The following is a 57,671-nucleotide window of genomic DNA, read 5'->3' as shown; positions in this document are numbered from 1 at the left end:
CACAGAGAAGAACGTAATATTGTATTAATTCAGATAGGTTTGTCGGCTTGTTTTTTAATAGGAGTCACACTTTTTTATTATTTAAAAGCTTCTGTATTAAATATAAAAAAGATTCCAAATTCTTGGAAATTACACTTTTTGTTGTTGTTTTCTTTTATTGTTATCGTTGGTTTGTTGAGTTCTTATAACACAAACCCAAGTTTTTGGAACAACTATTTTGTGTTTTTTATTTATGGAGTTTGGGGGTTTTATATTTTATGTTCTTCATTTCTATTAAAAGATATTTTTAGAAAATTGATTTCTAAAAAAGAGAAATCAACTACTTCGGAGATTTGGTTAGTAGCAGTTTTTATTGCAAATCTTTTAATTTTTTCAGCTTATATTATTGGGTATTTTTATCTCTATTTGATTGGCACAATTACCTTTTCTGTCGTTTTTTATGGATTGTTAATTTTCTTGCTCTTTAAAAGTAATAGAGAAAATTTTTTTAAAGACATACCAGAAAAATATGCTTCAAAAAAGATTGAGAAAATAGCAGCAAACTCTTTAGTTTCTTCTTTGCATAAATTAATGAATGAAAAGCAATTTTACAAAGACACGAATATAAAGTTGAATGATATTGCCAAAGAATTGCATATTACTCCACACCAATTATCGCAATTATTAAATGATAATTTAAGAAAAAGTTTTGCCTCTTTTATAAATGAATTTAGAATTGAAGAAGCAAAGAAATTACTACAAGAAAACAATCAATTTACTTTAGAGGCTATAGGTTTTGAAGCAGGATTCTCTTCAAAATCTAACTTTTATGCTACTTTTAAAAAGGTAGTTGGTAAAACACCATCAGAATTTAAGAAGCAGTTTTTATAGCCTGTTTATTCCAATTTTATAATTCAGGACTCTTGCATTATAAGAAATCATTCATTTTGTTTGTACTTTTTTCATTTTTGAATTGAATTTAAAAGTCAATCCAAAATGAAAAACCTTATTTTAATTTTTACCATTTTTTGTTCTTCAATTATAGTAGGACAAACATCAACATTTAAAGATGTAGAAAAAACCTTACAAGATTATCTTACAGGAAGTTCTTATAATAAATTAGTGCAGTTAGAGAGTGCATTTGCAGAAAATGCCACATTATATTTAACAGGAAAAGATGGTTTCAAAATTTATACCCCAAAAGAATATGTAGGTTTTTTTACCAATAAAAAAGCTGGAGAATTTAATGGTCGTGTTGGAAAAATTTTATCCATAGAAATATTTAATGACATTGCAACTGCAAAAGCAGAAATTGCAGGCCCATTAAGAAAATGGGTATATATCGATTTGTTCTTACTTAAAAAGTTTGAAAATGGTTGGAAAATAATCAGTAAAACGGCAACAAGAGTAGACGAACCTAAAAAGAAATAATATGAAGATTTTTTTTACTTTTCTGTTTCTGGGATTTTCGTTTTCTATTTTTTGTCAAACTTCGGAGATTAAGTTTATAGAAACATCGATTAAAATCGATGGCAAAATTGACGAACAGGTTTGGGCAACTTTACCAGAATATACCGATTTCTATAATTATTTACCTACAGATATTGGTTTGGCAGAAAACCAAACTTCTGTAAAGTTGTTTCATAATGGAGAGTATTTATTTGTAAGCGCCATTTATTACGATACGACTGAAAAAACACAAGTTAATACATTAAAAAGAGATGCTTCCATTTTTTTAAGTGATTCTTTTGTAATAATTTTAGATACACAGAATCAACAACAAAATGGTTATTTCTTTGCATTGAATTCTTTAGGGAATCAGACAGATGGTTTGGTAAGTCGTGTAAATGATAGCTACAATTTAAGTTTTAGTTGGAATACAATTTGGCAGTCTAAAACGACTTTAAATGGTAGGAAAAAACAATATGAATTGGCAATTCCTCTAAAGTCATTAAATTTTAATAGTGATACAAATACGTTCGGAATTCAGTTTTATGTAAGAGATATTAAGAACAATTCTTGGACAATTTTAAAGAATGTAAAACGAAATTTTGCAAATTTTGATTTACGCTTTACAAAGAAATTTAAAATTGAAAACTTGCCAAATAAAGCAACATCAAGATTTGCTTTAACGCCTTCAACAACTACTAACTATGCAAAAGATGTTGGTAATAATTCATCAGAAACAAACTTTACACCAAGTTTAGATGTGCAATACAATGTTACCTCTTCTTTAAAATTAGATGCCACTATTAATCCTGATTTTTCGCAGATTGATGTAGATCAGCAAGTAACGAATTTAACACGATTTTCTATTTTTTTTCCAGAGCGTAGGAATTTCTTTTTAGAGAATTCAGATTTGTTTTCTAATTTAGGTGTTGGCGATGTAAAACCGTTTTATTCAAGAAGAATTGGTGCAGAAAGTGGCATTCAGCTTGGTTTAAAATTATCTGGAAACGTATCTACAAAAACAAGAATTGGTGTTTTAAATGCGCAAACAAAACAAGAAAATGGTGTTGCTTCTCAAAACTTTACAAGTTTGGTAGGAGAACATCAATTAAATGAAAATTTTACAACTACTGCTTTTTTAATCAACAAGCAAGAAACCGATAATTTTAGTTTTATAAATGATTATAATAGAGTTGCTGGAGTCAATTTAAATTATAAATCTGATAATAATAAATGGATTGGTTTGGCTAATTTAGGGAAGAGTTTTAATAACGGAATTTCCAATAAAAACAACTTTTATAATCTAGGCATTTATTATAATACAAGAGGTTTAGAATGGAATGCATCTGTAAAAAAGATAGAAACAAATTATATAAATGAAGTTGGTTTTACGCCAAGATTGTATAATTATGATGCCATAAATGATGTCATAATTCGAGAGGGTTATACACAAATTACAGCCGGAGTAGAGTATCAAAAATTTTATGAGAATTCTAAAACAATAAATTCTGTTCGTTTTCTAAACTATAGAAATAACAACTATTTTGATGAAACTGGTAAACTAAATCAAGCTTCACATTTTTTAAATTCTGCTGTATTTTTTAAAGATTTATCAGCGCTTTATTATGTTATTAATTACGATTATGTAGATTTAAAATATGGTTTTGATCCTTTAGGGAACGGGAATGCATTAACGCCAGATGAATATCGATTCGGAATTTTTAAGGTTGGATTTAATTCTGCAAATAATCAAAAATTAAGATATAGAGTTAATGTTCAGAAAGGAACCTATTATGGTGGAAAAAGAACAAGTGCTGGTGCGTATTTAAATTATCAATTATTACCAATTGCTAATTTAGAATTGAGTTACGACATTAATAAAATAGATTTAAATAGTTTCGGAAAAGAAACTTTTCATTTAACTCGTTTTACAGGTGAAGTCTTTTTTAACAATCGTTTAAATTGGACTACATATCTTCAGTATAATACTCAAAGAGATAATTTTAGCGTAAACACTCGTTTACAATGGGAATACATGCCGCTTTCTTATATTTATTTGGTGGTTACTGATAATTTCAATCAACATTTAAGTAGACAAAATTGGGGTGTTGCTTTTAAAATGAATTATCGTTTTGATTTTTAGATAAATGAGTACTTTTAAAGAAAACTAATTAAGATGAAAAAAATAATAGTATTAATTGCAATCATTTTCATTCAGAATACATTTGCTCAAACTGAAATAGAAAATATAAATGAAACGTTATTAAATTATATTGAAGGAACTGCAAATGGTGAACCCGATAGAGTTAGAGAGGCTTTTCATGAAAATTTAAATTTGTATCATGTTAAGAAAGATACTTTAGTAACTTGGGTTGGTAAGAAATATGTAAATAATATTAAAAAAGGCGGAAAATCGAATCGTATTGGACGTGTAGTTTCTGTAGATTATGAAAACGATGCAGCTATTGCAAAAATTGAAATTATAATGCCAATTTATAAAAGAGTTTATACAGACTATTTAATGCTTTTAAAAATAAAAGGGAAATGGAAAATTATCCATAAATCTTTTACTTTTATTACATATCGTAAGTAAAAAATAAAAAGCTCGTAATTTACGAACTTTTTATTTTTTACTAATTAACCACCAATTCATATCTCTAGATAATTTGTATCCTAATTTTTCGTAGAGAGAAATTGCAGGGTTACCCCTATTTGTATGGAGAATTGGTAGTTTGTTTTCTTTTAAAATTTCTTTTGTTGTGTAATAAATTAATTGCTTTGCGTATCCTTTTCTTGTGTGTTCTGGATGCGTAACTACAGAACTAATTTCAATAAAATCGTTTGTTTGTAATCTCTGTCCAGAAATTGCAATTAACTTCTTTTCTTTAAAAATGCCAAAGAATTTACCCATTTCAAAACCTCTTTTTTGATAAAAACCAGGCATCACTAACCATATTAAATCATAAACTTCATCAATATGATCTTTAGTCAATAAAATAATTTTTTCTGTTATTTTAACATCAATAAGGTTTTCTAAAACCATTTGACAGCCATTAATTTTCTTTTCTAAAATAATAGTATTAGAATCTATAATTGGAGTTTTGTCTTCTGAAACAAAAAAGAATTTCTCTACTTTTTTTGAATACTCATTTGATGCATTTTTGGTTTTATCAGGATTGTAAAAAGCACCAAAATTATTTATTTCTGGGTTATAAAATTTAACACCATCATATTCAATAAGAAATTTTTTATGAGCTTCTTGTAAAGAGTGCCAAACTGGGTTTTTTAATTTTTCTTGTAAATCTTTCATCAGAAATAAATATATAAAAAAAAGCTCGAAAATTGCGAGCTTTTTTTAAAATATAGTTTAAAAGATCTATGCTAACATTGTAACAGGGTTTTCAATAAACGTTTTTAATGTTTGTAAAAATTGTGCTCCAACAGCGCCATCTACAGTTCTGTGATCGCAAGTTAAAGTCAATTTCATCGTATTACCAACAACTATTTGTCCGTCTTTAACAACTGGTTTTTGTACAATTGCACCAACAGATAATATAGCAGAATTAGGTTGATTTATTATAGAATTAAAGTTTTCGATACCAAACATACCTAAATTAGAAACAGTAAAAGTACTTCCTTGCATGTCTACAGGAGCTAACTTTTTATTTCTTGCTTTACCTGCTAAATCTCTAACACCTGCACCAATTTGAGTTAAACTTAATTGATCTGTGTGTTTAATTACTGGTACTAATAAACCATCATCAACAGCAACTGCAACACCTACGTGTATATGACTGTGATAAATTGTATTTGTATCTGTCCAAGATGTGTTAACTTGTGGATGCTTTTTAAGTGCCATTGCACATGCTTTTACAACCAAGTCGTTAAATGATACTTTAGTTTCTGGAATTGCATTTATGGTTTTTCTAGAAGCCATTGCATTGTCCATATCAACTTCAATATTTAAGCTGAAATCTGGGGCAGAGAATTTAGAATTACCTAAAGACTTGGCAATTGCCTTACGCATTTGAGAATTCTTAACTTCTTCAGAGCTTTCTACGCCAGCAGCAGCTGCAGCTGAAGTAGCAGGAGCGACTTCAATTTTAGCAGCAGGAGTATAATTTTCAACATCTTTTTTAATAATTCTTCCGTTTTCACCAGAACCATTTACATCTGATAAATTAATACCTTTATCAGAAGCAATTTTCTTTGCTAATGGAGAAGCAAAAATTCTTCCACCATTATTATTTGTCGTTGTGTTTGAAGATTTAGGTGCTTCAGTTTTAGCAACTGTTTTTTCTTCTTTCTTTTCAGAAGTTGAATCTGCAGGTTTTTCATCAGAAGTAGATACACCACCACCATTAGCAACAATTGCAGAAACATCTGTTCCGGCAGGGCCAATAATAGTTAATAAGCTATCCACTGGCGCAGTTTCACCTTCTTGCACACCAATATATAAGATAGTTCCTTCATAGAAACATTCAAACTCCATTGTTGCCTTATCAGTTTCAATTTCAGCAAGCATGTCTCCTTCTTCAACAGCATCACCAACTTTCTTTAACCATGTTGCCACAGTTCCGTCAGTCATTGTATCACTTAAACGAGGCATTGTTATTACTTGAACTCCGGCAGGAATTGCAACGACATCATTTGAAGCACTAGTTTCAGAAATAATTTCTACTTTTTCTTCAGTAGCTTCTATTTTTGTTGGTTCTGAACTACCATTTATAATAGCAGAAATATCTTCACCTTCTTCACCAATAATTGCTAATAAAACATCAACAGGAGAAGTTTCACCTTCTTGAATACCAATGTGTAATAAAGTTCCTTCATGGAAAGACTCAAATTCCATTGTAGCTTTATCAGTTTCGATTTCAGCTAAAATATCACCTTCTTCAATTTTATCACCAACACTCTTTAGCCATTTTGCCACAACACCTTCTTCCATGGTGTCGCTTAATCGAGGCATATTTATTATTGTAGCCATATCTTAACTTATAAAAGGATAATCTTCTTGTTCATAAACCATGTCATACATTTGTTGAGTTTCTGGATAAGGAGAGTCTTCTGCGAATTTCTCACATTCGTTTACTTTTGCTTTTACCTCTTTACCTATAGCAGTAATTTCTTCTTCTGTAGCATAATTTTTCTCCTTAATGATATCTAATATCTGTGTTATAGGATCTATTTTTTTATACTCTTCTACTTCATCTTTTGTTCTGTAGTGCTGTGCATCAGACATTGAGTGACCTCTGTATCTGTATGTTTTCATTTCTAAAAATGTTGGTCCATCACCACGTCTAGCTCTTTGTATAGCTTCATCTACAGCTTCAGCAACTTTAATAGGATTCATAGCATCTACTGGTCCACAAGGCATTTCATAACCTAAACCTAGTTTCCATATATCTGTATGGTTTGCAGTTCTTTCTACAGAAGTACCCATAGCGTAACCATTGTTTTCAACAATAAAAATTACAGGTAGTTTCCATAACATAGCCATATTAAATGCTTCGTGTAAAGAACCTTGTCTTGCAGCACCATCACCAAAACAGGTTAATGTTACAGCACCATTTCCTTTATATTTATCTGCAAATGCCAATCCTGCTCCTAATGGAATTTGACCACCAACAATACCATGACCACCATAAAAACCGAATTCTTTAGAAAAAATATGCATAGAACCACCCATACCTTTAGAAGTACCAGTTACTTTTCCATACAATTCTGCCATCACCTTTTTAGGATCTTCTCCCATACCAATTGGTTGTACATGATTTCTATATGCAGTTATCATTTTATCTTTAGATAAGTCCATTGCATGTAATGCACCTGCTAAAATGGCTTCTTGACCATTGTACAAGTGTAGAAACCCTCTTACTTTTTGTTGAATATAAACGGAAGCTAATTTGTCTTCGAATTTACGCCAAAAAAGCATGTCTTTGTACCAATCTAGATAGGTTTGTTTGGTGATTTTTTTCATTCTCTATAATTGTTGTTTGTTGTAAAAATTATAAGCAAATATAATATAATCTAAACACAAAAATAATGGTTTTAAATAGAAAAAAAAAATTGGGTTTTGGGAATTAACTTAAACGATTTCGTTGAGTACTTATTTGTCTTTTGCAATTACTATTGTTGCTTTGGCTCCTGTAGCTAAATTCCATTCATTAGAAGAAAGTAACATACCTGCATCATTATAAACTTTAAAGCCTGCGGTATTTGGTCCGGAAGTTCCTTGATTTAAAGCTTTAAAGGCAATTTTGTTAATGCCAATTTCTAAAGGAATTGAGAATTTTTGATAGCGTTGTTTAAGCACAATATTAACAACTACAGGAATATCATTAAGATAAATGGTAACTCTATCTCCATCTGGATATTGAAAATCTCTGCAAATAATATTTACACTTTTAGAATTTGTTCTAAAACTACCTAAATCTTGATCAATTTTTGGATATACGTATTGACCATTAATTTTTTTAAAACTTTTTAAAAAACGCTCTTCACTAATTTTTGCTTGCGTTTTAATCCCTTTTTTATTTAAATTATCTTCGTCTTGTTTCTTTTTTAGCTTTTCTTGTTCTTTATCGTAGGCTTTTTTAAAGCCGTTAGTGGCATTTAGCTTAATAGAACTTGGCTTTTTTATTACTTTAGAATTATTTAAAATAATTGCTTTTGTTTTTCCTTTTTCTTTGTTATTAGTAGTATTGTCTAATTGAGCAGATAATTGCGAAGTAGATAGAATACAAAGTGTTAAAAGGAAAAATATATTTAGTTGCTTCATTTTTTAGATTTGTTGCTAGCAATAATTTAGCAAATATAATGCCGATTTTAAGTGAAGTTGTTTAGAAATTGTTAAAACTTATTATTCTATGACGAAATTAAAGTATATATTTCGAAAAGGTTCATTCTTTAGAGTGAAATGCCACCATTCATTATCATAAGGTTTAAAGCCGTTTTCTAACATTATTTTACGCAAGTACAAACGATTTTTTTTTGGGAGAGCATTGATTTTTTTATAAAATGGATGCGATTCTACTCCAAAAAAATCATACGAACTTCCCATATCTAATTCTTTGCCGGTTTTTAAATTTACAATAGTTAAATCTGCAGTGCTGCCTCTAGAATGACCAGATTTAGAAGCAATATAACCTTGGTTAAATAATTGTGATTTTGGCACTCGAGGATAATATTCTTTTTTCATAATAGTATCTTCTAATTTTTTCGCCCATTTTACAAAATGATTTACAGCTTCTTGAGGTCTATATCCATCAAATATTTTTAGGCTTAATCCTTTTTTTATTAAAATTTTTTGAACTTTTTTTAATGCGTTTGCGGTTTCTAAAGTAACTATAACACAATTATTCTTGTAACCATCAATTGGTTTACCAATAAAATTATTGTTGGTAAAATATCTTAATTCAGATTGTATAGAAGCATCTATATCGTCTAAATAGACAAAACCTTTTGGTAGACTTTGAGTAGAAGCTGAATAGCTAATTATTAGAAAAAAAAATAGGAGTGCATTTTTCATTTATCAAAAGTACTGAAAATAAAAATTATTAAGTAATTTTGATAACTTATTATGGAAGAACTAACACTTACAACACCCGCACTTTTATTTTCCGCAATTTCTCTAATAATGCTTGCTTATACAAATCGGTTTTTGGCATACGCATCTGTAATAAGAAATTTGCACGATATTTATTTAGAAAAAAAAGATGATTCATTATTAAGACAAATTAAAAATATAAAACTCCGTTTGAATTTAACAAGATGGATGCAGATTTTTGGAATTACAAGTCTATTATTCTGTGTTTTAACAATGTTTTTAATCTATATTAATTTTAACACTATTGCCGTTTATATATTTGGTGGTGCACTTATTCTATTGATAATTTCTCTATCCCTTTTAATAAAAGAAATACAAATTTCTGCACAAGCTTTGCAACATCATATTGCAGATATTGAAGAACATTTAGAGCAGAAGTAATTCTTTATTCTTTAACTCCGTGGTTTTTTGCTGTTTCTAACCAATGTTCAGCAATTCCTTTTGTGTCTGCACCTAAACCTCTAGATAAATGCAATGCTACTGCAATCATTAAAACAGAAGCTTCATGAAGTTCTTGCATTGTTTGTAAACTTCCAAATTGTTCTTGTGCTTTAACTAATAGTAATTCATTATGTTTTTTAGCAAATATAACTGGGTTTTCGGCATCTTCAGTAATTGTTGGAAGCATTAAGCTGTCTATCCAATCTTTACCAATTCTTGCTTCTAGAACTTCTGGAAGTTCGTTTCCTATTATTCTCCATGCAGTTAGTGTTTTTGTGTCTCCAGATTCGGCTAATCCAGAGTCTAGTAATAATTCAAAAGCAATATCTGCAATATTTTGCATTATAATTAAATATTCATCTTGTGCTTTTTCGAAAGGATCTGCTCCTTGACCTTTAATATATTCGCCTACACTAAGTTTAGGTAATTCTAAAACTTCTGCACAATCCGTTAAACAAGGGAAAGAATTACCTTCATAAATATAGTGTGCTTTATCAAACTGAATTTGACGCCCTAACGGATATAAACGACATGCTAATGGACGACCAAGATGAACGCTACAACCAACATTATCTATATACTGACTGCATGCTTGTTGTCTTTTTTCATCTATTTTTCCATTAAAAGTTAATCGAATACCACCAAAATCTGTATATAAATCTCGAAATTCTCTAGCAATAACTTTTTTTTCTTTACTGAAGCGAAACAATTCCCAAGGATTTAACATTACAGCCTTACCAAAACAGCACGTTCCAGATCTAGAGCAAGTTAGTGGTAGTATACTTTTAGAATTGAGTTTAGTTGTTTGCATGCTTTTTTGGTTTTTTTACAAAACATATTTATTATAGATGTCTTCCAATTCTTTTTTTGGGTCATTCGTAATACCTGGATGCGTTTTAGAACTTTGTATAATAGTACTTCTACAAGCAGCTAACCATCTAAATCTATCAGAAATTTCTAATTCACCAATTCGTCCTCCAGATGATTTTCCATCGCAAATTAGTTTCCAAGCATTTAAATAATCGTTTAAAACATCTAATTCAACTTCAGAAGAAAAAGCATTTAATTTATCTTTATTGATGTTGTATTTTATGCCAAGAAATTTTTTTCTTTTTGAAAAAAGAATAACGCCTACATTAAAGAATTCTTCTCTTTCTACTTTTGGTACCACTCTAATTATGGCAAATTCAAATGTACATTTACCTTGCATCGTTGGCTTCTTTAACTAATAAATCTATATTCGAAATTCTTGTATTTATGTATTGAATATAAGCTTCTCTAATTTCGTAAGTACTCAAAGAATCAGCTTCACTTAACAACCAATTTTCTGGTATGCTAGAAACAATTTCATTAATTTTAGTTTCATTTAATAATTCTTTAATTTCTATTGCTGCTTCACTTAAATTAGTTGCCTTTTGTAAAAGAACATGGTCTTTAATCAACGGAAAAGTTCTGGTTAAATGGTTTTTCCAAGTTTCCCAATTATGATGAAAATAGAAACTCGCTCCATTATCAATAATCCATAATTCATTATTCCAATTTAATAAATTTGTGTTTTTTGCGGTTCTATCAATATTACTAATAATACTGTCTAATAAAACCACCTTTGAAGCGATTTTGGTATCTACTTTAGATACTAAAGGATCATAAGTAATTGCGCTTGATAAAAAGTGCAAGCCTAAATTTAAACCGACACTAAACTTTAATAAATCTTGAATTTCCTCATCTGGTTCTGTTTTGCTAAATGAATCGTCTAGATTCATAAAAACAATTTCCGGAACTTTTAAACCAATTGCTCTTGCTAATTCTCCACCAATAAATTCAGCAATCAATGCTTTTTTTCCTTGTCCTGCACCTCTAAATTTTAAGACATACAGAAAACCATCATCTGCTTTAACAATTGCAGGTAATGATCCGCCTTCTCTTAAAGGATAAATATATTGAACAACATTAACTGTTCTAATATCAATTTTATTCATAAATTTTTAATAGAAAATCTGTTCGTTTATTTGGATCAATTTTAACGCTAATGTTAGAATTAAACTTCCGTTAAACATAAGCGAAAGATACTTAAAAACGTATTCAGAAAAAAATATAATAAGATTCTATAATAAAGATGTTGTTCTGTGAAATAGAAGAGATGCTAAAACATATTAGTTAGATATCTAAATAAGTTTAATGTAAAAAAGTAAGCGTCGTTTTATTACAAAACGACGACTTACCAAGTAAACTAATAAAACCAAGTTTTAGTACTAATATTAGAAGTTAGCTTTCTAATAAATTTTTATTCAGAGTAAGGTTTATGATTATAACTCAATACTCTTTTTAATTTCCATTTGTTATTTTCTAAAACCCAAAGGTGTGTAAAATTTGCAATACCTACAGTTTTCATTTTACCATCAATTTTCTGTTGAAAAATATGTTTCCCTTTCTGAATTGCTCCATAAAGTTTGTTGTTTTCTTTCATTTGAAAAACGGATAAAGAATTTTCAACAAGTTTTCTTTTATTCATTCCAGGATTAGAACAGACATTGTTTTTTAGGGCATCCATAAAACCTTTTCTATCTTGTACACCTGCTACATCATGATAAAATTCAATGTCTTTAGCAATAATAGGTTCTAATTTTTCTAGTTCACATTTATTAAACCCTCTTTGAAAAAGAATACTGTCTTTTGTTTTTAAAGTTTTATATAAACCAGCATTTTTATCTACTTGCGCATTTGTTACTAAAGAAAAAAGAAACAAAAAAATTGCAATTAAAATTTTTATAATAAGTGAATTTTTGAAAGGTTCTAAAAAGGAATTCATAGTTGGTTAGTTTGATTGATTAGAATTCTATTTGGCAGAAATACTTCCGCCAGAAGAAGACTTTTTAGTTATTTTTTTTGGATTACCTTTAAAATCGATATCTCCACCGCTTGTTGCTTTTGCTTCTAATTTTTCTGATGCATGAATGTTAATGTCTGCTCCACTAGTCGCTTTTGCAAGTGTGTTTTTGCTTTCTAATGCATAAGCATCAATAGAAGAACCACTTGTAGCGTTAGAAGCATGGTTGGTTGTTGTGCCAGAAATTTCAATGTCAGAACCACTTGTAGAATTTGTTTCTACACTTACCGCGTTTACAGAAATTCTAATATCTGCGCCACTTGTTGCTGTAATAGAAATTTCATCTGTTTTAATTGCATCTTTGGCGTACACATCACTACCACTTGTTGCTCTAAGTAAATCTAAATTCTTAATGGTAACATGTACTTTTCTTGCTTTCGATTTCCAAATACTTTTTTTTGAATAGACTTTTAGAACTCCGTCTTCAACTTCAGTCATAATAATATCATGCAAATTTTCATCTGCTTCTACCGTTATTTGATTTTTAGAACCTTGTGTTATATACAAGTCTATACCTGTACTTACTTTGATTCCTGTAAAATTTTCTGATGTTTTTCTATCTTGAGTAACAACATTTCTGTTACCATTTATTCGGTTAAACATATCTACTCCACAAGAAGTAAAAATAGTTGCTACAAATAAAACTGCTATAATTTTTGTGATTGAATTTTTCATGAGTTTGGTTTTGTTTTAGATTTATTACGTTTCAAATGTCTATTAATAGACGCTTTAAATCAAAGTTTGGTTACTCAATTGTTGGTTTTTATTACTGAATTGTATTAAATAGTTTCATTATCATTAGATTCTTCCTCAGTTTCCTCTTCGACTTCTACTTTGCAATCTGTACATTTTAAGGTTTCATCTGTCATTATATAATGATGATTTGCCATTTCTTTGTCATAAGTATCTGTTGTGTTGTCTACATTAGATAAGAAGTTTTTTACTGAATGATCAAAATAAACAGTAGTACTTTCCGGAAGAAAAACTGTAATATTTATTTCTTCATCTTTCCAAAAGTTTTTAAAATTTGATAAAAAGAAAGCATCAAAAATAATTGTATTGTCTATAATTTCGTATTTATATTTAATTTTATCAGCATTTTTATTTGCACGATTTCTACTTTTTCCAAGAGATTCTTTTTGAACAATCATGTATGTTTCATTAGAATTACTCTTTTTTACATCCACTTTAATATTTCTTGCAAAAGTCATTGTTCTGTTATTAACTTCAACTTCGTGTTTACGTGTACTTCTTGTTAAATTATGTTGATAATAAATGTTATCATCATTAACCATTTTTAAAGTAATAGTATCATTTGCTGCAATATTTATGTAGCTTTTCTTTACTGTTTGTCCGTAGTTAGAATGCGATGTACCAAAATCTAATCCTGTAAAAATTAGCCCTAAAAGTGCAATAATCCAAATACCTAATAAAGTTAAAGATGTAGCTTTACTTAATTGTTTTACGCTGCTAGACAGTATTCTTAATCCTAAAACAAATAAGATTAAAAACGGAATTCCAACTAATAAAAACCCAAATGTGGTTAGTAGCCATTTTGGTAGAACCGAGTCATAGAAAAATGGTGGATACTGTAAAAATTGTCCATCAACATTTAACCATTCTAAACTTCCTACAGAAAACCCTCCAATAATTAGAGATAAAATAACAGCAGCTGCAATAAATACTAAAAGAACTCCAATAAATTTCCCTATCACTTTAAAAAAGACAAGAACAATTTTACCGATTACATTTAGAAAATCTTGTAAGCCATTATTTTTTTTGGTCTTTACTGAAAAAGTTTTACTCATTTTTTCAGAAAACTCATTGGCACCATTTTTAATTTTTTCTGATGCTTTGTTGGCAAATTCAGTTACATTCTCAGATACATTATCAAATTCTTCACGAATCTTTTTCTCAATATTATCTATGTTTACTGGCTCACCTTCCATCTGCAATTTTTCTGCAGTGGTTTTAGCTTCGGGTAATAAAATCCATAGAATAATATACACAAGAACTCCAAAGCCTGCTCCAAAGAAAAGTGCTAATAAACCAAGACGAATCCAAATTGTATCTACATCAAAATAATGTGCAATACCAGATGCAACTCCACCTAAAAATTTATCATCTCCATCTCTAAATAATTTTTTACCAGATGCACTGTTTCTTTTGTAAGAATAACTAGCATCATTATAAGATTCTTCTGCTTCTGTATAATCTTCTGGCTGACCCATTATTACAATAATATCATCAATATCACTTTCGTTTACAACTTGTCTTGCATCTGTAATTTTTTCTGATAAAAGTTCACTTATACGTGCTTCAATATCTGCAATTATTTCATTTTTTCCTTGAGGATCATCGCTTAACGATTTAGAAATCGATTCTAAATATCGTTTTAATTTCTGATAGGCAATTTCATCTATGTGGAAGAAAAACCCGCCTAAATTTATATTTATTGTCTTATTCATCTGTAGTTGGTTTTGTGCTAATTACTTGGTTTACTGAACTTATTAAATTACTCCATGTTTTGTCTAATTCTTTTAAAAACATGCCTCCGTTTTCTGTTAAAACGTAATATTTTCTAGGTGGTCCAGAAGTAGATTCTTCCCATCTGTAAGTTAATAAGCCTGCGTTTTTTAAACGTGTTAATAACGGATATATGGTTCCCTCAACCACAATCATATGTGCACTTTTTAATGTTGAAAGGATTTCAGAAGTATATGCATCACCATTTTTTAAGATGGATAAAATGCAATATTCTAAAACACCTTTTCGCATTTGTGCTTTTGTGTTTTCTATCTTCATTTATTTTATGAATTTTATTGTGAATGGATATTTATAATTTTCTCCTTCTTTTGCTTTTAATGCAGCAATAATTACTAAAGCCATTCCTATTAAATATACAATTCCTGCAATAGATCCTAAACCTAAAAAGCCGAATATGTTTTCTGTATTAAAGTTGATGTCTACATGATTAAAATTATCGAAATTATTAAAACCTCTAAAAAAGTTGCTAATAAAAAAACCGCCAACAAATAATGTTAGTATAAACACATAAAGCGAATAACTAATATTAAAATTTACTGCTTCTTTACCTTGTTCATCTAAAAAAGCACTTCTGTCTTTTAAAGTTTGCCACGCAATTAAAGGCGTAATAATATTACCAAAAGGAAATATAAAACCTGCAAATGCAGATATGTGGATTAAAAATGCGTTGGTGTTTTCTTTGTTTTGTGTCATGATTTATAAACTATATAATACTTTCTTATGCAAATATATATCTTTAAAAAGGTATTATGCAATACATAGTACTATCATTAACATTTAATTAACATTTGTATTGAAGCTTAAAATCAATTAAAAAAGCTTTGTATGTATTGTTATTGTTGAGTTTTTGTTTCATTTATTTTAACTATATTGCAGCCGTTATTATTTTTTATAAAAATTATTTATCTCAATAAAAATGAAATTCACGCCATTTAAAGTCAACTTTTTTAACCTAATAAAACTTCCTTTAGCCTATTTGGGTGGAGTTAGAGTGCGTACAATTACAGATAAAGAGGTGGTAGTTTCTATAAAACATAGATGGATGAATCAAAATCCGTTTAAAAGTATGTTTTGGGCGGCACAAGGAATGGCTGCAGAAATGCCAACTGGTATTTTGGTAATGAAAGCAATAGACGATTCTAAACGAAAAGTATCTATGTTAGTTACGCACCAAGAAGCAGATTTTTTTAAGAAAGCTATAGGAAGAATACATTTTTCTTGTACTGGTGGAAATGAAATTAGAGTGGCAATACAAAAATCTATAAAAACGGGAGAAGGACAAGTAATTGTTTTAATTTCTGAAGGAAAAAATAAAGATGGAGTAGTAGTTTCTAGATTCCAATTTCATTGGAGTTTACGAGTTAAAAAATAGATTTTTTAACTCGTTTTTTGAACAGGTTCGCTAACGGTTAGGCTATGGTTAGTACGGGATTTCGAAGGACTGAACTTTCGATTAAGCACTTAGCCAAATTTTTAATTTTTTCTTTATTTTAATAGACACGCAAAATTGAAAATTTTGCGGACTTTGTTCAAGGCACTTCACTTTGGATTAAGTACCAAAACCCGTATTAACTATAGCCATTGTTAGCAATTGTATTTGTTCTAATTCCTTTCTGCATTATCAATTCTTCTATGTAACATTGAAGCCATAGTCATAATATCTAAAGCATCTTTTTCTTCTATTTCCCAATGAATTTTCGGTGCGTGAGCAGTTGTATTTCTAAACATTCCAAAAAATCCAATTAATAGATTTGAAAATCCTTTTTGTTCACTTTTTTTCGTTTCATTAGATAAATCATTAATTTTTAAAATCGGATTATTTACAGTAAATGCTGAAACAACAAGAGAATTTCCGTCATTTGTTAATCCTGTTCGTTGTCTTATTTTGTCAGCAACACTTTTAGTCGCTTCAAAAACTGCGTGAAAATAATTTTCTTGTAATAATTCTGATTTGCAAAACACTAAAATATCTGAATGTACATTTCTTTCATTCAATTTAGTCAAAAGTGAAGTTGCTCTTTGTTGAGCATCAGAGATAGTTTCTGATTTTTTTATTTTAGAGAATTTTCCATTTTCATTAAGTCTTAGACTTATAAAAGACAAAATTTGATTTAGTTCAGAACGTCTTTCTTCAAATAATTCTTTCGCATTTATAAAACGTGATGGATGATATGATTTTTGAATAAGTTTTAAAATACTGTTTGAACAACCTGTCCTGTTTTGCACTTCAATACAAGAGTTGTATAGTCTTTTCCATTTTGTCATTTCAGGATTTACGTCTTTCATTTTAGCGTCAATAATTGCTTTATTTAATTCGCTTCCTGTCAAACCTTGTGACGTATCAGCAACAACTTTACATATACTTTCCAATATGCTTGGTTCTATTACTGATATTTTTTTACTCATTTGTTCCTTGGTTTTATATAATTGCTAACGTTAACACGAATATAAGGTCGTTTTAATGACTTATATTCGTAGTTAGCGAAGTTAACAGAATTTAAGTTTAGAAACAAACCAAACAAACCACTGGAAAACTACTTCAATTTATTTTTATTGGTATGCAAAACAAAAGTTGCATTAAAACCAAAATGAAAATTCGGGTCGTTAAAATTAAAGTTATTTGTAGTTTGGGTAATAAAAGTATCTTCAGCAAAGTTTCTAGCATTTGTTACATGAAATTGTAGCAGTAAATGACTTAATTCCCAATTTACACCAACTGTAAAAGCATTGTAGGTTGCTATAGATTTTAAAGGATTTGCAACATAATAATATTCTGAAATTATTGATGCATGTCCACCAATTTTATGTCTTCCGCTAAACCCAATTGCAAATTGATTGTTAGGATCGTCTTTAGCAGTATTTGCTGCTCTATGAATAAGTGTTGGTGCTATTTGTAAAGAAAGTTTACTGTTAAATTTTCTTGCTATTAAAACCTGGCTCGTAAATGCATATTTATTTTTAGATGAATTTCCTGAATATAAACCAGCATTTTTAATAGTTACTTTTCTATGAGAGATTCCTTGAAACAACGTTACACTAACTGGTGCTTTTTTAGAATTTCTTTGTTGTTTTATCAATTTATATTTTAAAGTTCCATCAGAAATTTTATCAAAAGTTGTATAGCCAATACCAACCGTAAAATTATCTGATATTGCAAAGTCCAAACCAAAACGAGTGCTAACTTTATCAGCCAAAAAACGTTGTCCTTTAAAGTTGGGAATGTTCCAATATCTATTATACATAGAAATTTCTAAAGCGCCTTTTTTTCTGGTTTCTATAGATTGGCCTAACGCAATTCTTGTTGTTTTAAAAGTGGCAATTTCATAAACTGGTTTGTCTGGGAATTCGTTCTCTAATTTCTCTAATAAACCTTGTGCTTTTATGGAAGAAACGCAGAGTATAAACATCAAAAAAACGAGTTGATATGTTCTTTTATTCTTCATAAGTTTGGTATTTAAAGCTGAATTTTACTGAAATACTTTTGGCAATATTACTAGATAGTATTGGTGGTATTTTAATGTCGAAATCTTTTACTAAAAGATTAAAATCACCAGATAAGGAATACGTTCCATTATTGTTTTCGATGGTGGTTTTAATATCTATTTCTTTTTTAATTCCATGAATGGTAAGTTTACCGCTAATAATTCTGGTTTGCGATTTTTCTTGAGGATTAAAATCAATTATTTTCCCTTCAAAATTTGCTTTTGGATGTATGTCTGACTCAATATAACTTTCATTAAAATGCTCGTACATTAAATCTTTTTTAAATACAAAAGCACGCATTAACATACTAATAGCTATCTCTGAAGTGTCTACATCTAAAATGCTTAAAACTTGATTGTTCTTTGCTTCAATATTTTCTACAGATGTATAGGAGAAAAAAGAAATTTGTCCTTGACGGGCAATAAACTGATTTTCTTTGGAATTGAAATCAGTCAAAAAAGTGATTAATAAAAATAAAGGTAAAATTTTATTCATAAATTTCTATGTGACAATTTAAAAGTACAACATCTTTTAAGAACCCTTTGCAAATTCCTTTTACTTTTATTTTTTGATTGGTTTCTAGCTTTTTTACTTTCTGTAGCTGACTTGAATGCACATCGCAAATAATGCCAGAAGTTTTGTTTTTACTATACAATATTACAGTATTTCTATTGTTTAAAAAAGTAACTTCTTTAACAAAACCAACTACTTCAATTATTTTACCTGCATATAACTCATTTGCATCATCTTCATTAGAAATAAAATTGGCTACTAATTCCTCTGAATTTAGAGAAATTTCAGAGTTTACTTTTTCTAAATTTTGATTAGAATTTGTAAAATAAGGTAGCATATAATAATATCCGTTTATAAATAATAAAGCGATAACTAGAATATAAAAAGGTGTGTTTTTTTTCTTCATTATTAAAGATGCTTTCTCTTTCTCAAAGAAACTCAATTTATGCATTCTTTTTACTTAAAAACTACATTAAAGGGAAAAAACGGCTTTAAAGAGGAAACATAGAAAGTGAAAAAATAAAGAATTGTAGTATATTTCAACCTTTTAAAACTCTCATGAAAAAAGACAAACTTTACTTTTTAACGTTTTTATCTATTGCTATTGTTTTTCTATTAATAGCTTCAATTGCATCTAAATACTTTATAAAAGTAAGTGCAAATCAATTAATAGAGGTTCAGGTAGAATCTAGTAAAAGAGAAGCAAATGAAGTTGCTAAATTTATAGAATTTCAGTTATCATCTGGTATTCCTAAAGAAAAAATAATTGCTAATGTGCAACAAATCATTCAAAAGACAAATACAGATAGTTGGTTTGTAAGTATTTTTAACTGGAGTGGTAAAGAGGTTTGTCATCCAGATATTACAAAGGTTGGTTTGGCTGTAAATTCTAATAAAACCTTATTATCTTCTTTAAAAGAGAAAAACAGTTCAGAAGATTTGTATGATTTATTGGTGAATAAAACTTCTATAAAAGGGAATATACCGTCAGAAATTATTCATATCTCACCTATAAAAAAATCAGATTTAATTGTTGCAGCAAATGTTAATATCAAAAGTATAATTGCACAAATGAATACTTTAAAAACAAATTTTTATCTCATATTCTTAATTATGGGAGTCTTAATAATTGTTTTATCTTTTATTGCTGTAAGAGTTATTGGTAGTGCTTATGAAAAACAATTGGAATTAAAAAATTCTACTTTAGCATCGGAAGTAATAAACCTTTCTAAACTAAATACAGATTTGATTACTTATAAAGAAAAAGTGGTCGAGGTTGCTAAAGAGGTTACTTTGGATGATACTTCTGATAAAAGTAAAAAAAGAATTCTTACTTATATGAGAAATGAGTTGGTACCAATACCAATTAAAGACATTGCGTATGTGTATACAGAAAATACAATTACATACGTTGTTTGTTTTGATGGAAAAAAATCGACCACAAATGCTAGTTTAGATGATATGTCTACAAATTTAGACAGCACTTTGTTTTTTAGAGCAAACAGACAGTTTATAATTAGTATTGCAGCTATTGATAAAATTATAAAGTATGGAAACAGTCAACTTAAAATTTTATTGCATTCAAAAACATCAGAAGAAATAATCATTAGTAAAAATAAAGCTGCGGAATTTAAACAGTGGTTAAATATTTAGCATTATTTATTGATAAATAGGAATCTATTTTAATGCTTTTTTTTCCTTTTTAACCAATTTTATTTCCCTTTCAGGTAATTTAAGAGTGCTTAAACCCTTTTCTATTAGTTACTTTACAGTATTAATAATAAAACCATAAATATGAAAGTCAATTTAAAATTCAGAAAAGAAATACTCTTATTGTTTTTAGGAATCTTTTTAACTTCTTGTATTTCTCATATAGAAGAACAGCTAATAGATGAAGGAGGCGTAGTTGCAAAAGTATCATTTAAAGACAATGTAAAACCTATTGTAGATGCCAAGTGTACTTCATGTCATTCACCAAGTGGAGGAACTTCACCAGATTTAACAGGTTATGCCAATGTTAAGGCTAAAGCAGATAGAGTTAAGGCACGAGTTGGTAATGGAACAATGCCACAAAGTGGCCCTTTACCTCAAGCACAAATGGATATTATTTTAAATTGGGTAGATGAAGGTGCTTTAGATAATTAAAAAAAAACACATGAAAACAAAAAAAATAATTATCTCAATTTTTATTTTAGGATTTATTGGCGCATTTGTTGCGTATAAGATGTATAACAAGCCACATGTTAACGTTGCAAACGAAAAAGCTGACATAACATTAACTGCAAATAAAATTTTAGCAGATTTTTCTACAGATGAAACTACTGCAAACACAAAGTATTTAGAAAAAATAGTACAAGTTAAAGGTGTTGTTTCTAAAGTAGAGGTAGAAAACGAAATTGGAATTATCACTTTAGAAACAAATGATGAGTTTGGAAGTGTTATTTGTCATTTAACACCTTTGGCATCGAAAAATATAACAAAGATTAAAGAAAGACAAGAACTCGTATTAAAAGGAATTTGTACAGGTTATTTAATGGATGTAATTTTAGTTAAAAGTATAATTATTAATAAAAAATAAAAAACATGAAAAATATATACACAGTATTTATTTGTCTTTTTTTGGTTTCATTTACAAATATGCAAGGTAAATTTTTAACCAAAAAAGGAACTATTACTTTCTTTTCTGAATCGCCAATGGAAAATATTGAAGCTAAAAACAGTCAAGTTTTAAGTATTGTAAATACTTCTAACGGACAAATGGCAATTTCTATTTTAATGAAATCTTTTATGTTCGAAAAAGCATTAATGCAAGAACATTTTAATGAGAATTATGTAGAATCAGACAAATATCCAAAAGCAATTTTTAAAGGAAATATTTTAGATTTTGATAAAATTACAGATTCTGAAACTAAAGTAAAGGTTAAAGGGAAGTTAACCATACATGGTAAAACAAAAGAAATTACAATTGAAGCAACAGCAAAAAGGACAAAGGATGCGATTGTAATGTTAGGAGAGTTTTTTGTGGATTTAGCAGATTTTGGAGTAGAAATTCCTTCAGTGGTAAAAGACAATATTGCAAAGAAAATAAAAGTGAACTTTAATTTCTATCATCAACTATACAAAAAATAAAAAATGAAAAAAATATTTCTAACCACACTGGTGATTTTAGTTAGTTTACAAATTTCTGCACAAGACGATTTATTAGATCTTTTAGATAGTGAAACACCAGAAACAGAAAATATAGTTTCTGCTACTTTTAAAGGTACAAGAATTGTAAACGGACATTCTATAGAAAACAGAAAAGACAAAGAATTAGAGTTTATAATTGCCCATAGATTTGGGGCAATTAATAATGGTGTCGAAGATTTATTTGGTTTAGATATTTCTAACATTCGTTTTTCTTTCGAATATGGGTTAACAGATAATTTAACAGCAGGTTTAAGTAGGGCAAGTGTAGAAAAAACGTACGAAGGTTTTTTAAAATACAGTATGGTAAGGCAAAAAACGGGTGTAAATTCTTTTCCTTTTGCAATCTCTCTTTTTGGGAGTATCGCCGCTAAAAGTGAAAAAGCAATTCCTGGTAGCGAAAGAACTTTTGCAGAAAGTTTATTTTACACAGCACAAGTTTTAATGGCAAGAAAAGTAAACTCTTCTGTATCTTTTCAATTAACACCAACATATATTCATAGAAATTTAACGGCTATAAATGCAGATCCTCATAATATTTTTGCATTAGGTATAGGTACAAGAGTAAAGTTGAATAAAAGAGTTTCTTTAAATGCAGAATATTTCCCTCAATTTAATAAATTAGAATCTATTGATTCTAGAAATTCATTGGCTTTTGGTATCGATATAGAAACTGGCGGACATGTTTTTCAGATTATTTTAGCAAATTCTAGAAGAATGGTAGAAAAATCTTTTATAACAGAAACCACTGGTAATTTCTTTGGGGGTGATATTCATTTGGGTTTTAATCTTTCTAGAACTTTTTAGAGTACTGTTATTACAATTAAGAATAAAAGAGTAGTATCATTTTTCAAGCAAAGTAAAGTGGATTGTTGTGTTTTACACTCTTTTTAAAAAAAACTCACAACAATTTACTTTTATTAAATTAAACAATAACAACTTACTTTTCATATACAGCAAACTCACTATAAAGTTTGCAGGGATTCTTTTTTTTATTCTGAAAGAAACATATGAATTAAAGTTAATAAAATTGAAAGTAATGTTTCAAAGAATTTATAAAGTAAACGGAGAAGACGTAAACGATTTTATGGTGATGCAAAATGCAGCTTATTTAAGTTATTCATCTAAACTCGTAGAAACGTTTTTGTTTGTAAATGGTTTTACAAAGTTAAAAATGAATACATTAAAAGTTGGTATTCAAAAAAACAACGATCAGATAATTCAGCATCAACAACTCTTCTTTACCCAAGATTTTTCTGTAAAATTAGAATTTAAAAACATAGGTTTTTGTGCACAAAAAATGAATATAGCTATTCACTTCTATAATGAGAAACAAGAATTATGCGCCACAGTTGTTAGAGAAATTTATTGGTTCGACTATAGTTCTTGGCAAACTGTTTCTCCACCAAAATCAATAGCAAAATACTTTTTACAAGAAGATGTTTTTAGTAGAGTAGGATAGTAGTTTTTTAAAGTTAGATTTAGTGCAAAAAAAACCAAGCATTTGCTTGGTTTTTTTTTGTTTATGAGTGAAGAGTTTATTTCTCACTATTTTTAATTCTATCTATATATTCTTGAAAGCTTTTACCATAAACAGAATTTTTAACTTTTTCTGATAAAGAATTATTTACAGTATCTAACATTTTTAAACTTGCATCATACATTTCTGTTAAACCAATATATGGTATTGCTTCAGAATCTGAATTTGTAATTGCAAAATTTGCTGTAAATAAAATTCTTCTTTTGGTTAGTTTTAAATAATCTTTTTCTAATTGCGCCACTAATGCTTGGTCGTTTGCTTTTTTAGCTTCAAAATCTTTTTTAATAAACTCTAAACGTTGGTTTTGAAACTTACCTTTTATTTTATAAAATTTATCTAAAACTTCTTGGTTTTTAGAACCAGTTATTTCAGGAGAAAAACCAAATTGTTCTACTTTATCATTGATTGTAATATTTCCTTGCTCACCAAAGAAAAGAATTCTTTTGTTAGTTGTATTTCCATCAAAAGTTAAATAATATAAAACAGGAGAATCAACATTGTCTGTTAATAAAAATTTATCACTACCTAATAAAGATACAGAATCTACAGAAACCAAAACTGTATCCTGCATTTTTTGTAGATAAAGTGTTCCTTTCTTTAAACCTTTAATAGTTCCTTGTACTAACATATTACCTTCTTTTTTAGAAGTACATGCAAATACTAAAATAGAGAATGCTAAAACAGCTATAGTTTTCTTCATTGAAATTGAATTTTGGTCTGCAAATATGCTCATTTTATTTAAACCTTTGAAGCTAATTCTAATAAAATAGTACACAAAATTGCGCCTACAGTACCAATTGCATATCCAAAAACAGCTAAAAGGACACCAACTGTTGCTAAAGAAGGATGAAAAGCTTGTGCTACAATAGGTGCCGAAGCTGCACCACCAACATTTGCCTGACTTCCTACAGCTAAAAAGAAATAAGGAGCTCTAATTAATTTTGCAACTAATATTAATAACCCAGCATGGATTGCCATCCAAACAACACCAATTGCAATTAAACCAACGTTATCAAAAATCATTGTTAGATCCATTTTCATACCAATAGTTGCAACTAAAATGTAAATAAAAATACTTCCAATTTTACTTGCGCCAGCACCTTCGTAATTTTTTGCTTTTGTAGATGATAAAATAATAGCAACAATTGTAGAAATACTAATTAACCAGAAAAAACCAGACCCTAAAAAAGAGAAAATATTACGCCAAGTTTGAGATTCTAATGAAGCTACAAAATCAAAAAAGAATTCACTAGCATATTTTGATGCAAAATGACCAAAACCAACTGTACCAAAAGCAATTGCTAACATAATCATGAAGTCGGTTAAAGTCGGATTTCTTTTTACTTTTTGAGAAAATTGAGAAACTTTTTCTTTCAATTCCTCAATTGCAGAAGTATCAGCTTTTAACCACTTATTTATTCGATCTTTTTTACCAATTCCTATTAATAAAATCGCCATCCAAATATTAGCAACCACAATGTCCACAAACACCATTCCACCATATTTTTGCGGATTGTATTGGTAAATTTCTAACATAGCAGTTTGGTTTGCACCACCACCAATCCAGCTTCCTGCTAGTGTAGAGAGTCCTCTCCAAACTGCATCAAAATCTGCGCCACCAACTGTTTCCGGAGAAAAGATAGAAATTAATAAAATAGCTATTGGTCCACCAATAATAATCCCTACAGTTCCTGTAAAAAACATAATTAATGCTTTAGAGCCCAAATTAAATATTGCCTTTAAATCGATACTTAACGTCATTAACACTAATGCTGCAGGCAGTAAAAAACGACTAGAAATATAATATAATTGAGATTTTCCTTTTAATATTTCTCCAGCTGCATTTGTAGTTTCCCATTCCGGAGAAATAATACCTGCAGTCGTAAAGATTGCAGGAATAAAATATGCCATAAATAAACCGGGAACTATTTTATAAAATTTAGGCCAAAAACCGGTAGTCTTACTTTCTGTGTAAAACACAAAGCCTAATGAAACCATTAGAATTCCAAAAACAATGGCATCATTTGTAAAAGTTGGTGTAGTCATAATTTATTTTTTTTTTTTTGAAAAATCAGTATTTAAAATAACTCCTAATTGTAGTCTTTTAAGAGTTTTTATTGGTTGTTTAATTTGAAAGTAACCCATTTTTAATTTAATGTTACTGTTTAATTTGTTAATAAAACCAGCACCAGTCCAGTTTTGAGCAAAAGTTTTACTGCTATTTAAATTTAAAAATATTTCATTAAAAACATAAGTACTCCAGGTTTTTGAAATTGGATAGCTCACATTTAAATTATAACGAAACCAATTTTGAAATTGATCTGTATTTAAATTTTTATGAATAAAACGTTGTTCTAATCTAAAACGATGTCCTGCAGTAAATTGACCCCAATTAGATTTTAAATTCAAATCTTCATAAAAACGATACTCATATAAATTTACTGAAGGAATGTCATAAGCCAAATCTCCAGTAGCATAACTTACACCTAAAGTAAGATTTTTTTTTGTTAAAAGCATAATTGACTCCTAATCTATAAATTTCTTGTTGAAATTCACTTGTTACTTCAAAATATCTAAAATGAGCCATTGTTTTTAATGAATATTTTTCTGATAACTTATGTTAGCCATTGTACATATACCAAGCACCTAATTGATTTTCTTCAGATTTTTGAGCTTTAGTATTATGAATGAAAAAACTTAAACACAATAAGAGAATTATTTTACACATATTTTAATTTGTTGAATGTGTTTTAGTTTCTTTAAAAGGCGAAATTATAATATTTTCTGTGGATGCTTTATATTCAATCCATTCTTTATTAAAGAAAGTATTTGTTTCGGAAACAACTTTTTTAAATTCTTCTTTAAATTGATTCATTAAAACAGTTTCTGTTGAAGTTTGCTCACCAAAACGAGAACGAATATATCTACTTGCTTGTCCAAAACGTTGATTTACTGTAATTTCAGGATTTCTAGTAATTCCTTGTCTTTTATCAATAGTTCCTAAATATTTTGCAATTAAACTATCAATTTTTTTAATAATTTTTGTTGATGATTTTATTTCTGTTTTATATTTCTCCTTATCATCTTTACTTAATTTAGATTTTATGGAACTTGCAGTGTTTTTACTTTCTACCAATTGTTTTACAACGTTTGCAATCTTTTCTTGATAAGTTTCTAATTCTTTACTTGCATTGTATTTCTGATTTATGGCTGCTTTAGAAATTTGTAATCTAGGGTCAAATTCAACTTTAATACTTTGTTCAGAAACTTTATTACCAAATGTCATTTTTAAACGATATTCTCCTGGTTTCACCAAAACTCCTCCAGGTTCTCTAGTAGGTTTTTTAATCCTTCTAGAAGCTCTCGTAACTCCTTTTTCTCTTAAATACCAATTAGTTTTATGAACACCACTTTCTTTCGGTGTTTTAAATTTTAAAGTTCTTATTTGTCTTGTTCCATCAAAAATTTCTAACTTTATTGAATCAAATTTAACTTTGTTTTTATTCTTTTTAGAGTCTGTTTCTTCTTTCTTTTTGTCTCTTTTTTCTGATTTCTTTTTTTCAGGAACATCAACATAATAAGAAATAATTGCACCACGTTTTCTGTTTTCACCTTGATACATTGCATCTGCGCCAAATCTACTTCCTGTAGGCTGCTGACTTGCTGCTTGATATGCAGTTGGAGGAGCAAATAAGTGCATTTTTTTAGAAGAAATATTTCCGCTTGCAATTGCTCTTAAAGGGCGAATATCGTCTAAAACCCAAGCAGCTCTACCAAAAGTTCCGATAATTAAATCATGTTCTCTTGGGTGAATTGCCAAATCTTTTACAGGAACAGTAGGAAAACCTTCTGTCCATTTTATCCATTTATTTCCTGCATCAATAGAAATGTATAATCCATCATCAGTTCCCAAAAACAATAGGTTTGGTTCAATAGGGTCTTCAATTATAGATAAAACATAACTTTGCACATCATTTTCACTTACAATACGTTCCCATGTTTTTCCATAGTTTTTTGTTCTATATGCATACGGAGTATAATTAAATCGACGATAATCATTTGCTACTAATAAAGCCTCTCCTTTGTTTTTATTGGATGCTTTAATTTGTGTAATCCAAGAATTTGTAGGTAAACCTTTTATGTTTTTAGAAACATTAGTCCAAGTTGCTCCACCATTTTTTGTAATGTGTACTTGACCATCATCAGTTGCTGCCCATAACATATTTTGCTCTAAAGGTGAAGGTTCAACAACTAAAACGGTACAGTGATTTTCTGCACCTGTTGCATCCATAGTTAAACCACCACTTTCTGCTTGTTTTAATTTTTCTGGATTATTGGTAGATAAATCTGGAGAAATTACTGTCCAAGTTAAACCTTTATCTGTTGATTTATGAATAAATTGACTTCCGAAGTAAAGAGTTGAATTATCAAAAGGATCAATATTAATAGCTGCATTCCAGTTGAAACGTAATTTTACATTTGCATCCTTATGAGTTGGTTTTACACCGTAATTATTTCCAGTTTTATGGTCATATCTGCTTACAAAACCTTGCTGACTCATAGACCAACCATAACGAGAATCGTCTTTGTCTGGAACGACATCAAAACCATCACCAAAACTAATTTCTTGCCAATAAGAATTTCTAATTCCTTGTGCTTTCCAAACATAGGCAGGTCCTCTCCAAGAACCATTATCTTGCATTCCACCATATACATTATAGGGATATTCATTATCTACATTAATATGATAGAATTGTGCCACAGGAATATTTCCTATAAAACGCCAAGATTTACCACCATCTTTAGTAATATTTAGGCCACCATCGTTTCCGTCAATTATAAATTTACCATTGGTTGGGTGAATCCACCAAGCATGATGATCTGGGTGTACTCCATTATCTACACCATACGCTGGCATTAGTTGTTTAAAGTTTTTTCCACCATCTTCAGAAATATTTATATACGTAAAAACAGTATACAATCTATTTTCATTTTGCGGATCTACATAAATTTCTGAATAATAAAAAGGTCGATTTCCAATACCAGGTTTCTCATTTATTTTTTTCCATTTAAAACCACCATCTTCACTTTTATACAATCCATTTTTCTTTGCTTCAACTAAAGCGTAAATAATATCAGTATTACTAGGTGCAATTGCAACACCAATTCTTCCTAAATTTCCTTTTGGGAAACCTTCTTTTTGGGTGATTTGTTTCCAATTTTCTCCTCCATCATGAGTAATATACATTCCACTCCCTTTACCTCCAGATTTAAAAAACCAAGGATCGCGTTTGTGTTCCCACATGGTAGCAATTAGTTTATTTGGGTTTTTAGGGTCCATAATTAAATCTCCTGTTCCAGATTTGATATTTGTAAATAATACTTGTTTCCAAGATTTACCACCATCAATTGTTTTATAAACGCCACGTTCTTTGTGTTCTCCCCAGGGAGAACCGATTGCGCCAACATAAACAGTGTTAGGATTTGTAGGGTCTATTATTACTCGGTGAATATGTCTCGTTTTTTCTAAACCCATTGCTTTCCATGTTTTCCCTGCGTCTAAAGATTTGTAGATTCCAAAACCACCGTTTAAACTATTTCTAGGATTTCCTTCACCTGTTCCTGCCCAAATTACACTTGGGTTCGATTGTTGAATTGCAACTGCACCAATAGAAGCTGTTAGTTCTTTTTCGAAAATAGGTTCCCATTTTACACCTCCAGAAGTAGATTTCCAAATTCCACCAGAAGCAGTACCAACATACATTATTTCTGAATTTGATTCGACAACATCAATTGAAGTTACACGCCCAGACATTCCTCCAGGACCAATATTTCTTGGTTTCATGTTTTTTACTAAATCCATAGAAAACTCTTGAGATAAGAGTAATGTAGTAGTGCATAAAAAAAGTAAGGTGATTAGTTTTTTCATTTTGTAAAGTTTGTTGAGTTTTAATAAAAGCAAACAATATACAAAATAGAAAACGCTCAATAAATATTGAGCATTTTTTAACAGTTTTGTTTTTAATAAAAAAAAGAATAATAGTTATTCTTCTTTCTTTTTAGGTTCGCGTTTTGCTTCTTTTAAAGCCTGCATTAACATCCATTCTATTTGTCCGTTTGTAGAACGAAACTCATCAGCAGCCCACTTTTCAATAGCTTTTATCATATCTTCATTAACTCGCAACGCGAAAGCTTTTTTCTTTGCCATTTAGTTTGTTTACTAATTGTAGTTTTTTATGAATCTATAAAAATGATAATATCAAATTTAAAAACATGATAATAATACACGTTATAAATTTAATCATTTAGAATTCTGTTTTTATACGTTTCAATTACTTGTTTTGCTTCGTTTTCTTTTTGAGTACCTATTAGAATTTTTTTATCATTTTTTAACTCAAGTTGAATGCCAATGTCTCCAGAAATATTTATGCATTTTCCTTTTCCGCTATTCCAGAATGCGCCACCTTTTAATCCCCAGCCGCCATATTCTCCAATAGGATCATAGGTTCTAACTTTTGCAGATTTTATCTCTCTCCAAAGTATTGTTTTTAAAGAAAAATGAAAAGGAAAAAATTGATAATGAATTCCTTTTTCATCGATTCTGGTTTTTAATTTAAAAAAGAAAATAAATGCTACAGAAAGGAATATACCAGTTATAGTTAACACAAATTCATTTGTTGTCATTTTTGTGTTCACCTCCAAGTATTCTTTTACAATAATTGCAATTAGTACAATTATACTTACAGCTAATAAAACAATTAACCAGGTTTGTGTAAAACGTTGTTCTTCTTTAAAAACTTTCATTTTATCTGTTTTTATCTCTTTCTAAAACAATGGCATTCCAATTTTGTGGCATTTCTTTTAAAATCCAACCTTCTCTTGCATATTGATTTAATAAATTTTCAAAGGTTTGAGTTCTATTTCTAAAACCTAATTTTAATGTTACTACTTTATATTCTTTCATTTTTTTTTTAATTTAGTTTCAAAGTTTCAAAGTTTTCGCTTACTTTTAAATGAATTAATGGCTTAAAGTTCCCGTATTTAAAACAGGTGAAGCTTCTTTGTCTCCACATAAAATCACCAATAAATTACTAACCATTGCTGCTTTACGTTCTTCGTCAAGTTCAACTATTTGTCTTTTGTTTAATTCTTCTAAAGCCATTTCTACCATTTCTACAGCACCTTGTACAATTTTATGTCTTGCTGCAACAATAGCCGTTGCTTGTTGTCTTTTTAACATTGCAGAAGCAATTTCTTGTGCATATGCTAAATAACCAATTCTTGCTTCTAAAACTTCAATTCCTGCAATGGATAAACGTTCGTCTATTTCTTTTTCTAAAGCTTCAGAAACTTCGTTTACACTAGAACGTAAAGTAATGTCTTCATCATGACCTTCATCAGCAAAATTGTCATAAGGATACATACTTGCTAGTTTTCTAACAGCAGCATCTGTTTGTACACGTACGAAATTTTCATAATTATCTACATCAAAAGCAGATTTGTATGTATCTGTAACGCGCCATACTAAAATTGTAGAAATCATAATTGGGTTCCCTAGTTTGTCGTTTACCTTTAATCTTTCAGAATCAAAATTACTAGCTCTTAAAGAAATTGTCTTTTTTCTAAAAAGTGGATTTGCCCAGTATAAACCGTTATCTTTTATGGTTCCTATATATTTACCAAATAATAAAATAACTTTAGAAGTATTTGGGTTTACTAAAATAAAACCGAAAAAACCAATAAAACCAGCCAAGGTAGCCAGTAGGTAAATAGGATTTTCAAATTTGATAATCATTATTATCCCTCCAAAAAATAAGAGTGTAATAATTAATAGCATTAAATAACCGTTTGCTGGCTTTATAATTTTTTCTGTTTTCATGTATATTGATTTAAAGTGATATTATTTCGATATCACAAAGATATATATAATTTTTTGGTATTTCCAAATATTTTGATGATTTATTTTATATTTTAGCTGAAAATTAATCTTAATAACAACAAATGAAAATTAAATTATTTTTATTGATGAGTTTCTTTTTTATTACTTTTTCATCTAAAGATGCAGCAGTAGTTTGGGGGAAAAACGGACACAGAGCAACAGGTGAAATTGCTGAAAAACATTTAACAAAAAAAGCCAAGAAAAAAATTGATAAGATCTTAAAAGGGCAAAGTTTAGCGTTTGTTTCTACCTATGCAGATGAAATTAAATCAGATAGAAAATATAACAAGTTTTACTCTTGGCACTATGTAAACATGGGCTTAGATGAAACCTATTCAAGTGCAGAGAAAAATCCACAAGGAGATTTAGTTACCGGAATTAATAAATGTATATCCGTTTTAAAAGATGATAAAAGTTCGGAAGAAGATAAAGTGTTTTACCTAAAAATGTTAGTTCATTTTGTAGGCGATTTACACCAACCATTTCATATTGGTAGAAAAGAAGATAAAGGAGGAAATACCATACAAGTTCAGTGGTTTGGTAGAGGTACTAATTTACACAGAGTTTGGGATGAAAACATGATTAACGATTGGGATATGAGTTATATAGAGCTTGCAGATAACGCAAAATATTTATCTAAAAAGCAGGTTGAAGCACTTCAAAAAGGAACTGTTGTAGAATGGGTAGATGAGGTACATGAACTAACTAAAGTGCTTTATAAGTCTGTTAAAAAAGGAGAAAATTTAAGATATAAATATTCTTATGAACATTTTGGAACTGTAAGAACTCAATTGCAAAAAGGTGGAGTTCGTTTGGCAAAAATTTTAAATGATATTTATTGTAATTAATATTCGTTATAAATGTTAACCTGTGTTTTAAGTTGTTAAAAGTCAGTTAATTATTTGTTTTTTTTTATTTAAAAAATGTAATTTTATAAAATGATTAAAAAAACAATTTTTATATTTTTTGTATTAATAGGGATTTCATCTTGTAAAAAGCAAGAAGAAATAGTTGGCTTTACCGAAGTTACTTATGTGAAATCATACACTTATAAAGAGTTAAAACCTTTGCTGGAAAAGAAAGATGATAAAACTTATGTTGTTAATTTTTGGGCAACTTGGTGCGGACCTTGTGTAAAAGAATTACCTGCTTTCGAGAAAATAAATAAGGAATACGCAAACAAAAATGTAGAAGTAATTTTGGTGAGTTTAGATTTTCCTAAACAAATAGAGAAGAAGCTAATACCTTATATTAATAAGAAAAAATTACGTTCTAAAATAGTTTTGTTAGATGATGTAAATGAAGATATTTGGATAAAAGATATAGATTCTACATGGTCTGGTGCAATACCAGTAACTGTTATTTACAATAAGCATAAAAGAAAATTTTATAATAATTCTTTTGATTTTGATGCTTTAGAAAATGAGGTACAAACCTTTTTAAATAATTAAATTATGAAATTATTAAAATTGATTTTTGTGTTAGCTGTTTTTGCTATTGCAACTGCTTTTACTTTGCATACAGATGCAAATGATTATAAAATAGGAGATGTTATTGAAGATTTTACATTAAAAAATGTAGATAATAAAATGATTTCTTTGGCAGATTATGACGAAGCAAAAGGCTTCATAATTATCTTTACGTGTAATACGTGCCCATACTCTGTGGCAAATGAAGACAGAATTATAGCCTTGAATAAAAAATACGAAAACAAAGGATTTCCTGTAATTGCAATAAACCCTAATGACCCAAATATGGTGCCAGAAGATAGTTTTGAGAAAATGAAAGTAAGAGCTAATGAAAAAGGATTTCTGTTTCCTTATTTGTTAGATGATGGCCAAAAAGTGTATCCTAAATTTGGCGCAACCAAAACGCCACACGTTTATATTGTTACTAAAAACGATTTGAAAGTACAATATATTGGTGCTATAGATAATAGTTCTAGAAACGCAGATAAAGTGACAGAAAAGTATGTAGAAAATGCTGTTGAAGCTTTATTAGCTGGTAAAAAAATAATTAAAAAAGAAACAAGAGCAATTGGTTGTTCTATAAAAGTGAAGAGATAATAGGAGTTTTAATTTTTAAAATTTAAAAAAGTTTTTTATTTTATCTTTAGTAATACCAAAAGTACTAGATACTCTAGATTTTAAGGCTGTTTTTGATTTAATCCGATTTAATGAAGTTTTCTTTTCTTCGCTTAAATTATTAAAATAAGATTTTTTAACCCAAAGTTGATCTCCTGCAATATGATTCATTTTATTTAAAATACAAATAAAGTTGTTTTTTAATAAAAATTCCTCAATATGACTTTTAAGTGCTTGTTTTTCATATAAAGCAATTTTCTCTACTTCTAGCCAAATTGAGTTTATGTTAGCTATCGTTTCTTTAGCGCCTTCTAAAACGATTAATTCTGCACCTTGAACATCCATATGAATAAAATCGATAGAATTAATTTTCTTATCAATACAGAAGTTTTCTAAAGTTTCCGTTTTAATAGTTATAGATTCATTAAATTTTAACCAAGGATGTACTTCTTTTGTTTTTCCGGGTTTATAAAGAGAAGAACTTTTATTCCCGAAACTTGTTGAATTATCTGTAGGTGTATCTTTATTTGGTGGCTTTCCAGAAGAAACATAAAAGGTAGCTTCTCCTTTTTTAGAAGACAAACCTAATTCGAAAGCATTTAAGTTTTCTAAAGAATACTCTTTCTTGTTTTTTAATATTTGTAAAAAATTATTAGGTATAGGTTCAAAAGCATATACAGAACTTTTTGGAAATAAAGATAAATATCTAACACTACTTAATCCTTCGCAAGCACCAATATCAAAAATAATTAACTCTTTTTTTTTATTAAATAATTGAGTAATTACTTTTTCGTGTAATGTTAAGTTTAGTTTTTTTTTTTCATAAAATTAATTATAAATGCAATATTACAAATAATTGTTTTAATTAAAATTATTTCCTCTCTAAAAAATCTTGATATGCATCTTGCGTAATTGCTTTCCCTAAAGAATCTAATTTTACGGCATCTTCCCCAGTTTCTAGAGTTGCTTTTTTACTCACGTAGTCATATAAGTATAATCCTTTTTTATTAAGCGTACCAAAACCTTTGTTAAAAATAAAATGTGCATATTGTTCACTAGAGGAGTTAAAAATATTTTTACTAAAAGTGAAATCAGAATTATCTGCTTTTAACAAATTTAAAAGGGTATAAGGAAAATCTACTTGGCTAGAGACGGTGTTAATTTCGACACCCGTTTTCTGCAAAACACCACCTAACCACAACATTGGTATTCTAAATCTTTTTGGAGAATTAAAAGGACCAGAATGTTTCGGTGAACTATGTCCATGATCTGCCATAATTACAATCAAGGTGTTTTTATACCAAGTTTGTTTTTTTGCAAAATTGATAAATTTACCAATAGATTTATCTGTATATGCATGTGCGCTTCTAAATAAATTGTCTTCAGAATCTTTTCCAAATTTATATTCATCAGGAAACTGGTAAGGTTCATGACTACTTAAAGTAAGCGCAATTTTAAAAAATGGTTCCTGCTGTTTTTCCGATAAATCTTTAGCAAAACGTTCCATAAAAACGTGGTCATGTGCGCCCCATTTAGAGTTCCAGTCTTTTTTATCGAATTCACTACCATCTATAATAGTTGTAATTCCAGCATTTCGTAAATAGGTATTCATATTTCCAAAGTTTAAATCTCCGCCATAATAAAAAGAAGTATTGTAGCCCAAATCAATCATTTTTTGAGGTAACATTGGCAAACTTCTAGTTTTGTTTGGCATTCTCATTACTCTTTTAACTGGTGGCGGATAATAACCGCTTAAAATAGCAGGAATTCCTTTGTCTGTTCTATCTCCGTTTGCGTAGAAATTGGTAAATAAAATTCCTTCTTTAGAAAGCCTGTTTAAATTCTTTGTAACGGTAGGTTCACCGCCTAAAGAACCAACAATTTTTGCAGTTAATCCTTCCCAGATAATTAAAATAACATTGGGTTTTGCAGTATTTAAAATACTGTCTGTGTCTGCGACTAATAGCTGATTTTTAGTTTTGTTGATGGTGTTTATTGCGATGGTGTCATCAAAATATTTATACGGATTTGTACCGTCTGTTTTGTGCGTGAGTGTGTTAAAGAAATTCCAAATAAAATTTACAGCTGCATGATTGGCAAACATTTTACTAGAAAAATAAACATTGCTTTGGTTAACAGGTATTGTTTGTAAACCACCTCTTAAAGGAATGATTAAAGCAGCGGTTATTAATAAAAAAACAGGAGTTTGCAGCCAATTACTTACTGAAATGTTTTTAATTCTATTTTCGATAGTTCTTTTAAATAATTTAATAAAAATAAAAGAAATTAGCAACCAGAAAATAATCCCAGATATTAATTGAAAAGTAGAAACCGTAGCAATCATTAATTCTGGTGTGTTTAAATACGGAAGTAAACTTGTGTCTAAACGGACTCCCCAAGCTTCATACAAACCAGCGTCAATCAATAGTAATAAATTAATAAAAACAATAAGAATGTAGGAATACCATTTTATAAGTTTTTTAATTTTTTTTGGCTGGATGAACACTGAAAAAGTTATCAATAAAAAAGGAATTGCAGATAAGTAAGAAGCAAAAGAACTATCTAGTCTTAAGCCGTATAAAAAGCTATTAAATATGGTAGAAAAATCTAATTCTTGTGTTTTATCAAAATGAAATAACATAAAATACAAACGCGCAAAAACAAAATAACCAATCCATAAAAGGAAATAAGTAATATTGAATAGTAGTCTGTTTTTAAAATTTTTCAATTAGTAAAGTTTAATCTGTTACTTTTAATCTCGCTTTTGCTGTTACAGAAACATTAGAATAATCTTTGTTTAAATATTTTAAATAACCAGTAATGGCAATCATTGCAGCATTGTCTGTTGTGTATTGAAGTTTTGGAACATAGGTAGTCCAACCAAAATATTTTTCTGCTAATTGCAATCTGTTTCTAATTTCTGAATTTGCAGAAACACCGCCTGCAATTGCAATTTGCTTAATTCCTGTTTCTTTAACGGCATTTTTTAATTTATCCATTAAAATTTCTACAATTGTAAATTGAATAGACGCACAAATGTCATTCAAATTTTCTTCAATAAAATTAGGGTTTATTCTAACTTGTTTTTGAATAAAATAAAGGATTCCTGTTTTTAAGCCACTAAAACTAAAATCTAAATCACCTACTTTAGGTTTTGTAAATTGATAAGCTTTCGGGTTTCCTGATTTTGCATGCTTGTCAATTAAAGGTCCGCCAGGATAAGGTAATCCTAATATCTTTGCAGATTTATCAAAAGCTTCACCTACAGCATCATCAATAGTTTCACCTAAAACTTCCATTTCAAAATGATTAGAAACTTTTACAATCTGTGTATGTCCGCCGCTAATTGTTAAACAAATAAATGGAAAAGTAGGAATTTTACTACCTTCTTCTTCAATAAAATGCGCCAAAATATGTGCTTGCATGTGGTTAACATCAATCAACGGAATTTGTAAACCTAAAGCCAAAGATTTTGCAAAAGAAGTACCCACTAATAAAGAACCCATTAGCCCTGGACCTCTAGTAAAGGCAATTGCAGATAAAATTTCTTTATGAACATTTGCTTGTTCTAATGCTTGCTGAACTACAGGTACAATGTTTTGTTGATGTGCTCTTGAAGCTAATTCTGGCACAACACCACCATATTTAGAATGCACTTCTTGGTTTGCAACAACGTTGCTTAAAACTTTTGCATTGCAAATTACAGATGCACTTGTGTCATCGCAAGAAGATTCTATGGCTAAAATGTAAACAGGTTTTTCCATTAAAAAAATAAAGTTTGTAGCAAAATTAAGTATAATTTTAAGTTGAGTTTCCTTTTTTAGGAATAGAAATTTAATTCTTTGTTAAATTTGCACGTTCTTTGTAATAAGTGGCAATATTTTTGATAGTAATTCGATAAATATTTAACTTCTTAAAAAACACGCATTATCAAAAAAATCGGAAAGAAAATACTAAAATGGCTAGGGTACTTTGTGCTCTTTTTGTTGTTGATTAGTATTTTACTTTCTATACCTGCTGTACAAACAAAATTAGGGGATTATGCTACTAAAAAAATTAATAATGATTTTGGAGTAAATCTTACCATCAAAAAAATTAATTTATCTTTTTTAGGAAAGGTAGAATTAAAAGGTGTAGAAATTAGAGATCATCATAAAGACACTTTAATTTTTGTAAATAAATTAAGCACTTCGTTAATGAATGCTAAAAAAGTGCTAGACAGTGAGATTTTATTGAGCGATATTAAGTTAGATGACGCATATTATTATATGAAAACCTATAAAGGTGAAAAAGATGATAATATGGCTATTTTTATTGATAGCTTTAATAGTGAAAAACCTAAAGATTCTTTAGCTCCTCCTTTTATGTTGAAGTCTTCTAATGTTTATGTTAGCAATTTAAACTTTAGATTAACAAATGCAAATAACAAGGATTCTATAAGTTTTTCGGCAAACAATGCTGGCGGAAACTTACAAGACCTTTCTGTAATTGGAGCAGGTTTTTCTTCAAAAATAAGAGGCTTATACTTTGTAGATAATAGAGGGTTAAAGGTTACAAATTTAACAACAGATTTTTCGTATTCTTTAACTTCAATGCATTTTAAGAATACCAAATTACAGACTCAAAAATCTGATGTAAATGCAGATATTGACTTTATCTATAAAAGAGAAGATTTAGTAGATTTTAATAATAAAGTAACTATTAAGGCGAATTTTTCTAATAGTAAATTAGCTGTTAGAGATTTAAAAAAATATTATAATGAGTTAAGTGGAAACGACCTTATTCGTTTTTCAGGAAATCTTACTGGACCATTAAATAATTTCAATTTAAAAAGATTGAATTTAACTTCACAAAAAGGAATAAAAATTATTGGAGATTTATCTTTTATAAATGCAGTAAACCCAGAAAAAGGTTTTGTTTTTGAAGGGTATTTAAAAAATCTAACAGCAACTTATAGAGAGTTGAAAAGTATTTTGCCTAATGTTTTAGGGAAAACCTTGCCAACTGAATTTGAGAAATTTGGTCAGTTTAAAATTCAAGGAAAAGTTAGAGTCACGCCAGAACAAATGAATGCTACTTTAGATTTACAATCTCAAATCGGTGGTATTATTTCAGATTTACAAATTTCAAATATAGACGATATTGATTATGCTAATTATAGTGGTGAAATCAACTTAAATGAATTTGATATAGGTGCTTTTTTTAACGACCCTTTGTTTGGTAAAGTATCTTTAAAAGGAGATGTAAATGGGGCTGGTTTTAAACTAGCAAATATTAATACTTCTTTTATTGGTAATATATCTGAATTATATTTTAATGATTATACCTATAAAGAAATTACTGCAAACGGGCAATATCAAAATAATAAATTTGACGGAGATTTAGCGATTGATGATGTCAATTTTAAAATGAAGTTTAATGGTTTGGCAGACTTATCTTCTGAAGTTCATAAGTTTGATTTTAAATCGGATATAGAGCTTTTAAATTTAAAAGAAACCAATCTTTTTACAAGAGATAGTACCGCTATTTTAAAAGGAAAAATTGAATTAGATGTAGAGGGAAATACTTTTGATGATATTACTGGTAAAGCAACTTTTAAAAATATTTTATATACAAATCAAAAGCAAGAATATGTTTTTAAAGAGTTTAATGTATCATCATCTTTAAAAGATAGTATAAAAACGATTGACGTTTCTTCTAAAGACATTGCAAACGGTTATATTACTGGTAAATTTTCTTTTTCTGAATTATTACCAGTTGCCCAAAATGCTTTGGGTAGTATCTATACAAATTATATACCTTATGAAGTTGCTCCGAATCAGTTTTTAGATTTCAATTTCACAATTTATAATCAAATTGTAACGGTGTTTTTTCCTGATATCTCTATTGATGATAATACAAAAATTAGAGGTAAAATAAATTCTGATAAAGACTTGTTTAAACTAATATTCTCTACACCAAAAATAGATGCTTTTGGTGTTAACGGTAAAGATATTTTGTTAAGAACAGATAATCAGAATCCGCTTTATAATTCGCATTTAACAGCTTCAGAAATTAATACAGATTATTACAATATTTCTAAATTGAACCTACTAAATAGAACACAAAATGATACATTGTATTTTAAATCGATCTTTAAAGGAGGTGCTAAAAAAAATGAAGACTTTAATCTCGATTTTTTCTATACCTTTAATCCTGAAGGAAAATCTGTTTTAGGTTTCGAAAAATCTTCTTTTCAATTTAAAGATAATGTTTGGGAAATAAATCCTGATAGTAAGAATGCTGATAAAATTACATTTGATTTAAAAACAAATGAGTTTAATTTTAGTCAGTTTAAAATAGTATCAAACGAACAAAAAATAGAATTTAATGGTAGTTTAAAAGGGAAAAAAGAAAAAATTTTATTGGCAGATTTTACGAAGGTAAAATTAGGGAGCTTTTTACCTAAAATTGATAGTTTAGCCTTAAAAGGTACACTTTCTGGTAGTTTAGACTTTGTGCAGAAAGAAGGCGTTTATAGTCCGGAAGCGTTATTGTCAATAAAAGATTTTCAGGTAAATAGTTTTACACAAGGAAATCTTTCTTTAAGTGTAAAAGGAGATAATTCTTATGAGCAATACTTGGTGGATCTGTCTATAAATAATGAAAATGTAAAAAGCATTGCTGCAACAGGTTCTTTAGATTTTTCTACAGAAAGACCTTTAATAGATTTAAATGTATATTTAGAAGAGTTTGGTTTAAAGGCTTTTAGTCCTTTAGGACAAGATGTTTTATCTTCAATAAGGGGAACAGCTTCTGGAGATTTTGCCTTAAGAGGATTTTTAGGAAACCCAGAAATGGATGGAACTTTATTGCTTAAAAATGCTGGCCTAAAATTTCCATATCTAAATGTAGATTATGATTTTAAAGGAGAATCTATAATTACTTTACAGCAACAATCTTTCATTTTTGAAAACTTTAATTTAGAAGATACCAAACACAAAACTAGAGGAAGGTTAATAGGTGACATAACACATCTAAATTTTAAACAGTGGTTTCTAAACATAGAAATTGAAGGTGAAAATTTATTAGTTTTAGACACAAAAAACACAGAAGAAACTTTGTATTATGGATCTGCATTTATAGATGGTACTGCAAGTATTACAGGCTTAACGGATCATTTAACAATAGATGTAAATGCCAAAACAATGCCAGGTACTCTTTTTGTAGTTCCTTTAAAAGATGTTGTAACGGCAGATAATTTTAGATTAATTCATTTTAAAACAGCAGAAACTCTTGTAAAAGATAGGCAGAATGAAATTGCACAAGCAGCTTTAAAAGGCTTGTCCTTAAACATTGATTTAGAAGTTACAAAAGATGCAACGACACAAGTAGTTATTGATGAGGTTTACGGAAGTCAATTAACAGGAAATGGTTCTGGAAATTTACAAATAGAAATTGATACTCGTGGTAAATTTAATATGTTTGGTGATTATACCATTCAAAAAGGAGTCTATGATTTTAAATATGGTGGTATTGTAAATAAACCTTTTGTAATTCAAAAAGGAGGAACTGTTTCATGGAATGGAAACCCTTACGAAGCTAATTTAGATGTTACTGCTGTATATAAAGCCAAAGCAAACCCAGGTGTTTTGTTAGAGAACTTTAATTCAAATAGAAAGATTGAAGTAGATTTAGTAACAAGAATTACTGGTGGTTTATTTAGCTCTAAACAAGATTTAGATATACAATTAACAAATGTAGATCCATCAATTGCAAATGAGTTAGGGTTTATTTTAAATGATAATAACGTAAACGAAAAAACAACTCAATTTATTTCACTTTTGGCTTTTGGTAATTTTGCAAGTCCAGATAAAACAAACTTTGATGTTAATAATACACTAGCTGGTACAGCATCAAGTGCAATTACTGCCGCTTTTTCTAGTTTATTAAACAATCCAGATAGTAAGTTTCAACTTGGTTTAGATTATCAACAAGGACAAGTAGATAACGATTTAGATCGATTAAACATAGACAATCAAGTAGATTTATCTGTAAGCACACAAATAACTAACAACATAATTATAAATGGGAAAGTTGGTGTTCCTGTTGGAAGCCAAACACAATCTAGTGTTGTTGGAGAGGTAAAAGTTGAGGTTTTGTTAAATAAGGAAGGTAACTTTAGAGGAGTTATTTTTAATAGGCAAAATGAAATACAATATTCTACAGAAGAAGAAGGATATACCCAAGGAGTCGGTTTGTCTTATCAAGTTAACTTTAATACTTTGTCTGGTTTGCTTAAGAAGATAGGTTTAAAAAAGAAAGTTAAAAAGAAGGTAGTTCCTGTAAAAAAGGATACTACAAAGTTGCCAGAAAAAGAGTTTAAAAACTTCGAAGGAAATTAAGAGTATCCATTCTTGGTTAAAGTAGTTTTAAGTATAAAATTATAATAAATTCTTTTATATTTTTTTAAACAAAAAAATAACAAATAATTAATAAAAATGAATCGGCCTATCTTAAGTCGTTTCTTTATATATTCTGAATATTTAAATACGGAAAACCCTAAAACGATTTCGTAGTTTTTTTATTTTGAATGCTTAAAAAGGAGTAATTTTACAACAGATAATTATGAAGAAAATTAAAAAAATAGCAGTCATGACTTCGGGTGGAGATGCGCCAGGGATGAATGCAGCAATTAGGTCTGTAGTTAGAGCATGTGCATATTACAGAGTGAGTTGTGTAGGAATATATAGAGGTTATGAAGGTCTTATAGAAGGAGATTTTATAGAGCTAACAGCAAGGAGTGTTAATAATATTATTAATAAAGGTGGTACAATTCTTAAATCTGCAAGATCAAAAGAATTTAGATCAAAAGAAGGTAGAGCAAAAGCTTACGAACATTTAAAAGAAAACGAAATTGAAGCCATGGTTGTAATTGGTGGAGATGGTTCTTTTACTGGAGCGGTTATCTTTAATGAAGAATATAACTTCCCTATTATTGGTATTCCAGGAACTATAGATAATGATATTTTTGGTACGTCACATACAATAGGTTATGATACTGCATTAAATACAGCTGTAGAAGCAATTGATAAGATTAGAGATACGGCATCTTCTCACAATAGATTGTTTTTTGTTGAAGTAATGGGAAGAGATGCTGGTTTTATTGCTTTAAATGCAGGAGTAGGAGCTGGGGCTGAAGAAATTTTAATACCAGAAGAAAATTTAGGTCTAGATAGAATGTTAGAATCTCTTAAAAAGAGTAGGAGAACAGGTAAATCATCTAGTATTGTTGTGGTAGCAGAAGGAGATAAATCGGGTAGAAATGTGTATCAATTAGCAGAGTACGTAGAAGAAAACTTACCAGAATATGATGTAAGAGTTTCTGTTTTAGGACACATGCAAAGAGGAGGTTCACCTTCTTGTTTCGACAGAGTTTTAGCAAGTAGATTAGGTGTTAAGTCTGTTGAATTATTATTAGACGGACAAACCAATTTAATGGTAGGTTTAACAGATAACGAAGTAATAAGTACAAGTATCGCAGAAGCAATAAAAGGAGGTCATTCTATAAATCAAGAACTTTTAAGAGTTTCAGATATAATGACAACATAATAGTAATAAGTAAATAAAGAGTAAAAAAATGATAAAAGTAGGAATTAACGGATTTGGAAGAATTGGAAGATTAGCATTCAGGTCTACAGTAAATAGAAAAGACGTACAAGTTGTAGCAATTAATGATTTATTAGACGTAGGTTATTTAGCATATATGTTAAAGTACGATTCAGTTCATGGTAAATTTGAAGGAACTGTTGAAGTAAAAGATGGTAAATTAGTTGTAAACGGAAACGAAATTAGAATTACTGCAGAAAGAGATCCAGCTAACTTAAAATGGAATGAAGTTGATGCAGAATATGTAATCGAATCTACTGGGTTTTTCTTAACTGAAGAAACTGCTGGAAAACATTTAACTGCTGGAGCTAAAAAAGTAGTTTTATCAGCTCCTTCTAAAGATCATACACCAATGTTTGTAATGGGTGTAAATAATACAGAATTAAAAGCAGATCAAAAGATTTTTTCTAATGCATCTTGTACTACTAACTGTTTATCTCCTATTGCAAAAGTTTTAAATGACAATTGGGGGATTTCTGAAGGTTTAATGACAACTGTTCACGCTGCAACTGCAACTCAAAAAACTGTTGATGGTCCTTCGATGAAAGATTGGAGAGGCGGACGTTCTGCTATTGGTAACGTAATACCTTCTTCTACAGGAGCTGCAAAAGCTGTAGGAAAAGTAATTCCTGCTTTAAACGGAAAACTAACAGGTATGGCATTTAGAATCCCTACTATGGATGTTTCTGTTGTTGATTTAACTGTGAAGTTAGAAAAACCAGCTACATATGCAGAAATTTGTGCTGCTATGAAGGCTGCTTCGGAAAGCGGACCAATGAAAGGTGTTTTAGGTTATACTGAAGATTTAGTAGTTTCTCAAGATTTTGTTGGAGATACAAGAACTTCAATTTTTGATGCTAATGCAGGTATTGCATTAAATGATAACTTTGTAAAAGTTGTTTCTTGGTATGATAACGAAATTGGTTATTCAACTAAAATTGTAGATTTAATTGAATATTCTGCTTCTTTGTAGAATTCAAAATATACTCAATAAAAAACCTGATAGATTTATTTCTATCAGGTTTTTTTAGTTTTGAATATTGAATACAGTTCACTTATTTCACTGCAATTGCACTAATCTCAACATTTACAAATTTAGGTAAGTTTGCTACTTCTACAGTTTCTCTTGCAGGCGCAGTTTTTTCGTTAAAGTACAGGCCGTAGACCTCATTTATTTCAGCAAAATTATGCATATCAGAAATAAATATAGATGTTTTAATAATATTTTCAAAAGTCATTTCTGCAGCAGCTAAAACTTCTTTCATGTTTTCCATTACTTGTTTTGTTTCTTCTTTAATAGAATCTAAAACCAATTCTCCTGTTTCTGGATTTATAGCAATTTGCCCAGAAGTATATAAGGTGTTTCCAGTTAACACAGCTTGATTGTATGGCCCAATTGGTGCAGGTGCTTTTGTAGTTGTTATTATTTTTTTCATGTTTTTTAAGTTTCAAAGTTTCAAAGTTTCAAAGTTTCAAAGTTCTCTGAGTTTTCATTTTTGCTAACTGCTAACTGCTAACTGCTAACTGCTAACTGCTAACTGCTAACTGCTAACTGCTAACTGCTAACTAAAACAATCTTCTATCTGGTGGTTTATTTTTATCCCATTTTAAATCGGCTAAAACAGAAGATTTTACACCAATAAAAAAAGTATATGAAGAGTTTGTACCAAAGGGCACCCAATTAAAATTGAATTGCCAACTGTCTAAATCTCTGGTGAAATTAAATCTAGAAAAAGTGAATGCGCCACCTTTAACATCATAACCAGAAGAATAACCCATTTTCCATTTGGGAGATAATTCTACATTACCACTAAAAACAATACTATGTACACCAATTTCTCCACCATCAATTCCGTTATTACTATAACTTGCAGAATATCCTAAAGCAACAGACCACGGAATATCTGCGTTATATAATTTAGTCTCTTTATTTTTGTCTTTTGAATCAGAATTGATGTTATTTCTTTGCCCGAATCTATCTGTTGGGTTTATATCTGCCCCAATAATATCTGGTGTGTTATTGGCGTTACCATTATTAGGTTTGTCTTTATTATCCTTGTCAAAATCTTTGCTAGATATAGAATAGTTAGCTGTTAAATTTGCGTTTGTTAACCTAAAAACATTAGAGTTGAATTCATTAATATTTATAATTGATCCGCTTGATGTTTTAACCGCTTTATATGGGTTTAAAGAACCACTTAAATTTACAGCCAATTTATCTTTAAATAAACGAGTTCCTGCAGAAAAATTTACTGGAGACCAGCGTAAACTATCTGCAGCAATATTGTAGGAACTATTAAAATTTAAGTTGTTTAATAATGTTACTTTTTCATCTTCTTGCTCACTATCAGGATCTTTGGGAGCTACTTTTGCTTCCAAAACATTGTTTAATGAGATTCCTATAGAATTACTCAAACCAGAAGATGGACTTCCATAAATTCCTTGGTCGAAAACTGTATAATCTAATATATCTGTTGCATCTGCGCTTTGTTGTACTTGTTTAAGATGCTTGTCTTTAAAATCTGGTCTATAAGAATAAGAAATAGAAGGTCTAAATGTATGTCTAATTGCTTTTAGTCTTCCTTTTTTAAAGTTGAAAGTACCATAAATATTAGTAGATAAGCTAATGCCTGCGTTGTATTCTCTATAGCTTTTAAAACCTCTTAAAGTATCTGTAACAACTACATTGTCTGTAATGTCATATTCTTTATTTATATAATCAAACTGCCAAGTTTCTTCATAGTTTACATTTGGTGATAAAGTAAAGTATTTAAAAGCTTTTATATTAGTGCTTGTACCAGTTTTATGTTGTACTCCAGACCTTGCGGTTTCAAACATTTTTTTTGTAAAAAACTCATCATCATCAGTATTAATTAAATATTGACCTTGCATGGTGTAATTGAAACCCATTTTTTGAATCGGAGTTTTCTGTATTCCTCCTTTTCCTGCAAACGGAAAAACTCTATCCATATTTACCGTTAAAGACGGCAAAGTCATTGTTATTTTTTCTGTATTTGTATTTTGTTGATGTGTAGCAGTAAGGCTCATATTAAACGGAGTGCCAACAAATGTTTTACTGTAATTTATTGAAGAATTAAAAGTATTAGTTTGCGATTGAGAAACATTAAATTGGTTTTGAGATTCTCTAAAGAATTTACTACTACCTAAATTTACAGAAGCAGTAAATCTAGAATTCGGACTTGCTTTAGAATCTTGATTATGGCTCCATCTAATATTAAAGTTATTTGCTTTGCTGTAATTATCAAAACCTCGAATACCGTTTATATTGTTTTCAAAATTAAAACTAAAAGTACCATTAAAACGATATCTTTTGTTATAGTTAGATGAGGTTCTAAAACCCCAACTTCCGTTAGAATAGGCATCACCCAAAACGGTTAAATCAAAATAATCATTAATAGCAAAATAATATCCACCGTTTTGAAAACCAATTCCTCTATCTGAACTTCCTGTATCAAAAGCAGGAATTAAAAAACCAGATGTACTTGTTTCAGTCATCGGAAAATAAGCAAAAGGTAAGAATATAGGTGTAGGAATATCCGCAATAACTAAATTACTTGCTCCAACAATTATTTTTTTTCCAGGTACTAATTTTGCTTTATCAGTAGCTATATAATAATCTGGATTTTCCTTTTCGGAAGTAGTAAAGCGTATTTTTCTAATGTAAATTGTTGAATCATTTACACGTTTCGTTTTTTCGCCATAAGTAAACATTTCACCTTGTTTGGTTTTTAATCCATAAATTAATGCACGTTTACTTTTAAAATTATAAATAATAGAGTCTTGTTCAGATTCTTGTCCGCCTTGTTTAAAAACTGGGCGTTGCACATAACCTGTAGAGTCAATAATTCCTTTTGCAAAAAGGATGTTTTTCTTATAGTCAATAATTATAATACCAGCTTTTAAATCAATATCCGTATAAACAATACTAGCTTCATTATATAATGAAACTGTTTTGTTTTTAGCGTCTTGTATGGTGTAATCTTTGGCATTATGAGTAATAATGTCTTCAATAGTTTCTTTAGGTTTTATAGAGTCTCTAGCTATTGTATCTATTTTTTTTGATAATATTGAGTCATTTTTAACAAATGGTTTTAACTCTTTTTTTTGTGGTTTTGTGGTGTCTTTTTTTACAGCAAGTATTTCTGTTTTATGAATAGGTTTTATTTCTTGCGAAAAACCCATTTCTATAAAAAAGAAATAGCAAAATAAAAGTATGTATGATAGGTTTGTTTGCAATGCTATAAATGCTATTTTTGTATGGAAGTAAAAATATGGCTCAATATTTGAATCAACAAATTTAATAAGCCAAAATTAGTTAAATTTTATTGATGCAATTACAACAAACTCACAAATTTAAGACCAAAGCAAATTTTTTTTTTGTTTTTCTATGCATTTTCTTTTTTTCGATGCACTCTTCATCTATTTTTTCACAAAAAAAATATGTTATAGTTATTGACGCAGGTCATGGTGGTAAGGACCCAGGGAATTTAGGGAACGGATATAAAGAAAAAAATATAGCACTTAAAGTAGCTTTAAATGTTGGAAAAAAATTAGCGAAAAAGAAAGATATAAAAGTAATTTATACAAGAAATAAAGATGTTTTTATAGAGTTATGGAAAAGAGGCGACATTGCAAATCATGCAAAAGCAGATTTATTTGTCTCTATTCATTGCGATTCTCATAACACCAATGCCTATGGAGCAGGAACTTTTGTGTTAGGTTTAAGAGGTAATAAAAAGAATTTAGAAATTGCCAAAAGAGAAAATGCATCTATTTTAAAGGAAGATAATTATGCAGATAGATATGTAGGTTTTGATTCTAATTCAGCTGAATCTGTTATCGGGCTTTCACTTTTACAAGAAGAAAATTTAGATAGAAGTTTAGCAATTGCGAGTTTAATTCAAAACAATTTTGCTTTTAAGCTGAAAAGAGAAGATAGAAAAGTAAAACAAGATAATTTTCAGGTTTTAAGAGAAACCATTATGCCAAGTGTTTTGGTTGAACTAGGTTTTTTAACAAATAAAAAAGAAGGTAGGTTTTTAAACTCTAAAAAAGGGCAAGCACAAATGGCAGGTTCAATTGTAGATGCTATTGAGAATTATATTAGTAATTTAAAGTTAAATACGGTTGTAGATACTGTTACAAAACAATCTGTAGTAGATGCTATTGAATATAAAATTCAAATTGCATCTGGTAAAAATAAATTGGCTACAAAATCATATAACTTTAAAGGATTAAAGGATATTGAAAGAGTTAAAGTAAGTGCTTTTTATAAATACTATTATGGAGGCACATCAAATTATGAAGAAATTAAAAAATCATTAAAAAAAGCAAAGACAAAAGGTTATCGTTCTGCTTTTATAGTTGCTTTTAAAAACGGAGACAAAATATCTGTATCAGATGCTGTTAAAATGCAGTAGATTGGTCGTTTCTACCAAAAAATATTAGTAATATTGTATTCAAACTTTAGTGCATGTCAAAAGAATTAAAAATAGGATTTATTGCTGTAGTTATTATTGCCCTTTTTATTTGGGGTATTAATTTTTTAAAAGGCGAAAACCTTTTAGATGGTGGTTCTCGTTATTTTCAAGTAGAATATAGTAAAATTGGTGGACTTAATAAAGCTAGTTCTGTTACGATTAATGGGTTAAAGGTAGGTAAAGTAGATAGAATAGAGTTTAATAAAACCCCGGAGAAAAGAGGACATTTAATTGTTCGCTTTTCAGTTGAAAACGATTTTGAATTCTCAAAAACTAGCATTGTTAAAATTTATTCTCCAAATCCTTTAAGTGGTTCAAATTTAGCAATTATACCAAATTATGATGGAGATATGGCCATTTCAGGAGATCTGCTAGAAGGAGAAATGGAAGAAAGTTTATTTACTTCTATTGGTGAAAAATTAAATCCAATTCAATCGAAATTAGAAAATGTATTAGTAAGTGCAGATTCATTATTTAAAAGTATAAATAATGTTTTAGATACTAAAACATCAAAAAGTATAAAACGTTCTTTACAAGGTTTAGAGTATACAATTACTGATGTTAGAAAAACATTAAATTCAGTAAATTCTCTTTTAGATTCAAGTGCAATTAATTTCAAAGTAACTATTGAGAATACTAGGTCTATTACAGAAAACTTATCAAAAGTATCAGATACTATTGCGAATTCTAATATTGGTGGAATTTTAAGAAAAACAGAAATGACTTTAACTTCTGTAAATTCTCTTTTAGAAGGAATAGATAAAGGAAAAGGAACTCTTGGTATGCTGGTAAATGATGATGCTATGTATACAAATCTAACCAATGTTTCTAAAGAGTTAGAAGAGTTGTTAAGAGAAATGAAATTGAATCCAAAACGTTTTGTACACTTTTCATTATTTGGTAAAAGAGCAACAGCTTTCGATAAAGAGAACAATACCAATAATAAAACCAATAAATAAAAATCTAATATGCAATACTTACCAAACTTATTTTTTGCAATAGCTTTAATAGTCGGACTTGGTTTTTTTGTGATGAATATTCGCAAAATATCTAGAAACATTAAATTAGGAAAAGATGTAGATAGAACAGATAAAAAGCCAGAAAGATTAAAAAACATGATTAAAATTGCTCTTGGGCAATCTAAAATGGTAAAAAGACCTTTTTCAGGTTTTTTACATATTGTAGTTTATGTAGGTTTTATAATCATTAATATAGAAGTTTTAGAGATTATTATTGATGGGTTATTTGGGACTCATAGAATGTTTTTAGGTTTTTTAGGCGAAAGTATTTATGGGTTTTTAATTGGTGCTTTTGAGGTTTTAGCTGCATTAGTTTTTGTAGCTGTTGTGCTGTTTTGGTTGAGAAGAAATGTATCAAACATAAAAAGGTTTTTGAGCAAAGAAATGAAAGGTTGGCCTAAAAATGATGGAAATTATATTCTGTATTTTGAAATGGTTTTAATGACTTTATTTTTAGTGATGAATGCTACTGATCCAGTATTTCAACAAGCCGGATCTGGTAATATAATCAGTCAGTTTCTTACACCGCTTTTTGATGGATTTTCTCCAGAAGCAGTTCATTATATAGAAAGAAGTGCTTGGTGGATTCATATTTTAGGAATATTAGTTTTCTTAAACTACTTGTTTTACTCAAAACATTTACACATATTATTAGCGTTTCCAAACACTTATTTTGCAAATTTAAATCCAAAAGGGCAATTCAATAATTTAGAATCTGTTACTAATGAAGTAAAATTAATGATGGATCCAGATGCAGATCCTTATGCCGCTCCAGCGGAAGGAGCAGAAGAAGTGATTCCAGAAAAATTTGGAGCATCAGATGTTACAGACTTAAATTGGGTGCAATTATTAAATTCTTATACCTGTACTGAATGTGGTAGATGTACATCTGCTTGTCCTGCAAACTTAACAGGTAAGGAATTATCGCCTAGAAAAATCATGATGGATACCCGTGATCGTTTAGAAGAAGTTGGTAGAAATATAGATGCAAATAAAGGAACTTTTGTAGATGATGGTAAGCAGTTATTAAACGATTATATTTCTCCAGAAGAACTTTGGGCGTGTACAAGTTGTAATGCTTGTGTAGAAGAATGTCCTGTAAATATTGATCCATTATCTATCATTTTAGATATGAGAAGATATTTAGTAATGGAAGAAAGTGCAGCGCCACAAGAATTAAATTCTATGATGAGTAACATCGAGAATAATGGAGCGCCTTGGCAATACAATCAGCAAGACAGATTAAACTGGGCTAAAGAGGATTAGTACAGTTTTTTAGTTGCAGTTAGCAGTCATCATCTGAATGAAAATGGAATTCTTTTTTAAGAATTTTGTATGGAGAAGTTTTAACAATTACACGGATAAAGAATTAAACAAATAAACATCAAAATTATGAACGTACCAACAATGGCAGATATGATGGCTCAAGGAAAACAACCAGAAGTGTTGTTTTGGGTTGGCGCAGCAGGAAGTTATGATGATAGAGCAAAAAAAATATCAAGAGCTTTTGTGAAAATATTACATGAAGCAAATGTAGATTTTGCAGTTTTAGGAACTGAAGAATCATCTACAGGAGATGCCGCAAAAAGAGCAGGAAACGAGTTTTTGTTTCAAATGCAAGCAATGATGAATATTGAAGTTTTAAATGGATATAAAGTAAAGAAAATTGTTACTTGCGATCCGCATTCATTTAATACTTTAAAAAATGAGTATCCTTCTTTAGGGGGGGAGTATGAAGTTCTCCATCATACACAATTCATTCAAAAATTAATTTCTGAAGGACGTTTAAAACTTGATGATACTACCTTAAAAGGTAAAAGAGTTACTTTTCATGATCCTTGTTATTTAGGAAGAGCTAATGACGTTTATGAGTCTCCAAGAGATTTAATAAAAAGATTAGGTGTTAATTTAACAGAAATGAAACGTAGTAAATCTACAGCACTTTGTTGTGGAGCAGGAGGAGCACAAATGTTTAAAGATGCAGAAAAAGGTGATAAAGAAATTAATATTTTAAGAACTGAAGATGCTTTAGAAACCAAACCAAATATTATTGCAACTGGTTGTCCTTATTGCAATACAATGATGACAGACGGAATTAAATTTAAAGAAAAAGAAGCAGAAGTTGTTGTAAAAGATATAGCAGAATTAATAGCTGAAGCAAACAATTTATAAACTACAATTACACTTTAAAACTTAAAAAAGCATTTGAGGTCTGTTCAAAAATGATTAAAAACTACACAAAAGCGGCACGTTTAAGAACTTTACCTTTATCGGTTTCGGGTATTATTGTCGGCTCAATACTTGGAAATGAAGTTTATTATCAAAATTTAAATTCTAATATTTCTTTTTGTGATTTTGGATGTCCAACTATTATACAATCACCAATTTTCTGGCTAGCAATTTTATCTACAATTGGTTTCCAAGTATTATCAAACTTTGCAAATGATTACGGAGACGGAATAAAAGGAACTGATGATAACCGAAAAGGTGAAGCAAGAATGGTTTCTTCTGGAGCTATTAGTCCAAAGCAAATGAAGCGGGCAATGATAGTTACTACAATTATCACTTTAATAATATCTTTATTTCTCATTTATGTTTCCTTCGGTAAAGAAAATTTTGAGTATTCAATCTTATTTTTCGGATTAGGAATTGCTTCAATTGCTGCAGCTATAAAATACACAGTTGGTAATTCTGCATACGGTTATAGTGGTTTAGGAGATGTTTTTGTGTTTTTGTTTTTTGGTTTATTAAGTGTTGTTGGTTGTTATTTTTTGTACACAAAACAAATCAATTTTAAAATATTCTTACCAGCAATTTCAATTGGGTTGTTAAGTGCGGCAGTTTTAAATTTGAATAACATGAGAGATCAAATTGAAGACAAAAAGAATCATAAAAATACTCTGGTTGTTAAATTAGGTAGTCAAAAAGCAAAAATTTATCATTATGCATTAATAATAGGTGCTTTAATTGCTGCTCTTGTATATGTACAATTTGATTATTATTCTCCAAAACAATATTTCTTTTTAGTCGCTTTTATTCCTTTAGTATTAAACATAGTTGTAGTTGCCAAAAATATAATTCACGCAGATTTAGACGCCGAATTAAAGAAAGTAGCATTGAGTACCTTTTTATTTGCTATTTTGTTTGGAATCGGACAAATTTTTTAAATATCATTTATGAAAACAATAAAAATAATTTTAGGAATCATTACAACTTTAGTTGTTATTTTCTTGGCAACAGGTTTAATTGTAAAGGAAACAAATTATACAGCTCAAGTTTCTGTAAACAAATCTGTTCAGGAAGTTTTTGAAGTGTTTAATAAAAAAGAAAACATAAAAAACTGGATTCCGGATATAAAAACTTTCGAAGTTGTAAATAACAACCCAGGAATAACAGGAAGTATTTATAAGATTGTTGTAGAAAATCAAGGTCAAGAGATTGCAATGACAGAAAAAGTTTTGGCATACGTACCAAATGAAAAAGTTACGTTATTTTTTGATGCTGAAAATATGTTAAAAACAGATGATTATGTTTTTACTGAAAAAGACGGAATAACAACAATTGTTTTAAACTCTAGTTGCCAAAGTGATTCTTATATTATGGCTTGTATGTTTCCGTATTTTAAAGGAACTTTTCAAGAACAAGATCAAACCTACTTGAATAACTTTAAAGCGTTTATAGAAAAAAAATAACTTTTCACTTTTGATAAAAGCAACTTACAAAAAGTATATTCTCAATTTTAAAAATCCAAGTGGAACTTCACGCGGAATTTTAAAAACCAAAGAAACTTGGTTTATTATTTTAGAAGAAAATAATAAAAAAGGAATTGGAGAAACAGGTCTTTTTAGAGGTTTAAGTATAGATGATGTTCCAGATTATGAAGAAAAATTAATTTGGGTTTGTATTAACATCAATCTTGGTTTAGATGTTTTATTGAAGGAACTCTTAAAGTATCCATCTATTCAATTTGGTTTAGAACAAGCTTTTTTATCACTAAAAAGTAAAACTGTATTTGAATTATATCCATCTCATTTTACACAAAGGAAAAAAGCAATTCCTATAAATGGTTTAGTTTGGATGGGAGAAAAGGAGTTTATGAAAACTCAAATCAAAGAAAAGCTTAAGACTGGTTTTACATGTATTAAAATGAAAATTGGTGCTATCGATTTTAATACAGAAATTGAGTTGTTAAAATCCATCAGAAAAGAGTTTTCAGCGCAAGATATTGAGTTAAGAGTAGATGCAAACGGAGCTTTTAAATCAAATGAGGCTTTAGAGAAGTTGAAAGTGTTATCAGAATTAAATATTCATTCTATAGAACAACCTATAAAGCAGGGTCAAGTTGAAGAAATGGCAGAATTATGTGCCAAAACACCGTTATCAATTGCGTTAGATGAAGAATTAATTGGCGTATTTTCTTTCGAAGAAAAAAAGCAATTATTAGAAACTATAAACCCACAATTTATTATTTTAAAACCAAGTTTAATTGGTGGTTTTTCTGGAAGTAAAGAATGGGTTAATTTAGCCGAAAACAAAAATATTGGTTGGTGGATAACTTCTGCTTTAGAAAGTAATATAGGTTTAAATGCAATTGCGCAGTTTACGTTTAGTTTAAACAGTAAATTACCACAAGGTTTAGGAACTGGCGGTTTATTTACTAATAATTTTGAAAGCCCTTTGGAAGTTATTAAAGGAACTTTACAATACAATAATTCCAAAAAATGGAATTTTAATTTGATTTAATAAAATCATTCTGAACTTTTTTCAGAATCTTTAAAAAATAATATATGAATTACATACAACAAGCATTTAAAGGAAGAAATGAATGGTATCATTGGGTTTTTACAATTCTATTAGTATTTGTAGGGTGGCAAATTTTGGGTGTTTTACCATTAGTGTTTGCTGCGGCAGCTAAATCTGCAGATTCTATTGAATTTATGAAAGCTGCTCAAGATAATTTTATGTCTTTAGGAATTAATAGTAATTTATTGCTTTTCTTAATGATTTTAATGTTTTTTGTTGGGCTTATTTTTCTTTTTATTTCGGTAAAATATATTCATAAAAGAACCATTATTTCTTTGGTAACCAGTAGAAGTAAAGTAGATTGGAAACGATTTTGGTTTGGCTTTTTTACTTGGGGGGTAATTGCTGTAGTAAGTATTTATATAGGAATTTTAATGACTCCAGAAAACTATACATGGAACTTTAAAGCAACTCCATTTTTTACTTTAGTAGCAATTTCTTTTTTGTTTTTACCGTTTCAGACTTCTTTTGAAGAATTGTTGTTTAGAGGATATTTTATGCAAGGTTTAGGCGTTTTAGCAAAGAACAGGTGGTTGCCTTTAATTTTAACATCGGTTTGTTTTGGTTTGTTACATGGCGCAAATCCAGAAGTAGAGAAGTTAGGTTACATTTCTATGGTTTTTTATATTGGTACCGGTTTTTTCTATGGAATAACAACCTTAATGGATGAAGGAACAGAATTAGCTTTAGGTTTACATGCAATTAATAATATTGTTGCTGCCTTTTTTGTAACAACAGATTGGACTGTTTTTCAAACTGAAGCTTTGTATGTAGATACTTCAGAGCCTTCTGTTGGTTGGGAAATGTTTTTCCCGGTTTTGGTTTTATATCCGTTAATGTTATTGTTATTTTCAAAAAAGTATGGTTGGAAAAACTGGCAAGAAAAATTGACAGGTAAAATTTATGAACCAGTAAATTTAAAAGAAAACTATAGAATTTTAGAAGATATTGGCACAGAATAACTTTCATAAAAATTTTAAATTAAATAATAATTCGTTTACAAATGTTGATGAATTATTAGCTTATACATTTGACTTTTCTAAAGACAATTATCAATTTTTAAAAAGTTGGTTTTCTGATTCTGACTTTATAATTGTACAAACTTCTGGTTCTACTGGAAAACCAAAACCAATTCAACTTAAAAAAGAGTTGATGAGAAACTCTGCTTTTGCAACTGGAGTTTTTTTCAAACTAAAAGAAAACACAACTGCTTTATTATGTTTGCCAGTTGAGTATATTGCTGGTAAAATGATGTTGGTAAGGGCGCTAACTTTAGGTTGGCATATTGATGTTGTTGATTCTAATTCTAATCCTCTAGAAGCTATTAAACAGGATTATGATTTTTCTGCAATGGTTCCTTTACAAGTTGAAAACTCAATAAAAAATCTTTATAAAATAAAAAAGCTAATTGTTGGTGGTGGCGTTGTGTCTAATCAGCTTCAAGAAAAATTACAAAATATTTCTACGGAAGTTTTTGCTACTTATGGTATGACGGAAACGATTACTCATATTGCTGTTAAAAAGCTGAATAATATTACATCATTGCGAGGAAGAATGATAAAGCAATCTCTTTTTAATGAGTTTTATAAAACATTACCAAACGTAAATATTTACAAGGATGTAAAGAGTTGTTTGGTAATTGATGCACAAAAAGTTAGCGAAGAAATCATTTTTACAAATGATGTTGTAAATTTAATTTCAGAGAATCAGTTTGAATGGTTAGGTCGTTTTGATAACGTTATTAATTCTGGCGGAATTAAATTACATCCAGAAAAGATTGAAGAAAAATTATCTAAAATTATAGAAAACCGTTTTTTTGTTATTGGAATTCCTGATGATAAATTAGGTGAAAAATTGGTTTTAATTATTGAAGGTGTCATTTCAAGCACAGTCGGGGAATCTTTAAAAATACTTAAATCACTTTCTAAATTCGAAATTCCAAAAGAGATTTATTTTGTTGATGAATTCGTAGAAACAGAAACTGGTAAAATTCAACGAAAAATGACTTTTAAAAAAGTGATTAATTATTATTAGGATATAAGTTTTTATATTTTTAACAGATAATCTCTTAAGTCTGTTTCTTCTTCTAACTCCATTTTTTTCTTAATTCTATATCTGGCAGTTTGTACAGATCTTGGGTCTATTAATAATATTCTAGCTATTTCTTTAGTTTGTAAATGAAGTTTAATAAACATACAGTGCCTTAATTCTGTTTCCGATAAATTAGAGTGATTGTTTAATAGGGTGTCATAAAAACCATTATAAACAGCATTAAAGTGTTTTTTTAAACTTTCCCATTCTTCATCTCTTTCTAAAACATAATCTATCTGTTTTATTATGTTTTTTTGTGCTAATTTATCTTCTGTTTTTAAGCCTTTTACGTCAGCTTTAATCTCTTTGAAGTATTGTTTGTTGTGCAGTAAGTTTGATGTTAAAGTTAAGTTTTCTTTATCTTTTTCTGTTTTTTCTTTATTAATTTTTACTATTTTTTCTTGAGAAAATTTTTGTTTCTTTTTTGTATTTTCAATAATAAAATAATAACCAATTAAGGCTAATATAAAAAGAAAACAAATTATAATTAAAGAAGTTTTTAAGCTGTAATTTGTGTTAGATAAAGATTCTTTTTGAAGTATTACTTTTTCTAATTCAAATTTTGAGTTTAACTTTTTAATTTGCTCTTCAAGTTCTTTGTTTGTTCTGTCTTTATTACCTGCCAACACAGATAGCATTTCAATAGAATTATGTCCAATAAGCTCTATACTAAAAATGCAATCACTAGATTTTTTAGAGACTTGATGTACGGAAATACTTATTGTGTTTTCACCTTCTTTAAAAATATTACCGTCCAAAATAGTTGCCTTAAATTCATGTTCTTCTTCACCATCAATAGTTTTATTAGCTAAAGTTTTATTATTGATTACCTGTTGTGCATTATAAAAAAGCTGTTCATTGATTAAGAGAATCGTATATTTAATTGAATTTCAAACATTTAAATAGATGAACAGCTTTAGAGCAAATTACGAGAAAATTTTAGAGGTATTAA

General features: G+C 29.1%; 58 protein-coding genes (1 of these 58 running past the window's edge). 27 read left to right on the top strand and 31 right to left on the bottom strand.

From position 1 onward, the window contains the following. The 4 genes from V3V28_RS07880 to V3V28_RS07865 all read left to right on the top strand — a co-directional run. Positions 1-870: the 3' portion of a helix-turn-helix domain-containing protein gene (locus tag V3V28_RS07880; RefSeq protein WP_331364477.1), read on the top strand. The gene continues 78 nt to the left of window position 1, outside the view; only the last 870 of its 948 coding nucleotides appear in the window; the start codon falls outside the window, past its left edge; it ends in the stop codon at positions 868-870. A gap of 105 nt (positions 871-975) precedes the next feature. Next, positions 976-1,410 (top strand): nuclear transport factor 2 family protein, encoded by a 435-nt coding sequence (locus V3V28_RS07875; protein WP_331364476.1) that lies wholly within the window; start codon positions 976-978, stop codon positions 1,408-1,410. A 1-nt stretch (position 1,411) separates the two neighbouring features. Beyond that, positions 1,412-3,571 (top strand): DUF5916 domain-containing protein, encoded by a 2,160-nt coding sequence (locus tag V3V28_RS07870; protein WP_331364475.1) that lies wholly within the window; start codon positions 1,412-1,414, stop codon positions 3,569-3,571. Between the two features lie 33 nt (positions 3,572-3,604). After that, entirely contained in the window at positions 3,605-4,021 is a 417-nt protein-coding gene (locus tag V3V28_RS07865; protein ID WP_331364474.1) for a nuclear transport factor 2 family protein, read from the top strand. A gap of 30 nt (positions 4,022-4,051) precedes the next feature. Here V3V28_RS07865 and V3V28_RS07860 read toward each other — a convergent pair whose 3' ends face one another. The 5 genes from V3V28_RS07860 to V3V28_RS07840 all read right to left on the bottom strand — a co-directional run bounded on the left by V3V28_RS07860 (position 4,052) and on the right by V3V28_RS07840 (position 8,959). Continuing rightward, on the bottom strand, positions 4,052-4,738 hold the full coding sequence (locus V3V28_RS07860; RefSeq protein WP_331364473.1) for a GNAT family N-acetyltransferase: 687 nt from the start codon (positions 4,736-4,738) through the stop codon (positions 4,052-4,054). A 66-nt stretch (positions 4,739-4,804) separates the two neighbouring features. Further along, complete coding sequence (locus V3V28_RS07855; protein ID WP_331364472.1) at positions 4,805-6,415, bottom strand: pyruvate dehydrogenase complex dihydrolipoamide acetyltransferase; 1,611 nt, start codon at positions 6,413-6,415, stop codon at positions 4,805-4,807. A 3-nt stretch (positions 6,416-6,418) separates the two neighbouring features. Next, positions 6,419-7,408, bottom strand: coding sequence for a pyruvate dehydrogenase (acetyl-transferring) E1 component subunit alpha (gene pdhA / locus V3V28_RS07850; RefSeq protein ID WP_331364471.1), 990 nt, complete (start codon positions 7,406-7,408; stop codon positions 6,419-6,421). A gap of 129 nt (positions 7,409-7,537) precedes the next feature. After that, positions 7,538-8,209: a hypothetical protein gene (locus V3V28_RS07845; protein WP_331364470.1), complete on the bottom strand. Its 672-nt coding sequence runs from the start codon at positions 8,207-8,209 to the stop codon at positions 7,538-7,540. Positions 8,210-8,290: 81 nt separating this feature from the next. After that, positions 8,291-8,959: a M15 family metallopeptidase gene (locus V3V28_RS07840; RefSeq protein ID WP_331364469.1), complete on the bottom strand. Its 669-nt coding sequence runs from the start codon at positions 8,957-8,959 to the stop codon at positions 8,291-8,293. A 51-nt stretch (positions 8,960-9,010) separates the two neighbouring features. On the opposite strand from V3V28_RS07840, the gene V3V28_RS07835 reads away from it, so the two are divergent. After that, a complete protein-coding gene (locus V3V28_RS07835; RefSeq protein ID WP_331364468.1) occupies positions 9,011-9,418 on the top strand; it encodes a DUF2721 domain-containing protein in 408 nt (135 codons plus the stop codon). A 4-nt stretch (positions 9,419-9,422) separates the two neighbouring features. Here the strand turns inward: V3V28_RS07835 and V3V28_RS07830 are convergent, their stop codons facing one another. The 8 genes from V3V28_RS07830 to V3V28_RS07795 all read right to left on the bottom strand — a co-directional run bounded on the left by V3V28_RS07830 (position 9,423) and on the right by V3V28_RS07795 (position 15,605). Next, positions 9,423-10,289 carry a YkgJ family cysteine cluster protein gene (locus V3V28_RS07830; RefSeq protein ID WP_331364467.1) on the bottom strand — a complete coding sequence of 289 codons (867 nt, stop codon included), beginning with the start codon at positions 10,287-10,289 and terminating at the stop codon, positions 9,423-9,425. Positions 10,290-10,304: 15 nt separating this feature from the next. After that, positions 10,305-10,688, bottom strand: coding sequence for a DUF3037 domain-containing protein (locus V3V28_RS07825; RefSeq protein ID WP_331364466.1), 384 nt, complete (start codon positions 10,686-10,688; stop codon positions 10,305-10,307). After that, positions 10,678-11,457 carry a HipA family kinase gene (locus tag V3V28_RS07820; RefSeq protein ID WP_331364465.1) on the bottom strand — a complete coding sequence of 260 codons (780 nt, stop codon included), beginning with the start codon at positions 11,455-11,457 and terminating at the stop codon, positions 10,678-10,680. The genes V3V28_RS07825 and V3V28_RS07820 overlap by 11 nt, the downstream gene beginning before the upstream one ends. A 305-nt stretch (positions 11,458-11,762) precedes the next feature. Then, complete coding sequence (locus V3V28_RS07815) at positions 11,763-12,287, bottom strand: nuclear transport factor 2 family protein (protein ID WP_331364464.1); 525 nt, start codon at positions 12,285-12,287, stop codon at positions 11,763-11,765. A gap of 27 nt (positions 12,288-12,314) precedes the next feature. Then, positions 12,315-13,040, bottom strand: coding sequence for a head GIN domain-containing protein (locus tag V3V28_RS07810; protein WP_331364463.1), 726 nt, complete (start codon positions 13,038-13,040; stop codon positions 12,315-12,317). Positions 13,041-13,144: 104 nt separating this feature from the next. After that, entirely contained in the window at positions 13,145-14,833 is a 1,689-nt protein-coding gene (locus tag V3V28_RS07805; RefSeq protein ID WP_331364462.1) for a PspC domain-containing protein, read from the bottom strand. Next, a complete protein-coding gene (locus V3V28_RS07800) occupies positions 14,826-15,170 on the bottom strand; it encodes a PadR family transcriptional regulator (RefSeq protein ID WP_331364461.1) in 345 nt (114 codons plus the stop codon). Before V3V28_RS07800 ends, V3V28_RS07805 begins: the two co-directional genes overlap by 8 nt. Beyond that, a complete protein-coding gene (locus tag V3V28_RS07795; protein ID WP_331364460.1) occupies positions 15,171-15,605 on the bottom strand; it encodes a DUF4870 domain-containing protein in 435 nt (144 codons plus the stop codon). 223 nt (positions 15,606-15,828) lie between these two features. On the opposite strand from V3V28_RS07795, the gene V3V28_RS07790 reads away from it, so the two are divergent. Next, positions 15,829-16,284, top strand: coding sequence for a DUF4442 domain-containing protein (locus tag V3V28_RS07790; RefSeq protein WP_331364459.1), 456 nt, complete (start codon positions 15,829-15,831; stop codon positions 16,282-16,284). A gap of 230 nt (positions 16,285-16,514) precedes the next feature. Here V3V28_RS07790 and V3V28_RS07785 read toward each other — a convergent pair whose 3' ends face one another. The 4 genes from V3V28_RS07785 to V3V28_RS07770 form a co-directional block, all read right to left on the bottom strand. Next, positions 16,515-17,318 (bottom strand): TIGR02391 family protein, encoded by an 804-nt coding sequence (locus V3V28_RS07785; RefSeq protein WP_331364458.1) that lies wholly within the window; start codon positions 17,316-17,318, stop codon positions 16,515-16,517. Positions 17,319-17,446: 128 nt separating this feature from the next. Then, positions 17,447-18,355 (bottom strand): DUF5777 family beta-barrel protein, encoded by a 909-nt coding sequence (locus V3V28_RS07780; protein ID WP_331364457.1) that lies wholly within the window; start codon positions 18,353-18,355, stop codon positions 17,447-17,449. After that, complete coding sequence (locus tag V3V28_RS07775) at positions 18,345-18,890, bottom strand: YceI family protein (protein ID WP_331364456.1); 546 nt, start codon at positions 18,888-18,890, stop codon at positions 18,345-18,347. Before V3V28_RS07775 ends, V3V28_RS07780 begins: the two co-directional genes overlap by 11 nt. Beyond that, positions 18,883-19,314: an OB-fold protein gene (locus V3V28_RS07770; protein WP_331364455.1), complete on the bottom strand. Its 432-nt coding sequence runs from the start codon at positions 19,312-19,314 to the stop codon at positions 18,883-18,885. Before V3V28_RS07770 ends, V3V28_RS07775 begins: the two co-directional genes overlap by 8 nt. 152 nt (positions 19,315-19,466) lie before the next feature. On the opposite strand from V3V28_RS07770, the gene V3V28_RS07765 reads away from it, so the two are divergent. The 6 genes from V3V28_RS07765 to V3V28_RS07740 all read left to right on the top strand — a co-directional run bounded on the left by V3V28_RS07765 (position 19,467) and on the right by V3V28_RS07740 (position 23,556). Further along, entirely contained in the window at positions 19,467-20,561 is a 1,095-nt protein-coding gene (locus V3V28_RS07765; protein WP_331364454.1) for a LytR/AlgR family response regulator transcription factor, read from the top strand. Between the two features lie 141 nt (positions 20,562-20,702). Continuing rightward, positions 20,703-21,053 carry a c-type cytochrome gene (locus V3V28_RS07760; RefSeq protein WP_331364453.1) on the top strand — a complete coding sequence of 117 codons (351 nt, stop codon included), beginning with the start codon at positions 20,703-20,705 and terminating at the stop codon, positions 21,051-21,053. A gap of 10 nt (positions 21,054-21,063) precedes the next feature. Continuing rightward, the gene (locus V3V28_RS07755) at positions 21,064-21,486 is read left to right on the top strand and encodes an OB-fold protein (protein WP_331364452.1); all 423 of its coding nucleotides are present in this window, start codon (positions 21,064-21,066) and stop codon (positions 21,484-21,486) included. Between the two features lie 5 nt (positions 21,487-21,491). Further along, positions 21,492-22,037, top strand: coding sequence for a YceI family protein (locus V3V28_RS07750; protein WP_331364451.1), 546 nt, complete (start codon positions 21,492-21,494; stop codon positions 22,035-22,037). A gap of 3 nt (positions 22,038-22,040) precedes the next feature. Continuing rightward, on the top strand, positions 22,041-22,901 hold the full coding sequence (locus tag V3V28_RS07745; RefSeq protein ID WP_331364450.1) for a DUF5777 family beta-barrel protein: 861 nt from the start codon (positions 22,041-22,043) through the stop codon (positions 22,899-22,901). A gap of 232 nt (positions 22,902-23,133) precedes the next feature. Next, positions 23,134-23,556: a thioesterase family protein gene (locus V3V28_RS07740; RefSeq protein ID WP_331364449.1), complete on the top strand. Its 423-nt coding sequence runs from the start codon at positions 23,134-23,136 to the stop codon at positions 23,554-23,556. A gap of 76 nt (positions 23,557-23,632) precedes the next feature. Here V3V28_RS07740 and V3V28_RS07735 read toward each other — a convergent pair whose 3' ends face one another. From V3V28_RS07735 to V3V28_RS07700, 8 genes are all read right to left on the bottom strand, one after another. Then, on the bottom strand, positions 23,633-24,334 hold the full coding sequence (locus V3V28_RS07735) for a DUF4369 domain-containing protein (RefSeq protein WP_331364448.1): 702 nt from the start codon (positions 24,332-24,334) through the stop codon (positions 23,633-23,635). A gap of 38 nt (positions 24,335-24,372) precedes the next feature. Next, complete coding sequence (locus V3V28_RS07730) at positions 24,373-25,680, bottom strand: DUF819 family protein (protein WP_331364447.1); 1,308 nt, start codon at positions 25,678-25,680, stop codon at positions 24,373-24,375. Between the two features lie 3 nt (positions 25,681-25,683). Continuing rightward, positions 25,684-26,151, bottom strand: coding sequence for a DUF2490 domain-containing protein (locus V3V28_RS07725; protein ID WP_331364446.1), 468 nt, complete (start codon positions 26,149-26,151; stop codon positions 25,684-25,686). A 214-nt stretch (positions 26,152-26,365) separates the two neighbouring features. Next, positions 26,366-29,563: a WD40/YVTN/BNR-like repeat-containing protein gene (locus V3V28_RS07720; protein ID WP_331364445.1), complete on the bottom strand. Its 3,198-nt coding sequence runs from the start codon at positions 29,561-29,563 to the stop codon at positions 26,366-26,368. Positions 29,564-29,677: 114 nt separating this feature from the next. Then, on the bottom strand, positions 29,678-29,842 hold the full coding sequence (locus V3V28_RS07715) for an Arc family DNA binding domain-containing protein (protein WP_068364181.1): 165 nt from the start codon (positions 29,840-29,842) through the stop codon (positions 29,678-29,680). A gap of 89 nt (positions 29,843-29,931) precedes the next feature. Continuing rightward, entirely contained in the window at positions 29,932-30,438 is a 507-nt protein-coding gene (locus V3V28_RS07710) for a hypothetical protein (protein ID WP_331364444.1), read from the bottom strand. Position 30,439: 1 nt separating this feature from the next. Continuing rightward, positions 30,440-30,598, bottom strand: coding sequence for a DUF4177 domain-containing protein (locus V3V28_RS07705; RefSeq protein WP_331364443.1), 159 nt, complete (start codon positions 30,596-30,598; stop codon positions 30,440-30,442). A 54-nt stretch (positions 30,599-30,652) separates the two neighbouring features. After that, complete coding sequence (locus V3V28_RS07700; RefSeq protein WP_331364442.1) at positions 30,653-31,513, bottom strand: SPFH domain-containing protein; 861 nt, start codon at positions 31,511-31,513, stop codon at positions 30,653-30,655. 122 nt (positions 31,514-31,635) lie between these two features. On the opposite strand from V3V28_RS07700, the gene V3V28_RS07695 reads away from it, so the two are divergent. The 3 genes from V3V28_RS07695 to V3V28_RS07685 all read left to right on the top strand — a co-directional run bounded on the left by V3V28_RS07695 (position 31,636) and on the right by V3V28_RS07685 (position 33,639). After that, a complete protein-coding gene (locus V3V28_RS07695; RefSeq protein ID WP_331364441.1) occupies positions 31,636-32,421 on the top strand; it encodes a S1/P1 nuclease in 786 nt (261 codons plus the stop codon). Between the two features lie 90 nt (positions 32,422-32,511). After that, positions 32,512-33,024 (top strand): TlpA disulfide reductase family protein, encoded by a 513-nt coding sequence (locus V3V28_RS07690; protein ID WP_331364440.1) that lies wholly within the window; start codon positions 32,512-32,514, stop codon positions 33,022-33,024. Positions 33,025-33,027: 3 nt separating this feature from the next. After that, complete coding sequence (locus tag V3V28_RS07685; RefSeq protein ID WP_331364439.1) at positions 33,028-33,639, top strand: thioredoxin family protein; 612 nt, start codon at positions 33,028-33,030, stop codon at positions 33,637-33,639. A gap of 15 nt (positions 33,640-33,654) precedes the next feature. Here V3V28_RS07685 and V3V28_RS07680 read toward each other — a convergent pair whose 3' ends face one another. From V3V28_RS07680 to tsaD, 3 genes are all read right to left on the bottom strand, one after another. Continuing rightward, positions 33,655-34,395 carry an FkbM family methyltransferase gene (locus tag V3V28_RS07680; RefSeq protein WP_331364521.1) on the bottom strand — a complete coding sequence of 247 codons (741 nt, stop codon included), beginning with the start codon at positions 34,393-34,395 and terminating at the stop codon, positions 33,655-33,657. A 133-nt stretch (positions 34,396-34,528) separates the two neighbouring features. Then, positions 34,529-36,385, bottom strand: coding sequence for an LTA synthase family protein (locus tag V3V28_RS07675; protein ID WP_331364438.1), 1,857 nt, complete (start codon positions 36,383-36,385; stop codon positions 34,529-34,531). Positions 36,386-36,395: 10 nt separating this feature from the next. Further along, positions 36,396-37,421, bottom strand: coding sequence for a tRNA (adenosine(37)-N6)-threonylcarbamoyltransferase complex transferase subunit TsaD (gene tsaD / locus V3V28_RS07670; RefSeq protein ID WP_331364437.1), 1,026 nt, complete (start codon positions 37,419-37,421; stop codon positions 36,396-36,398). Positions 37,422-37,646: 225 nt separating this feature from the next. Between tsaD and V3V28_RS07665 the strand changes: the two genes are divergently transcribed. The 3 genes from V3V28_RS07665 to gap all read left to right on the top strand — a co-directional run bounded on the left by V3V28_RS07665 (position 37,647) and on the right by gap (position 44,278). Beyond that, positions 37,647-42,041, top strand: coding sequence for a translocation/assembly module TamB domain-containing protein (locus V3V28_RS07665; protein WP_331364436.1), 4,395 nt, complete (start codon positions 37,647-37,649; stop codon positions 42,039-42,041). 223 nt (positions 42,042-42,264) lie between these two features. After that, a complete protein-coding gene (pfkA, locus tag V3V28_RS07660; protein WP_331364435.1) occupies positions 42,265-43,248 on the top strand; it encodes a 6-phosphofructokinase in 984 nt (327 codons plus the stop codon). 28 nt (positions 43,249-43,276) lie between these two features. Next, on the top strand, positions 43,277-44,278 hold the full coding sequence (gene gap / locus V3V28_RS07655; protein WP_331364434.1) for a type I glyceraldehyde-3-phosphate dehydrogenase: 1,002 nt from the start codon (positions 43,277-43,279) through the stop codon (positions 44,276-44,278). An 82-nt stretch (positions 44,279-44,360) separates the two neighbouring features. Here the strand turns inward: gap and V3V28_RS07650 are convergent, their stop codons facing one another. Both V3V28_RS07650 and V3V28_RS07645 read right to left on the bottom strand, forming a co-directional pair. Then, positions 44,361-44,741 carry a RidA family protein gene (locus tag V3V28_RS07650; RefSeq protein ID WP_331364433.1) on the bottom strand — a complete coding sequence of 127 codons (381 nt, stop codon included), beginning with the start codon at positions 44,739-44,741 and terminating at the stop codon, positions 44,361-44,363. Between the two features lie 130 nt (positions 44,742-44,871). Further along, positions 44,872-47,508, bottom strand: a complete 2,637-nt coding sequence (locus V3V28_RS07645; protein WP_331364432.1) for a putative LPS assembly protein LptD — start codon at positions 47,506-47,508, stop codon at positions 44,872-44,874. Between the two features lie 146 nt (positions 47,509-47,654). Between V3V28_RS07645 and V3V28_RS07640 the strand changes: the two genes are divergently transcribed. From V3V28_RS07640 to V3V28_RS07600, 9 genes are all read left to right on the top strand, one after another. Beyond that, the gene (locus tag V3V28_RS07640) at positions 47,655-48,746 is read left to right on the top strand and encodes an N-acetylmuramoyl-L-alanine amidase family protein (RefSeq protein WP_442957525.1); all 1,092 of its coding nucleotides are present in this window, start codon (positions 47,655-47,657) and stop codon (positions 48,744-48,746) included. Positions 48,747-48,799: 53 nt separating this feature from the next. Further along, positions 48,800-49,765 carry an MlaD family protein gene (locus V3V28_RS07635; RefSeq protein WP_331364430.1) on the top strand — a complete coding sequence of 322 codons (966 nt, stop codon included), beginning with the start codon at positions 48,800-48,802 and terminating at the stop codon, positions 49,763-49,765. A gap of 9 nt (positions 49,766-49,774) precedes the next feature. Beyond that, positions 49,775-51,091: a (Fe-S)-binding protein gene (locus V3V28_RS07630; protein ID WP_331364429.1), complete on the top strand. Its 1,317-nt coding sequence runs from the start codon at positions 49,775-49,777 to the stop codon at positions 51,089-51,091. Positions 51,092-51,217: 126 nt separating this feature from the next. Then, positions 51,218-51,997 carry a (Fe-S)-binding protein gene (locus V3V28_RS07625; protein WP_331364428.1) on the top strand — a complete coding sequence of 260 codons (780 nt, stop codon included), beginning with the start codon at positions 51,218-51,220 and terminating at the stop codon, positions 51,995-51,997. Positions 51,998-52,047: 50 nt separating this feature from the next. After that, the gene (gene menA, locus V3V28_RS07620) at positions 52,048-52,992 is read left to right on the top strand and encodes a 1,4-dihydroxy-2-naphthoate octaprenyltransferase (protein ID WP_331364427.1); all 945 of its coding nucleotides are present in this window, start codon (positions 52,048-52,050) and stop codon (positions 52,990-52,992) included. A 9-nt stretch (positions 52,993-53,001) separates the two neighbouring features. Continuing rightward, positions 53,002-53,517 (top strand): SRPBCC family protein, encoded by a 516-nt coding sequence (locus V3V28_RS07615; RefSeq protein WP_331364426.1) that lies wholly within the window; start codon positions 53,002-53,004, stop codon positions 53,515-53,517. Between the two features lie 10 nt (positions 53,518-53,527). Then, positions 53,528-54,568 (top strand): o-succinylbenzoate synthase, encoded by a 1,041-nt coding sequence (locus V3V28_RS07610; protein ID WP_331364425.1) that lies wholly within the window; start codon positions 53,528-53,530, stop codon positions 54,566-54,568. A gap of 44 nt (positions 54,569-54,612) precedes the next feature. Further along, complete coding sequence (locus tag V3V28_RS07605; protein ID WP_331364424.1) at positions 54,613-55,590, top strand: CPBP family intramembrane glutamic endopeptidase; 978 nt, start codon at positions 54,613-54,615, stop codon at positions 55,588-55,590. After that, complete coding sequence (locus V3V28_RS07600) at positions 55,577-56,662, top strand: AMP-binding protein (protein ID WP_331364423.1); 1,086 nt, start codon at positions 55,577-55,579, stop codon at positions 56,660-56,662. Before V3V28_RS07605 ends, V3V28_RS07600 begins: the two co-directional genes overlap by 14 nt. 11 nt (positions 56,663-56,673) lie before the next feature. Here the strand turns inward: V3V28_RS07600 and V3V28_RS07595 are convergent, their stop codons facing one another. Beyond that, positions 56,674-57,477 (bottom strand): helix-turn-helix transcriptional regulator, encoded by an 804-nt coding sequence (locus tag V3V28_RS07595; RefSeq protein ID WP_331364422.1) that lies wholly within the window; start codon positions 57,475-57,477, stop codon positions 56,674-56,676. Between the last annotated feature and the right edge of the window lie 194 nt (positions 57,478-57,671).

Origin of the sequence: Polaribacter sp., from assembly GCF_036480315.1 — a bacterium.
In the GTDB taxonomy this organism is placed as follows: domain Bacteria; phylum Bacteroidota; class Bacteroidia; order Flavobacteriales; family Flavobacteriaceae; genus Polaribacter.
The sequence above is the reverse complement of the archived record's forward strand: the minus strand, read 5'-3'. Positions and strand labels throughout refer to the sequence as shown.

Coding starts and splice junctions, on each gene's coding strand:
- V3V28_RS07875 (WP_331364476.1), top strand. CDS start 976: ATGAAAAACCTTATTTTAATTTTTACCATTTTTTGTTCTTCAATTATA.
- V3V28_RS07870 (WP_331364475.1), top strand. CDS start 1,412: ATGAAGATTTTTTTTACTTTTCTGTTTCTGGGATTTTCGTTTTCTATT.
- V3V28_RS07865 (WP_331364474.1), top strand. CDS start 3,605: ATGAAAAAAATAATAGTATTAATTGCAATCATTTTCATTCAGAATACA.
- V3V28_RS07860 (WP_331364473.1), bottom strand. CDS start 4,738: ATGAAAGATTTACAAGAAAAATTAAAAAACCCAGTTTGGCACTCTTTA.
- V3V28_RS07855 (WP_331364472.1), bottom strand. CDS start 6,415: ATGGCTACAATAATAAATATGCCTCGATTAAGCGACACCATGGAAGAA.
- pdhA (WP_331364471.1), bottom strand. CDS start 7,408: ATGAAAAAAATCACCAAACAAACCTATCTAGATTGGTACAAAGACATG.
- V3V28_RS07845 (WP_331364470.1), bottom strand. CDS start 8,209: ATGAAGCAACTAAATATATTTTTCCTTTTAACACTTTGTATTCTATCT.
- V3V28_RS07840 (WP_331364469.1), bottom strand. CDS start 8,959: ATGAAAAATGCACTCCTATTTTTTTTTCTAATAATTAGCTATTCAGCT.
- V3V28_RS07835 (WP_331364468.1), top strand. CDS start 9,011: ATGGAAGAACTAACACTTACAACACCCGCACTTTTATTTTCCGCAATT.
- V3V28_RS07830 (WP_331364467.1), bottom strand. CDS start 10,289: ATGCAAACAACTAAACTCAATTCTAAAAGTATACTACCACTAACTTGC.
- V3V28_RS07825 (WP_331364466.1), bottom strand. CDS start 10,688: ATGCAAGGTAAATGTACATTTGAATTTGCCATAATTAGAGTGGTACCA.
- V3V28_RS07820 (WP_331364465.1), bottom strand. CDS start 11,457: ATGAATAAAATTGATATTAGAACAGTTAATGTTGTTCAATATATTTAT.
- V3V28_RS07815 (WP_331364464.1), bottom strand. CDS start 12,287: ATGAATTCCTTTTTAGAACCTTTCAAAAATTCACTTATTATAAAAATT.
- V3V28_RS07810 (WP_331364463.1), bottom strand. CDS start 13,040: ATGAAAAATTCAATCACAAAAATTATAGCAGTTTTATTTGTAGCAACT.
- V3V28_RS07805 (WP_331364462.1), bottom strand. CDS start 14,833: ATGAATAAGACAATAAATATAAATTTAGGCGGGTTTTTCTTCCACATA.
- V3V28_RS07800 (WP_331364461.1), bottom strand. CDS start 15,170: ATGAAGATAGAAAACACAAAAGCACAAATGCGAAAAGGTGTTTTAGAA.
- V3V28_RS07795 (WP_331364460.1), bottom strand. CDS start 15,605: ATGACACAAAACAAAGAAAACACCAACGCATTTTTAATCCACATATCT.
- V3V28_RS07790 (WP_331364459.1), top strand. CDS start 15,829: ATGAAATTCACGCCATTTAAAGTCAACTTTTTTAACCTAATAAAACTT.
- V3V28_RS07785 (WP_331364458.1), bottom strand. CDS start 17,318: ATGAGTAAAAAAATATCAGTAATAGAACCAAGCATATTGGAAAGTATA.
- V3V28_RS07780 (WP_331364457.1), bottom strand. CDS start 18,355: ATGAAGAATAAAAGAACATATCAACTCGTTTTTTTGATGTTTATACTC.
- V3V28_RS07775 (WP_331364456.1), bottom strand. CDS start 18,890: ATGAATAAAATTTTACCTTTATTTTTATTAATCACTTTTTTGACTGAT.
- V3V28_RS07770 (WP_331364455.1), bottom strand. CDS start 19,314: ATGAAGAAAAAAAACACACCTTTTTATATTCTAGTTATCGCTTTATTA.
- V3V28_RS07765 (WP_331364454.1), top strand. CDS start 19,467: ATGAAAAAAGACAAACTTTACTTTTTAACGTTTTTATCTATTGCTATT.
- V3V28_RS07760 (WP_331364453.1), top strand. CDS start 20,703: ATGAAAGTCAATTTAAAATTCAGAAAAGAAATACTCTTATTGTTTTTA.
- V3V28_RS07755 (WP_331364452.1), top strand. CDS start 21,064: ATGAAAACAAAAAAAATAATTATCTCAATTTTTATTTTAGGATTTATT.
- V3V28_RS07750 (WP_331364451.1), top strand. CDS start 21,492: ATGAAAAATATATACACAGTATTTATTTGTCTTTTTTTGGTTTCATTT.
- V3V28_RS07745 (WP_331364450.1), top strand. CDS start 22,041: ATGAAAAAAATATTTCTAACCACACTGGTGATTTTAGTTAGTTTACAA.
- V3V28_RS07740 (WP_331364449.1), top strand. CDS start 23,134: ATGTTTCAAAGAATTTATAAAGTAAACGGAGAAGACGTAAACGATTTT.
- V3V28_RS07735 (WP_331364448.1), bottom strand. CDS start 24,334: ATGAAGAAAACTATAGCTGTTTTAGCATTCTCTATTTTAGTATTTGCA.
- V3V28_RS07730 (WP_331364447.1), bottom strand. CDS start 25,680: ATGACTACACCAACTTTTACAAATGATGCCATTGTTTTTGGAATTCTA.
- V3V28_RS07725 (WP_331364446.1), bottom strand. CDS start 26,151: ATGCTTTTAACAAAAAAAAATCTTACTTTAGGTGTAAGTTATGCTACT.
- V3V28_RS07720 (WP_331364445.1), bottom strand. CDS start 29,563: ATGAAAAAACTAATCACCTTACTTTTTTTATGCACTACTACATTACTC.
- V3V28_RS07715 (WP_068364181.1), bottom strand. CDS start 29,842: ATGGCAAAGAAAAAAGCTTTCGCGTTGCGAGTTAATGAAGATATGATA.
- V3V28_RS07710 (WP_331364444.1), bottom strand. CDS start 30,438: ATGAAAGTTTTTAAAGAAGAACAACGTTTTACACAAACCTGGTTAATT.
- V3V28_RS07705 (WP_331364443.1), bottom strand. CDS start 30,598: ATGAAAGAATATAAAGTAGTAACATTAAAATTAGGTTTTAGAAATAGA.
- V3V28_RS07700 (WP_331364442.1), bottom strand. CDS start 31,513: ATGAAAACAGAAAAAATTATAAAGCCAGCAAACGGTTATTTAATGCTA.
- V3V28_RS07695 (WP_331364441.1), top strand. CDS start 31,636: ATGAAAATTAAATTATTTTTATTGATGAGTTTCTTTTTTATTACTTTT.
- V3V28_RS07690 (WP_331364440.1), top strand. CDS start 32,512: ATGATTAAAAAAACAATTTTTATATTTTTTGTATTAATAGGGATTTCA.
- V3V28_RS07685 (WP_331364439.1), top strand. CDS start 33,028: ATGAAATTATTAAAATTGATTTTTGTGTTAGCTGTTTTTGCTATTGCA.
- tsaD (WP_331364437.1), bottom strand. CDS start 37,421: ATGGAAAAACCTGTTTACATTTTAGCCATAGAATCTTCTTGCGATGAC.
- pfkA (WP_331364435.1), top strand. CDS start 42,265: ATGAAGAAAATTAAAAAAATAGCAGTCATGACTTCGGGTGGAGATGCG.
- gap (WP_331364434.1), top strand. CDS start 43,277: ATGATAAAAGTAGGAATTAACGGATTTGGAAGAATTGGAAGATTAGCA.
- V3V28_RS07650 (WP_331364433.1), bottom strand. CDS start 44,741: ATGAAAAAAATAATAACAACTACAAAAGCACCTGCACCAATTGGGCCA.
- V3V28_RS07645 (WP_331364432.1), bottom strand. CDS start 47,508: ATGGGTTTTTCGCAAGAAATAAAACCTATTCATAAAACAGAAATACTT.
- V3V28_RS07640 (WP_442957525.1), top strand. CDS start 47,655: ATGCAATTACAACAAACTCACAAATTTAAGACCAAAGCAAATTTTTTT.
- V3V28_RS07635 (WP_331364430.1), top strand. CDS start 48,800: ATGTCAAAAGAATTAAAAATAGGATTTATTGCTGTAGTTATTATTGCC.
- V3V28_RS07630 (WP_331364429.1), top strand. CDS start 49,775: ATGCAATACTTACCAAACTTATTTTTTGCAATAGCTTTAATAGTCGGA.
- V3V28_RS07625 (WP_331364428.1), top strand. CDS start 51,218: ATGAACGTACCAACAATGGCAGATATGATGGCTCAAGGAAAACAACCA.
- menA (WP_331364427.1), top strand. CDS start 52,048: ATGATTAAAAACTACACAAAAGCGGCACGTTTAAGAACTTTACCTTTA.
- V3V28_RS07615 (WP_331364426.1), top strand. CDS start 53,002: ATGAAAACAATAAAAATAATTTTAGGAATCATTACAACTTTAGTTGTT.
- V3V28_RS07605 (WP_331364424.1), top strand. CDS start 54,613: ATGAATTACATACAACAAGCATTTAAAGGAAGAAATGAATGGTATCAT.